This is a genomic window from Massilia sp. 9096 (genome assembly GCF_000745265.1).
Classification (GTDB): domain Bacteria; phylum Pseudomonadota; class Gammaproteobacteria; order Burkholderiales; family Burkholderiaceae_D; genus Telluria.
In genome coordinates, this window is record NZ_JQNN01000001.1 from 3,545,017 (window position 1) to 3,601,616 (window position 56,600).

Annotated in this window: 51 protein-coding genes (1 of these 51 running past the window's edge); 20 read left to right on the plus strand and 31 right to left on the minus strand. The window is 67.1% G+C overall.

Going from position 1 to position 56,600, the window contains the following annotated elements:
• Window positions 1-293, minus strand: partial view of a xanthine dehydrogenase family protein molybdopterin-binding subunit gene (locus FA90_RS15175; protein WP_239700757.1) — the 5' end (the start) only. 1,951 nt of this gene lie to the left of the window's left edge; the window shows 293 of its 2,244 coding nt (coding positions 1-293); its start codon is at window positions 291-293; the stop codon falls past the left edge of the window.
• A gap of 23 nt (window positions 294-316) precedes the next feature.
• Window positions 317-820 (minus strand): (2Fe-2S)-binding protein, encoded by a 504-nt coding sequence (locus FA90_RS15180; protein WP_051971827.1) that lies wholly within the window; start codon window positions 818-820, stop codon window positions 317-319.
• A gap of 143 nt (window positions 821-963) precedes the next feature.
• Here FA90_RS15180 and FA90_RS15185 point away from each other — a divergent pair, with 143 nt between their 5' ends.
• From FA90_RS15185 to FA90_RS15215, 7 genes are all read left to right on the plus strand, one after another.
• A complete protein-coding gene (locus FA90_RS15185; RefSeq protein WP_036170046.1) occupies window positions 964-1,851 on the plus strand; it encodes an HlyC/CorC family transporter in 888 nt (295 codons plus the stop codon).
• Between the two features lie 56 nt (window positions 1,852-1,907).
• Window positions 1,908-3,485 (plus strand): apolipoprotein N-acyltransferase, encoded by a 1,578-nt coding sequence (lnt, locus tag FA90_RS15190; RefSeq protein ID WP_307171625.1) that lies wholly within the window; start codon window positions 1,908-1,910, stop codon window positions 3,483-3,485.
• Between the two features lie 214 nt (window positions 3,486-3,699).
• Window positions 3,700-4,620, plus strand: a complete 921-nt coding sequence (gene glyQ, locus FA90_RS15195) for a glycine--tRNA ligase subunit alpha (protein WP_036170048.1) — start codon at window positions 3,700-3,702, stop codon at window positions 4,618-4,620.
• A 25-nt stretch (window positions 4,621-4,645) separates the two neighbouring features.
• Window positions 4,646-6,754 carry a glycine--tRNA ligase subunit beta gene (glyS, locus tag FA90_RS15200; protein ID WP_036170050.1) on the plus strand — a complete coding sequence of 703 codons (2,109 nt, stop codon included), beginning with the start codon at window positions 4,646-4,648 and terminating at the stop codon, window positions 6,752-6,754.
• 9 nt (window positions 6,755-6,763) lie between these two features.
• A complete protein-coding gene (gmhB, locus tag FA90_RS15205) occupies window positions 6,764-7,336 on the plus strand; it encodes a D-glycero-beta-D-manno-heptose 1,7-bisphosphate 7-phosphatase (protein WP_036170052.1) in 573 nt (190 codons plus the stop codon).
• A gap of 65 nt (window positions 7,337-7,401) precedes the next feature.
• Entirely contained in the window at window positions 7,402-8,094 is a 693-nt protein-coding gene (locus FA90_RS15210; protein ID WP_051972195.1) for a 1-acyl-sn-glycerol-3-phosphate acyltransferase, read from the plus strand.
• A gap of 56 nt (window positions 8,095-8,150) precedes the next feature.
• On the plus strand, window positions 8,151-9,131 hold the full coding sequence (locus FA90_RS15215; protein WP_036170056.1) for a M48 family metallopeptidase: 981 nt from the start codon (window positions 8,151-8,153) through the stop codon (window positions 9,129-9,131).
• Window positions 9,132-9,175: 44 nt separating this feature from the next.
• On the opposite strand, the gene FA90_RS15220 is transcribed toward FA90_RS15215, so the two are convergent.
• The 6 genes from FA90_RS15220 to FA90_RS15245 all read right to left on the minus strand — a co-directional run bounded on the left by FA90_RS15220 (window position 9,176) and on the right by FA90_RS15245 (window position 15,250).
• A complete protein-coding gene (locus FA90_RS15220; RefSeq protein WP_239700760.1) occupies window positions 9,176-9,727 on the minus strand; it encodes a YcxB family protein in 552 nt (183 codons plus the stop codon).
• 44 nt (window positions 9,728-9,771) lie between these two features.
• A complete protein-coding gene (gene waaA / locus FA90_RS15225) occupies window positions 9,772-11,037 on the minus strand; it encodes a lipid IV(A) 3-deoxy-D-manno-octulosonic acid transferase (protein ID WP_036170058.1) in 1,266 nt (421 codons plus the stop codon).
• A 2-nt stretch (window positions 11,038-11,039) separates the two neighbouring features.
• The gene (waaC, locus tag FA90_RS15230) at window positions 11,040-12,029 is read right to left on the minus strand and encodes a lipopolysaccharide heptosyltransferase I (protein WP_036170061.1); all 990 of its coding nucleotides are present in this window, start codon (window positions 12,027-12,029) and stop codon (window positions 11,040-11,042) included.
• Between the two features lie 26 nt (window positions 12,030-12,055).
• Complete coding sequence (locus tag FA90_RS15235) at window positions 12,056-13,438, minus strand: phosphomannomutase/phosphoglucomutase (protein WP_036170064.1); 1,383 nt, start codon at window positions 13,436-13,438, stop codon at window positions 12,056-12,058.
• A 301-nt stretch (window positions 13,439-13,739) separates the two neighbouring features.
• Window positions 13,740-14,072, minus strand: a complete 333-nt coding sequence (locus FA90_RS15240; protein ID WP_036175889.1) for an H-NS family nucleoid-associated regulatory protein — start codon at window positions 14,070-14,072, stop codon at window positions 13,740-13,742.
• An 83-nt stretch (window positions 14,073-14,155) separates the two neighbouring features.
• Complete coding sequence (locus FA90_RS15245) at window positions 14,156-15,250, minus strand: glycosyltransferase (RefSeq protein WP_036170067.1); 1,095 nt, start codon at window positions 15,248-15,250, stop codon at window positions 14,156-14,158.
• Window positions 15,251-15,556: 306 nt separating this feature from the next.
• Between FA90_RS15245 and FA90_RS15250 the strand changes: the two genes are divergently transcribed.
• A complete protein-coding gene (locus FA90_RS15250) occupies window positions 15,557-16,408 on the plus strand; it encodes a symmetrical bis(5'-nucleosyl)-tetraphosphatase (protein WP_036170069.1) in 852 nt (283 codons plus the stop codon).
• Between the two features lie 6 nt (window positions 16,409-16,414).
• On the opposite strand, the gene FA90_RS15255 is transcribed toward FA90_RS15250, so the two are convergent.
• The 6 genes from FA90_RS15255 to FA90_RS15280 are packed head-to-tail and all read right to left on the minus strand — an operon-like array spanning window position 16,415 to window position 21,009.
• Complete coding sequence (locus tag FA90_RS15255) at window positions 16,415-17,194, minus strand: lysophospholipid acyltransferase family protein (protein WP_373994612.1); 780 nt, start codon at window positions 17,192-17,194, stop codon at window positions 16,415-16,417.
• A complete protein-coding gene (locus FA90_RS15260) occupies window positions 17,191-18,477 on the minus strand; it encodes a dihydroorotase (protein ID WP_036175894.1) in 1,287 nt (428 codons plus the stop codon). The genes FA90_RS15255 and FA90_RS15260 overlap by 4 nt, the downstream gene beginning before the upstream one ends.
• A 16-nt stretch (window positions 18,478-18,493) precedes the next feature.
• Window positions 18,494-19,459, minus strand: coding sequence for an aspartate carbamoyltransferase catalytic subunit (locus FA90_RS15265; protein WP_036170071.1), 966 nt, complete (start codon window positions 19,457-19,459; stop codon window positions 18,494-18,496).
• Window positions 19,452-19,997, minus strand: coding sequence for a bifunctional pyr operon transcriptional regulator/uracil phosphoribosyltransferase PyrR (gene pyrR, locus FA90_RS15270; protein ID WP_036170073.1), 546 nt, complete (start codon window positions 19,995-19,997; stop codon window positions 19,452-19,454). The genes FA90_RS15265 and pyrR overlap by 8 nt, the downstream gene beginning before the upstream one ends.
• A complete protein-coding gene (gene ruvX, locus FA90_RS15275; protein WP_036170075.1) occupies window positions 19,981-20,376 on the minus strand; it encodes a Holliday junction resolvase RuvX in 396 nt (131 codons plus the stop codon). Before ruvX ends, pyrR begins: the two co-directional genes overlap by 17 nt.
• Before the next feature lie 18 nt (window positions 20,377-20,394).
• Window positions 20,395-21,009 (minus strand): YqgE/AlgH family protein, encoded by a 615-nt coding sequence (locus FA90_RS15280; RefSeq protein ID WP_239701024.1) that lies wholly within the window; start codon window positions 21,007-21,009, stop codon window positions 20,395-20,397.
• Between the two features lie 210 nt (window positions 21,010-21,219).
• On the opposite strand from FA90_RS15280, the gene FA90_RS15285 reads away from it, so the two are divergent.
• Window positions 21,220-22,680, plus strand: a complete 1,461-nt coding sequence (locus FA90_RS15285) for a deoxyribodipyrimidine photo-lyase (RefSeq protein ID WP_036170077.1) — start codon at window positions 21,220-21,222, stop codon at window positions 22,678-22,680.
• Window positions 22,681-22,683: 3 nt separating this feature from the next.
• Here FA90_RS15285 and FA90_RS15290 read toward each other — a convergent pair whose 3' ends face one another.
• The 6 genes from FA90_RS15290 to FA90_RS15315 all read right to left on the minus strand — a co-directional run bounded on the left by FA90_RS15290 (window position 22,684) and on the right by FA90_RS15315 (window position 32,595).
• Entirely contained in the window at window positions 22,684-28,515 is a 5,832-nt protein-coding gene (locus tag FA90_RS15290; protein ID WP_036170079.1) for an Hpt domain-containing protein, read from the minus strand.
• A 17-nt stretch (window positions 28,516-28,532) separates the two neighbouring features.
• The gene (locus tag FA90_RS15295) at window positions 28,533-30,884 is read right to left on the minus strand and encodes a methyl-accepting chemotaxis protein (RefSeq protein ID WP_036170081.1); all 2,352 of its coding nucleotides are present in this window, start codon (window positions 30,882-30,884) and stop codon (window positions 28,533-28,535) included.
• A gap of 48 nt (window positions 30,885-30,932) precedes the next feature.
• Window positions 30,933-31,484, minus strand: coding sequence for a chemotaxis protein CheW (locus FA90_RS15300; protein WP_051971829.1), 552 nt, complete (start codon window positions 31,482-31,484; stop codon window positions 30,933-30,935).
• A gap of 1 nt (window position 31,485) precedes the next feature.
• Entirely contained in the window at window positions 31,486-31,854 is a 369-nt protein-coding gene (locus tag FA90_RS15305; RefSeq protein WP_036170083.1) for a PleD family two-component system response regulator, read from the minus strand.
• 41 nt (window positions 31,855-31,895) lie between these two features.
• Entirely contained in the window at window positions 31,896-32,288 is a 393-nt protein-coding gene (locus tag FA90_RS15310) for a PleD family two-component system response regulator (RefSeq protein ID WP_036170085.1), read from the minus strand.
• A 154-nt stretch (window positions 32,289-32,442) separates the two neighbouring features.
• The gene (locus FA90_RS15315) at window positions 32,443-32,595 is read right to left on the minus strand and encodes a rubredoxin (protein WP_036170087.1); all 153 of its coding nucleotides are present in this window, start codon (window positions 32,593-32,595) and stop codon (window positions 32,443-32,445) included.
• Window positions 32,596-32,754: 159 nt separating this feature from the next.
• On the opposite strand from FA90_RS15315, the gene FA90_RS15320 reads away from it, so the two are divergent.
• The 3 genes from FA90_RS15320 (at window position 32,755) to FA90_RS15330 (ending at window position 36,303) form a co-directional block, all read left to right on the plus strand.
• Window positions 32,755-33,564, plus strand: coding sequence for a bifunctional hydroxymethylpyrimidine kinase/phosphomethylpyrimidine kinase (locus FA90_RS15320; RefSeq protein ID WP_036170096.1), 810 nt, complete (start codon window positions 32,755-32,757; stop codon window positions 33,562-33,564).
• Complete coding sequence (gene hemL, locus FA90_RS15325; protein WP_036170097.1) at window positions 33,561-34,865, plus strand: glutamate-1-semialdehyde 2,1-aminomutase; 1,305 nt, start codon at window positions 33,561-33,563, stop codon at window positions 34,863-34,865. Before FA90_RS15320 ends, hemL begins: the two co-directional genes overlap by 4 nt.
• A gap of 160 nt (window positions 34,866-35,025) precedes the next feature.
• Window positions 35,026-36,303 carry a divalent metal cation transporter gene (locus tag FA90_RS15330; protein WP_036170099.1) on the plus strand — a complete coding sequence of 426 codons (1,278 nt, stop codon included), beginning with the start codon at window positions 35,026-35,028 and terminating at the stop codon, window positions 36,301-36,303.
• Here the strand turns inward: FA90_RS15330 and FA90_RS15335 are convergent.
• The 10 genes from FA90_RS15335 to mpl form a co-directional block, all read right to left on the minus strand.
• A complete protein-coding gene (locus FA90_RS15335; protein WP_197065309.1) occupies window positions 36,263-37,540 on the minus strand; it encodes a PepSY domain-containing protein in 1,278 nt (425 codons plus the stop codon). The two genes, FA90_RS15330 and FA90_RS15335, sit on opposite strands and share 41 nt — an antisense overlap.
• Before the next feature lie 10 nt (window positions 37,541-37,550).
• On the minus strand, window positions 37,551-39,764 hold the full coding sequence (locus tag FA90_RS15340; protein WP_036175900.1) for a TonB-dependent siderophore receptor: 2,214 nt from the start codon (window positions 39,762-39,764) through the stop codon (window positions 37,551-37,553).
• A gap of 251 nt (window positions 39,765-40,015) precedes the next feature.
• Entirely contained in the window at window positions 40,016-40,981 is a 966-nt protein-coding gene (corA, locus tag FA90_RS15345; RefSeq protein WP_036170102.1) for a magnesium/cobalt transporter CorA, read from the minus strand.
• A gap of 101 nt (window positions 40,982-41,082) precedes the next feature.
• On the minus strand, window positions 41,083-41,802 hold the full coding sequence (gene mtgA, locus FA90_RS15350) for a monofunctional biosynthetic peptidoglycan transglycosylase (protein WP_036175901.1): 720 nt from the start codon (window positions 41,800-41,802) through the stop codon (window positions 41,083-41,085).
• A gap of 32 nt (window positions 41,803-41,834) precedes the next feature.
• Window positions 41,835-42,683, minus strand: a complete 849-nt coding sequence (aroE, locus tag FA90_RS15355; protein WP_036170104.1) for a shikimate dehydrogenase — start codon at window positions 42,681-42,683, stop codon at window positions 41,835-41,837.
• Window positions 42,680-43,540 (minus strand): TonB family protein, encoded by an 861-nt coding sequence (locus tag FA90_RS15360; RefSeq protein ID WP_036170105.1) that lies wholly within the window; start codon window positions 43,538-43,540, stop codon window positions 42,680-42,682. The genes aroE and FA90_RS15360 overlap by 4 nt, the downstream gene beginning before the upstream one ends.
• A 189-nt stretch (window positions 43,541-43,729) precedes the next feature.
• Window positions 43,730-45,787, minus strand: a complete 2,058-nt coding sequence (locus FA90_RS15365; protein ID WP_036170107.1) for a ribonuclease catalytic domain-containing protein — start codon at window positions 45,785-45,787, stop codon at window positions 43,730-43,732.
• Window positions 45,784-46,392, minus strand: coding sequence for a chorismate lyase (locus tag FA90_RS15370; protein ID WP_036170110.1), 609 nt, complete (start codon window positions 46,390-46,392; stop codon window positions 45,784-45,786). Before FA90_RS15370 ends, FA90_RS15365 begins: the two co-directional genes overlap by 4 nt.
• On the minus strand, window positions 46,389-47,000 hold the full coding sequence (locus FA90_RS15375) for a YqiA/YcfP family alpha/beta fold hydrolase (protein ID WP_036170113.1): 612 nt from the start codon (window positions 46,998-47,000) through the stop codon (window positions 46,389-46,391). Before FA90_RS15375 ends, FA90_RS15370 begins: the two co-directional genes overlap by 4 nt.
• Entirely contained in the window at window positions 46,997-48,376 is a 1,380-nt protein-coding gene (mpl, locus tag FA90_RS15380) for a UDP-N-acetylmuramate:L-alanyl-gamma-D-glutamyl-meso-diaminopimelate ligase (RefSeq protein WP_081933872.1), read from the minus strand. Before mpl ends, FA90_RS15375 begins: the two co-directional genes overlap by 4 nt.
• Window positions 48,377-48,650: 274 nt before the next feature.
• Here mpl and FA90_RS15385 point away from each other — a divergent pair, with 274 nt between their 5' ends.
• From FA90_RS15385 to FA90_RS15420, 8 genes are all read left to right on the plus strand, one after another.
• The gene (locus FA90_RS15385; RefSeq protein ID WP_036175904.1) at window positions 48,651-49,283 is read left to right on the plus strand and encodes a hypothetical protein; all 633 of its coding nucleotides are present in this window, start codon (window positions 48,651-48,653) and stop codon (window positions 49,281-49,283) included.
• Complete coding sequence (locus tag FA90_RS15390; RefSeq protein WP_036170115.1) at window positions 49,276-49,803, plus strand: TlpA disulfide reductase family protein; 528 nt, start codon at window positions 49,276-49,278, stop codon at window positions 49,801-49,803. The genes FA90_RS15385 and FA90_RS15390 overlap by 8 nt, the downstream gene beginning before the upstream one ends.
• 117 nt (window positions 49,804-49,920) lie before the next feature.
• A complete protein-coding gene (aroQ, locus tag FA90_RS15395; RefSeq protein WP_036170116.1) occupies window positions 49,921-50,358 on the plus strand; it encodes a type II 3-dehydroquinate dehydratase in 438 nt (145 codons plus the stop codon).
• 88 nt (window positions 50,359-50,446) lie between these two features.
• The gene (gene accB, locus FA90_RS15400) at window positions 50,447-50,917 is read left to right on the plus strand and encodes an acetyl-CoA carboxylase biotin carboxyl carrier protein (RefSeq protein ID WP_036170118.1); all 471 of its coding nucleotides are present in this window, start codon (window positions 50,447-50,449) and stop codon (window positions 50,915-50,917) included.
• 19 nt (window positions 50,918-50,936) lie between these two features.
• Entirely contained in the window at window positions 50,937-52,337 is a 1,401-nt protein-coding gene (gene accC, locus FA90_RS15405) for an acetyl-CoA carboxylase biotin carboxylase subunit (protein ID WP_036170122.1), read from the plus strand.
• On the plus strand, window positions 52,334-53,293 hold the full coding sequence (gene prmA, locus FA90_RS15410; protein ID WP_036170124.1) for a 50S ribosomal protein L11 methyltransferase: 960 nt from the start codon (window positions 52,334-52,336) through the stop codon (window positions 53,291-53,293). Before accC ends, prmA begins: the two co-directional genes overlap by 4 nt.
• 4 nt (window positions 53,294-53,297) lie before the next feature.
• Window positions 53,298-55,085: a DUF3426 domain-containing protein gene (locus FA90_RS27540; RefSeq protein ID WP_051971830.1), complete on the plus strand. Its 1,788-nt coding sequence runs from the start codon at window positions 53,298-53,300 to the stop codon at window positions 55,083-55,085.
• Between the two features lie 9 nt (window positions 55,086-55,094).
• Entirely contained in the window at window positions 55,095-56,033 is a 939-nt protein-coding gene (locus FA90_RS15420; protein ID WP_036170125.1) for a carbohydrate kinase family protein, read from the plus strand.
• A gap of 51 nt (window positions 56,034-56,084) precedes the next feature.
• Here FA90_RS15420 and FA90_RS15425 read toward each other — a convergent pair whose 3' ends face one another.
• The gene (locus FA90_RS15425) at window positions 56,085-56,591 is read right to left on the minus strand and encodes a YggT family protein (RefSeq protein ID WP_036170127.1); all 507 of its coding nucleotides are present in this window, start codon (window positions 56,589-56,591) and stop codon (window positions 56,085-56,087) included.
• Window positions 56,592-56,600: the final 9 nt, after the last annotated feature.

The following is a 56,600-nucleotide window of genomic DNA, read 5'->3' on the forward strand; positions in this document are numbered from 1 at the left end:
GAGGTGAAGGTGCCCTGCCCCATCTCGACCTTGTGGATGATCAGGGTGACGATGCCGTCGCGGTCGATGCGGATGAAGGCGTCGTGCGCCAGGCCCGGCGCCTCGCCGGTGGCGTTGGTCGCGGCCTGGCCGACCGCGGTCTCGGACGGCTTTTGCTTGCGCCCGGCTTCCTCGCCCTGCTTGCGGTCGCAGCCGAACAGCGTGAAGCCGAACAGCAGGCCGCCACCGGCGGCGGCGCCGGCCTTCAGCAGCGTGCGGCGTGAATTCGATACCTTGGCTTTGTCATCGGTCATGTGGTCCATGTGCGCTCCTGGAGTCAGCTTTTGCGGGTTGCGGCCGGTTCGGCGGCGGGCGCCACGGTCGGCGTCGGCAGGCCGGCGGCGATCTTGATCGCGTTGCGGATACGGCCATAGGTGCCGCAGCGGCAGATGTTGCCCGCCATGGCGCCGTCGATGTCGGCGTCGGTCGGCTTGGGTTTGGCCTGCAGCAGCGCCGTGGCCGACATGATCTGGCCCGACTGGCAGTAGCCGCACTGCACCACGTCGATCTGGCGCCATGCGCTTTGCACCTTGGCGCCGACCGGATCGTTGCCGATCGCCTCGATGGTCACGATCTTCTTGCCGACCGCCGCCGACACCGGAGTGACGCAGGAGCGGATCGGCTGGCCGTCGAGGTGCACGGTACAGGCCCCGCACAAGGCCATGCCGCAGCCAAATTTGGTGCCGGTCAAACCGAGCACGTCGCGGATGGCCCACAAAAGGGCGGTATCGTCGGGGACATCGAGGTTGGTGGTGGTACCGTTCACGTTCAAGGCGGGCATTGCTTGCTCCTTAGTAGCGAATTAACAACGATAGAATAACACCGTGTGCGTTGGCGTACACATCGCATAAGTTGCATAAAAATCGGGCATTCCAGCTTTTGGTGTATCCTAATGCCCATCGTAACAACGGCTTCACGCCAACTATGCCCGAGCACCCTGCCGACGTCCGATCGGACGTCAAAACTCACCGGTCGCTGTTCGAACGGCTGACCGCACTGATCTCCCCCGAGCCCGAAAATCGCGCCGAGCTGCTGGAAGTGCTGCACGACGCCCATGAACGCAACCTCATCGACGCCGACGCGCTCTCCATGATCGAAGGCGTGTTCCAGGTATCCGACCTGTCGGTGCGCGACATCATGGTCCCGCGTTCGCAGATGGACGTCATCGACATCACCAAGCCGATCGAGGAATGGCTGCCGATCGTGCTCGAGACCGCGCACTCGCGCTTCCCCGCCATCGAGGGCGAACGCGACAAGGTGGTCGGCATCCTGCTGGCCAAGGACCTGCTGCGCTACTATGCCGAGGAATCGTTCGACGTGCGCGACATGCTGCGCCCGGCGATCTTCATCCCCGAATCGAAGCGCCTGAACGTGCTGCTGCGCGACTTCCGCGCCAACCACAACCACATGGCCATCGTCGTCGACGAGTACAGCGGCGTGGCCGGCCTGATCACGATCGAGGACGTGCTCGAACAGATCGTCGGCGACATCGAGGACGAATACGACTTCGATGAGGAAGAGGACAACATCCTGTCGATCAAGGAAGGCCAGCTCGGCCCGCGCTGGCGCGTCAAGGCGCTCACCGAAATCGAGCAGTTCAACGAAGAGATCGGCGCCAACCTGCCGGAAGACGACGTCGACACCGTCGGCGGCCTGGTCGCGAGCCACCTGGGCCGCATGCCGCACAAGGGCGAGGTGTTCGAACTGGACAACCTGCGTTTCGAGGTGCTGCGCGCCGACGCGCGCCAGATTCACGTACTGCTGGTCGAGAAGCTGCCGTCGCGCGAAGGCGACGACGAAGAGCACGACTGAACATCAATGTCGTTCCCCCCGCAGGCGGGGACGACGAATAGAGATCGGACCCCCGCTTGATCCTGCGCCGCCGCACCCGCCCCACCACCGCCCCCGACCCCGCCCTGCGCGGCACGCGCCCGAGCGCCGTCGGTCTGCTTGGCGCCGCCGTCGCCGGCGCCCTCAGCCTGCTGTCGTTCGAACCCGTCGGCTGGTGGCCGCTGCAGTTCGTCCTGCTCGGCTATTTCTTCTACCAGGTGGGCATGGGCAGTTCGGTCAAGCGCGCCACCCTGCTGGGCTGGGCGTTCGGCTTCGGCTGGTCGATGGGCGGCATGCACTGGCTGACCATCGCGCTGACGAGATATGGCGGCCTGCCCGCGGTCCTGTCAGCGCTGGCGATCGCGCTGCTCGGCCTGTACATGGGCCTGTTCGCGGCCTTGGCCGCCGGCCTCTCGACCTGGCTGAGAAAGCGCTGGTCGCTGCCAGTGCCGGCCTTCCTGCTGATGGTGCTGCCGACGCTGTGGGGCGTTTCGGAATGGATGCGCGGCTGGGTCTTCACCGGCTTTCCCTGGGCATCGTCGGGGTATGCGCACGACACCGCGCCCCTGAGCGGCTTCGCGCCGATCGTCGGCGTGTACGGCATCGGCGTGCTGGTGGCGGTGTGCGCCGGCTGCCTGACGATGCTGACCCAGCGCCGCAAGCTGCCGGCGATCGGCCTGTTCGCCGCGATCCTCGCCGCCGGCTGGGGCCTGAAACAGATCGTCTGGACCCACCCGGCCGGCCAGCCGATCACGGTGCGGCTGCTGCAGGGCGACATTCCGCAGGACGAGAAATTCAGCGCCGCCCACCTGGGCGACATCCTGGTGCGCTACCGCGACATGCTGACCGCGGCGCCGGCCGACCTGATCGCCGGCCCGGAGACCGCGATCCCGGTGTTCCCGCACCAGCTGCCGCCCGGGTACCTGCAGCTGTTTCGCGATTATTCGGCGCGCACCGGCAGCTTTTACTTGTTCGGCATCCCGCTGGCCAGCGACGCCGCCGACTATGCCAACAGCGTGATGGGCATCGGCCCGCAGGGCCAGTCCTACCGCTACGACAAGCACCACCTGGTGCCGTTCGGCGAATTCATCCCGACGGGATTCCGCTGGTTCACCAACCTGATGAACATCCCGCTCGGCGACTTCACGCGCGGCGCGGCGGTGCAGGCGCCGTTCCCGGTCAAGGACCAGATGGTGCTGCCGAATATCTGCTACGAAGACGTGTTCGGCGAAGAGATCGCGCACAACCTGCGCGAGGAAGCGCGTCCGGCCACGGTGCTGCTGAACGTGTCGAACCTGGCCTGGTACGGCGAATCGGTGGCGATCCCGCAGCACCTGCAGATCTCGCGCATGCGCACGCTCGAGACCGGCCGCCCGATGCTGCGCGCGACCAACAACGGCGCCACCGCCATCATCGACGGACGCGGCGAGGTGCAGGCGACGATTCCGTTCTACAGCCAGGGCACGCTGGCGGCGCGCGTGCAGGGAATGGCCGGCAGCACGCCTTACATCCGCTTCGGCAACCTGCTGTTCCTGGCGATCGGCGCGCTGCTGCTGGCCGGGGCCTGGCTGCTGGGACGCGGCCGGCGCACGGCAAAGGCGCAGGCCAGCGATTGAAGTACGCAAATAAGTCGGCCCGAGGTCTTCTATTTCGCCGTATTAATTAGTAAAGTCTGCCAAAGAAAAGATGCCAGTACGCCGGCGGATCGGCGATTCGTTTAGAGTCGGCCGGCAAAACCCGCTAAAATTGGTGTTTTAGCAAACCCGCCGCGTTCGCGCCCACGTGCGCGCGACGCCGACAGCTCCAAGCCGATAAGTCTCAGCCGATAAGATGCTCACATTCCAACAAATCATCCTGACCCTGCAAACCTACTGGGACAAGCAGGGTTGCGCCCTGCTCCAGCCGTACGACATGGAAGTCGGCGCGGGCACCTTCCACACCGGCACCTTCCTGCGCGCGATCGGCCCGGAGCCCTGGCGCGCCGCCTACGTGCAGCCTTCGCGCCGCCCGAAAGACGGCCGCTACGGCGAGAACCCGAACCGCCTGCAGCACTATTACCAGTACCAGGTCGTGCTCAAGCCGGCGCCGGAAAACATCCTCGACCTCTACCTCGGTTCGCTGGAAGCGCTGGGCCTGGACCTGAAAAAGAACGACGTGCGCTTCGTCGAAGACGACTGGGAAAGCCCGACCCTGGGCGCCTGGGGCCTCGGTTGGGAAGTCTGGCTGAACGGCATGGAAGTTACCCAGTTCACCTACTTCCAGCAGGTCGGCGGCCTCGATTGCAAGCCGGTGCTGGGCGAGATCACCTACGGCATCGAGCGCTTGGCGATGTACCTGCAGGGCGTCGAGAACGTCTACGACCTGGTGTGGACCGAGTGGGAAGAAAACGGGGTGAAGAAGTCGCTGAGCTACGGCGACGTGTTCCACCAGAACGAAGTCGAACAGTCGACCTACAACTTCGAGCACTCGAACACCGAACTGCTGTTCCAGGCTTTCAATAACCACGAGTCCGAAGCCAAGCGCCTGATCGAGCTGGCGCTGACCCTGCCGGCCTACGAGCAGATCATGAAGGCCTCGCACAGCTTCAACCTGCTGGACGCGCGCGGCGCGATCTCGGTCACCGAGCGCGCCGCCTACATCGGCCGCGTGCGCACGCTGTCGCGCCTGGTCGCCCAGGCCTATTACGATTCGCGCGAGAAGCTCGGCTTCCCGATGCTGCCCAAAACGTCCGCCGACCAGCAAGCCGCCTGAGACCAGGTAAAAGAATAGAACGAACATGAACCAGACCTCACTTGACACTCTGCTCGTCGAACTGCAGACCGAAGAACTGCCCCCGAAGGCCCTCGTCAAACTGGGCGCCGCGTTCGCCGCCGGCATCGCCAACGGCCTGAAGGCGCGCGATTTCCTCGAAGCCGACAGCGTCGTCACGCCCTACGCCAGCCCGCGCCGCCTGGCCGTCTCGATCACCAAGGTGCGCGCCACCTCGCCGGATAAAACCATCCGCGAGAAAGTGCTGCCGGTGACCGTCGCCCTGGACAAGGACGGCAATCCGACCGCCCCGCTGGCCAAGAAGCTGGCCGCGCTCGGCTTCCCCGACCTGCAGGTCGCCGACCTCGAACGCGCCCAGGACGGCAAGGCCGAATCCTTCTTCTACACCTACTCGGCGCCCGGCAGCCAGCTCGCCGCCGGCCTGCAGCCTGTACTGGAAGAGGCCGTCGCCAAGCTGCCGATCCCGAAGGTGATGAGCTACCAGCGCCCGGACGGCGACACCGTGCAGTTCGTGCGCCCGGTACACACCCTGCTGGCGCTGCACGGCGATACGGTCGTGCCGCTGTCGCTGCTCGGCCTGCAAGCCGGCCGCACCACGATCGGCCACCGCTTCCTGTCGAACGGCCAGCCCTTCGACATCGCACACGCCGACCAGTACGACACCGTGCTGAAGGAACAGGGCAAGGTCGTCGCGACGGGAGAAGAGCGCAAGGAATTCATCCGCACCCAGCTGCTGGCCAAGGCCGGCGCCGACCAGGTGCTGATGCCGGAATCGCTGCTGGACGAGGTGGCTGCGCTGGTCGAATGGCCGGTGGTGTACGAGTGCCGCTTCGAGGACGTGTTCCTGTCGGTGCCGCAGGAATGCCTGATCCTGACCATGCAGACCAACCAGAAGTACTTCGCGCTGACCGATGCCGATGGCAAGCTGCGCTCGCGCTTCCTGATCGTGTCCAACCTGCAGACCGACGACCCGAGCGCCATCATCGGCGGTAACGAGCGCGTGGTGCGCCCGCGCCTGTCCGACGCCAAGTTCTTCTTCGAGCAGGACAAGAAGAAGACGCTGGAGTCGCGCCTGCCGCTGCTGGCCAACGTGGTCTACCACAACAAGCTGGGCACCCAGCTCGAGCGCACCGCGCGCGTGACGCGCCTGGCCGGTTCGATCGCCAAGCGCCTCGGCTACGACGTGCTGCTGGCCGAACGCGGCGCCCAGCTGGCCAAGACCGACCTCCTGACCGACATGGTCGGCGAGTTCCCTGAACTGCAAGGCATCATGGGCACCTACTACGCCCGCAACGACGGCGAGAACGAGGAAGTCGCGCTGGCCGCTTCCGAACACTACCAGCCGCGCTTCTCGGGCGACGCCCTGCCCTCGACCAACACCGGCCTGGTGGTCGCGCTGGCCGACAAGCTCGAGACCCTGGTCGGCATCTGGTCGATCGGCCTGCAGCCGACCGGCGAGAAGGACCCGTTCGCGCTGCGCCGCCACGCGCTGGGCGTGATGCGCATGCTGGTCGAAAAGCGCCTGCCGCTGTCGATCTCCGAGCTGCTGGCGGACGCCGCCGCCGTGTTCGAGACCGTCCCGAACTTCAAGGACCCGCGCGCGGAGGTGACCGCCTTCATGCTGGACCGCCTGCGCGGCATGCTGCGCGAGCGCGGCTTCTCGCCCAACGAAGTGGAAGCCGTGCTGGCCCAGAACCCCGACCGCGTGGACGACGTGGTGCAGCGCCTGGAAGCCGTGCAAGCCTTCGCCGCGCTGCCGGAATCGGCCTCGCTGGCCGCGGCCAACAAGCGCATCACCAACATCCTCAAGAAAAACGAGGAAGCGCTGGCCCAGGCCGGCAACGTCGACCCGGCCCTGCTGCAGGACCAGGCCGAGAAGAATCTGTACGCCAGCGTGCAGCGCGTGCAGCCGGACGTGGACGCGGCCTTCGCGCGCGGCGATTTCGCCGGCACGCTCAGGACCCTGGCCCAGCTGCGCGACGACGTCGACGCCTTCTTCAACGACGTGATGGTGATGGCCGAGGACGTCGCCTTGCGCAACAACCGCCTGGCCCTGCTGGCGATCCTGCACCGCATGATGAACCGCGTGGCCGACATCTCGAAACTGGCGGCATAAGAGATCGTCATGAAGCTGATCATCCTCGACCGGGACGGCGTCATCAACCATGACTCCCCCGAGTTCATCAAGTCGCCCGCCGAGTGGATCCCGATCCCGGGTTCGCTCGAGGCGATCGCGCGCCTGAACCAGGCCGGTTACCGCGTGGTGATCGCGTCGAACCAGTCGGGCATCGCGCGCGAGCTGTTCGACATCTCGACGCTCAACGCGATCCACCAGAAGATGCACAATGCGGCGCAGCAGGTCGGCGCCGACATCGACGCCATCTTCTTCTGCCCGCATGCGGCCGCCGACAACTGCGACTGCCGCAAGCCCAAGCCCGGGATGTTCGAGGAGATCAGCAAGCGCTTCAAGCTCAGCCTGAAGGGCGTGCCGACGGTCGGCGATTCGCTGCGCGACCTGCAGGCCGGCTTCATCAGCGGCTGCGTGCCCTACCTGGTCCTGACCGGCAAGGGCGAGAAGACCCATGCGACCGGCGGCCTGCCGCCCGGCACCCAGGTCTTCCCCGACCTTGCCGGCATGGTGACCGCCTTCCTCAAGACCCACGCCGCCCCGCCCGTCCTACCCCTGCCCGCCGTCTGACCTAGCCCGGAGACCGTTCTTTGCGCCCCATCCTGTTCTTGCGCTCGCTGCTGTTTACCCTCGTCATGGTGCTTGCCACCGTCGTCTGGGCCTGTGTCTGCTTCCTGGCCGCCCCCTTCCCCTACAACACGCGCTTCTGGATCACCTCGCGCTGGAACGTCTTCGTGATCTGGGCCGCGCGCGTGATCTGCGGGATCCGCTACCAGGTCAAGGGCTACGAGAACCTGCCCGCCCAGCCCGCGGTGCTGCTGTCCAAGCACCAGTCGGCGTGGGAGACCATCTTCATGCTGCCGAACATGAAGCGGCCGCTGGTCTACGTCTTCAAGAAGGAGATCCTGTATATCCCCTTCTTCGGCTGGGGCATGGCGCTGCTGCGCATGATCCCGATCGACCGCAGCAAGGGCAAGCGCGCCTTTGCCCACGTGGTCAAGATCGGCAAGGCGCGCCTGGCGGACGGCCAGTCGATCATCATGTTCCCGGAAGGGACGCGCATCCCTGTTGGCCAGAAGGGACAGTACAAGAGCGGCGGCACGCGCCTGGCAATCGCGACAGGTGCCACGGTCGTGCCGATCGCGCATAATTCAGGTGAGTGCTGGCCGAAGAATTCGTTCATCAAGCGCCCTGGCCTGATCACCGTCTCGATCGGCAAGCCGATTTCGCCAGAAAACCACACCGCTGACAGTCTGATGCAAGAGGTCGAAAATTGGATAGAATCGGAAATGCGCGTCATTTCGCCCCACGCCTATTCAGGTACCTGAACGAACTGGGCGCGCAGGCACAAGCACCATTCAAAGCACCGTCTCCGCAGCCCACCATGACTTCCCCCAAGACCGACGCGACGCAGCGCGAGCTGTTCGCACCCGACGCTTTCGAGGCGCGCCAGGCGGCCCCCTCGAATGCCTCGCCGGCAGCGCCGGCGGCATCTGCAACACCCGCCGCAGCCCCCGTTCTGCCCGTCCCGCCCGCCACGCGGTTGCCGCGCCCCGGCCCGCCGCCGCTGTTCAAGGCGCCGCCGGTGCCGACCCGCACCCTGCCGGTGCCGCCGCGCGGTCCCAACGACGGCCCGCTCAAGCAGATCCAGCTCGGATCGCACACCGTGCATTACCTGCTGCGCCGCTCGGCGCGCCGCTCGCACGGCTTCATGATCAACGACGACGGCCTGCACGTGACCTCGCCGCGCAGCGCGCCCCAATCCGACATCGACAACGCGATCCGCGCCAAAGGGCGCTGGATCCTGACCAAGCTGTTCGAACGCAGCGAGCGCCAGGTGATGCGCGCCGCGCGTCCGACGGTCGACTGGGTCGACGGCGCCAGACTGCCCTACCTCGGCGGCGACGTCACGCTGCGCCTGCAGGATGTTGCGCGCAGCCACTGCGTCTACGATCCTGAAACGCGCGAGCTGCGTCTGGGCGTGCCGGCCGGCCTGTCCGAGTGGCAGATCCGCGAGCGCGTCAAGCTGTGGTTCCAGGACGAGGCGCGCCGCCTGTTCCGCGAACGGCTCGACCTGTATGCGCCGCGCGTGGGCGTGAGCTACAACGCGTTCGCGATTTCGTCGGCCGGCACGCGCTGGGGTTCGTGCACGGCGGCCGGCAACATCCGCCTGAACTGGAAGCTGGTGCACTACCCGCTCGCCCTGCTCGATTACGTGGTGGTGCACGAACTGGCGCACCTGCGCGAGATGAACCACAGTCCGCGCTTCTGGGCCGTGGTCGGCGAGACGTTTCCCGATTACGACGGCGCCAAGGCCGCGCTCAAGAAGCGCTCGGTGGAGATGCCGGTGCTGTTTCCCGAGTGAGTCGGGCTAAATGCCCGACGAACCAGTGCCAGGCAACTGCCCTATCACTGGCCGCGGAACTGCAGCTCGCCCTCGGCGCGCGCGCCGGCGATGCCGCGCATGGCGTCGATCTCGTCGGCGCTCAGGCAGCGGAACGGGATCGGCAGCGTGCCGCGCTTGAGCACCAGCATGAAGCCTTTGGTGTAGGTGCGGATGCGGACCACGTCTTCCCATTCGATCAGTGAGACGCCGGTGTCGCTGGTGCGCACGATACCGTGCTGGTCGATCTGGAACTCGTAGGTGCGCTTGCCGCGCCCCAGCAGGACGAAATGCAGGGCCGCCGACAGCGTGCTCTTGATGCGCAGGTAGAGGCCGGCCGGGAAACGGACGCGGCGGCGGTGGATCAGGTAGCCGGCATGCTCCCACATGAAGCCGAGGTATTCGACCAGCGAGTAGCGCACCCAGAAGTGCAGGCTGTGCGATGCCGCCGGAGGATGCACGGTCGGAATGAACGCCGCCGGCATGGCGTCGGCGCCGAGATCGGCGATATCTTCATCCGCGAGCGCCGCATCGCCATCCACGTTGCCGGCCGCTCGCGTGCGATTGGACCACAACATGTGCATCCCCTTTCGTTTTAAGCTAGTGCCCATGGTAACAAAAGTTACACGATAACTCGTCGCAAGAGTTCAACAGTGCGCGCGGTCGCCCCGCGATGCTGGCCTGCGAAGGCCAGCGCCTGCGCGCCCATGTGCGCGCGCGCGGACGCGTCCGCGAGCAGGCACGCGCTCTCGCGCACCAGCGCCTGCGCGTCCGCCACGCGCAGCGCGGCGCCGCTTGCCACCGCCTCGTCGGTCGCCTGCAGGAAGTTGAACGTATGCTCGCCGACCAGCACCGGCTTGCCCAGCGCGCAGGCTTCGATCAGGTTCTGGCCGCCCAGCGGCAGCAGGCTGCCGCCGATGAAAGCCAGGTCGCAGGCGGCATAATAGGCGAACATCTCGCCCATCGAATCGCCCAGCAGGACGTCGGCGTCGACCTGCTGCGGCAGGCTCGATCGGCGCGCCAGCGACAGGCCGCGGCTTTCCACCATGCGCGCCACCTCGTCGAAGCGCTGCGGATGACGCGGCACCAGCAGCAGCAGCGCGCCGGGCGCATGCTGGCGCTGGCGGGCTTGCCAGGCGTCCAGGATCAGCGCTTCCTCGCCTTCGCGGGTCGATGCGCACAGCAGCACCAGACGCTCGTCGAAGCGCGCGCGCAGCATGGCGCCGGTGTCGAGCGCGGCTTGCGGCGGCACGACGTCGAACTTGATGCTGCCGGTGACCGCCACATGCGGCGCGCCGAGCGAAGCGATGCGCCCGGCGTCGGCGTCGGTCTGCGCCGCCACCAGCGCGATGGCGCGCACGGCGTCCGTCATCAGCGACCCGAACTTGCGGCCACGCCGCAGCGAGCGCTCGGACAGGCGCGCGTTCACCAGCGCCACCGGCACCCCGCGCGCGGCGCAGGAACGGATCAGGTTCGGCCAGACCTCGGTCTCCATCAGGATGCAGACGCGCGGCGCGAAATGGCGCAGGAAGCGTCCGGTCATGAAGCCGGTGTCGTAGGGCAGATAGGATTGGACGACGCGGTCCCCATGCTTGCCGAACAGGGCCTTGCCGGTGGCGCGCCCGGTCGGCGTCATGTGGGTCAGCAGGATGCGGCAGTCCGGATAGGCGCGCAGCAGCGCTTCGACCAGCGGCTCGGCGGCGCGCGTTTCGCCGACCGAGACGGCGTGCACCTGGATGGTCGGGCGCGCATCCAGGCGGCGGCAATACGAGCCGAGGCGCTCGCCCAGGTGCCGGCGATAACCCGGCTCCAGCCGTCCGCGCCACCACAGGCGGCCCAGCACCAGCGGCAGCGCCAGCCACCACATCAGCGAATAAAACAAGCGCATCGTCACCCCTCCAGCAGGCGCTTGGCGGCAGCCAGGACCTCATCGACGCGCGGCGGCGCGCCGCCATCGCCGAGGTTGACGATCTTCGGCGACCAGTTGCCTTCGGTCTTCCAGCGCGGCGAATCGACGTAGATCTCGATCGTCGGCGCCTCGAACGCGGCGGCGATGTGGGTCAGGCCGGTGTCGACGCCGACCGCCAGACGCGCGCGCCGCGCCAGTTCGACCGCGTCCATCATCGACAGTTTCGGCAGCACGATGGCATTCGGCAGCGCCGCGGCGAGCTGCTCGGCATCGGTTCTTTCACGCGGCGAGCCCCACGGCAGCAGGATCGGCAAGGGCGCGGGCAGCGCCGCCAATCCTTGTCCGAGGCGGATCCAGTTGGGCGCGTCCCAGCGCTTGGTGGCGCCCGCGGTCGCGTGGAAGAACACCGCGTAATCCCCTGGGGGCATCCAGGCCGGGCGGGTGCCCGGGTCGGGCGGCGCCAGGCCGAAGTCGGGCGGCGTCGCGACCTCGTAGCCGAGCACCGACGCCACCACCCGGCGTCCGCGCGCGACCGCGTGCGTGCGCAGCGCGACCGGCACGCTGCGTGTGTGGAAGATGCGCGAGACGCCTTCGTAGCCGGAATCCTCGGTGCCGTTGGCCATCCCGACCTTCAGGCCGCCCTTGCGCACGCGCGCGGCGGCCATGACGATGCCGGTCTTGATCAGGCCCTGGGTATCGAACACATAGTCGTACTGTTCGGCGCGCAGCTCGCGAAAGAAGGCGCGGAATTCGGCGCGCACGGCGGCGTCGCCGAGGCCCTTCTTCCAGCGCCGCAGCGCGAACGGAATCACCTTGCGCACGCGGGGATTCAGGCGCACCAGGCTGACGTAGCCTTCCTCGACCACCCAGTCGACCTGGGCGGTGGGATCGTGGCGCAGGATGTCGGCCACGATCGGCAGGTTGTGCAGGACGTCGCCGAGAGACGACACCCGCACCAACAGGATCTTCAAAACGGACTCACTTGCTTGGAGCGGACTTAGAACGGCAGCTTGGCGTCCGGTTTGGCAGCCAGGATCACGCGCGCGAACTCTTTCTGGATGCGGTCCAGCGCTTCCGGGTTCTCGCCCTCGAAACGCAGCACCACCACCGGCGTGGTGTTCGAGCCGCGCGCCAGGCCGAAGCCGTCCGGGTACTCGACGCGCAGGCCGTCGATGTCGTTCACGCGGTCCGAGCCGGGGAACCGGGCTTCGGCGCGCAGCTTGTCGATCAGCGCGAAGTTCTCGCCTTCCTCCAGGTGCAGGTGCAGTTCCGGCGTGCTGCTGGCCTTCGGCAGCGCATTGAGCAGCGCCGAAGGATCGGTTTCGCGGGTCAGTATCTCGAGCAGGCGCGCGCCGGTGTACAGGCCGTCGTCGAAGCCGAACCAGCGGTCTTTCCAGAAGATGTGGCCGCTCATCTCGCCGCCCAGCGGGGCGCCGGTTTCCTTCAGCTTGGCCTTGACCAGCGAGTGGCCGGTCTTCCACATCAGCGGACGGCCGCCGTGCTGTTCGATCCACGGGCCGAGGTGGCGCGTGCACTTGACGTCGTACAGGATCTCGGCGCCCGGGTTGCGCGACAGGACGTCGGCGGAGAACAGCATCATCTGGCGGTCCGGGAAGATGATCTGGCCATCCTTGGTGACCACGCCGAGGCGGTCGCCGTCGCCGTCGAAGGCCAGGCCGATCTCGGCGTCCGAGGTTTTCAGCTTCTCGATCAGGTCCTGCAGGTTCTCGGGGTGGGCCGGGTCCGGGTGGTGGTTCGGGAAGTGGCCGTCGACGTCGCAGAACATCTCGATGACCTCGCAGCCCATCGCGCGGAACAGGTCGCCCGCGACCATGCCGGCCACGCCGTTGCCGCAGTCGACCGCGATCTTGATCGGACGGGCGATCTTGACGTCGCCGGCGATGCGCTCGACGTACTGGGCCTTGATGTCGTGGGTCGAGTAGCCGCCCTGCTTGTCGGCGCTCTTGAAGTCGTCGCGTTCGATGGCCTGGTACAGCGCCGTGATGGCGTCGCCATAGATCGCTTCGCCGGCCAGCACCATCTTGAAGCCGTTGTAGTCCGGCGGGTTGTGGCTGCCGGTGACCATGATGCCCGAACGCGCACCCAGCACGTTGGTGGCGAAATACACCATCGGGGTCGCGACCATGCCCAGATCGATCACGTCGACGCCGGCGGCCTGCAGGCCTTCGGCCAGCGCGGCCAGCAATTCAGGGCCTGACAAGCGGCCATCGCGTCCGATGATGACGGTACGCTCGCCCTTGGCCAGTGCGGCGGCCCCGAAGGCCTGGCCGATCTTGCGCGCGATGCCGGCGTCGAGGGTGCTGCCGATGACGCCGCGGATGTCATATGCCTTGAAAATCGTTTTCGAGAGTTGGACCATGGATTTACCTTGATGGGCGAGCGCGTTATGTTATAGCGCTGACAAAAATAAGATATTGTAACGGCAAGCGGGGCGTAGTGGGGTGTTCCTCGTGCAAGTGTGCGAGGCGCAATCGCGGAAACGATCACGGGAACAATCGAGGATGCCGGGCGGGCAGCAATGCGGACTGCGTGGACTTACGGTATTGCGGATATTGATGAAATGCCGGACAAGCGATCCGGCATTTCGATTTGGTACGACAGCCCGAAGGCGCTCGGCATTTACGTATTTTTACGCGAATACCGAATTGAGAAACTCAGGCTCAAACGCGCAGCTGATCGATCGATTTACCGCCCTCGACCCATTCCTTGACCCATTTCGGCTGGCGGCCGCGGCCGGTCCATTGTTGCGAAGCGTCGTCCGGATGGCGATAACGCACGGCCACCGAGCCGATGCCGCCGCCGCTGTTTTTCGATTTCGGACCACGTGCAGCGGAACTGATCAAATCTTCCAGGGGCACGCCGACGCTCTGAGCGATCGCAATGATCTGCTCGCGCGCTTTTTGCAGCTCCTGCTGCTCGCGTTTTTTGGTTTCCTGCTTCAGCTGTTCCTGCAGGTTACGCAAATCCCCCAACGACATATTCGACAGATCCATCATCGTTCCTTGTAAGTAAAGTTAAAACAGGTGCCTTTGAATTCTCACCAATTATTGCAATATACACTATCTGGCGAATTCAATCAGGTCTTTTTGGACCACATGAGCCAACGAGGCGACTTGAATCGAACGATACGCGCATACAACCAGACGTAGCTGATCACGAACAACAAACAGAAGAAAATCAATATGTTGGTATTGCTCCAGAAGATCGTCGCGGGAATAACCGCTGTCAGCGAAAACAGCCAGAGATAAGGCGCCGTCCGGGCGTTCCTTTTCATCAGCGCGCGCGCTTCTTTACGCCCGACGGTCCAAGTCACGATACGCCGGAATATCAGGCTGTGCAGGTGGATGCCGTCCGGTACCGCTGGAGAATGGCCGCGCACGAACATCCGGCGATAGGCCGAAAACACGGTTTCGAATGCCGGATAAATCAGCAGCGTGGCGGCATACCAGGTCGATACCTGGGGGTTGCGCATCACCAGCAACAGCGCCAATTCGCCCAGCATGAAGCCGGTGAAATAAGCGCCGCCATCGCCCAGGAAAATCAATCCGGCCGGGTAATTCCATATCAGGAAACCGGTGGTCGCGCCCGCGACGGTCAAGGCCGACACCAGGATGAACATGTCGCCCACCTGCCATGCGACATAGGCCAGCGACACCAGCATGAAAATCGTGATCGTGCTGGCCAGGCCATTGAAACCGTCGATGATGTTGACGGCATTGGCGATCCCCGCCACTGCCAGCACGGTCAGCGGGAGGGCGATCCACAGCGAACCGAGCTGCCAGCTGAAGAATGGCATGTCGAGGCGGCCGATTTTCGCGTCGAGCATCAGATAACCGAGAAATGCCGCCACCATGGTCAGTATCAGGCGGCGCGATGGGCGTACCCGGCCGGTGTAATCCTCGACGATGCCACCGACGAATGCGATCGATCCGCACACCAGCAGCGCCAGCAAGCCATTGCCGAGGGATGGCACTCGCCAGACCGAAACGCAGGCGCTGAGCGTCACGGCCAGGAAGATCGGCAGACCGCCGATACGCGACACCGCATGCGAATGGACCTTTTGAACGCCGGTGAAATTGGCGTCGAGGGCGCGCCCATGCAATTTCGAATGCTTGATGACCAGCAGGGTCAACAATGCCGATGCGACAAAGCTCAGAAGGAATGAAAACATTTATTATTCTTCAGGTGCGGTAGCCGGGCCGAACACCGCCAGGCAAAAACGGCGAGCAGCCGCGGAGCGAATGGCTTGCCGCTACTCAGCGCGCATTGTACCGGATCGGCCACCTGCACCCGATACGGGAATTTTGATGCGTGCCTTGCTTGTCCTAATTGACGAAGCCTGGAATTATGCGCCCGTTCCTTATCCGCATCGACGACATTTACATTTAGAAATCGTCAACACCCACCGTCACCGCACGGAGAGCGGCCAAATCATTTAGTATCGGCCTGACAAAACCATCAAGGCATCGATACAACAATGAGAACTTATGTGATTGGCGACCTGCAGGGTTGCGCCCATGAAGCGAGCCTGCTGCTGGCGCGCATTGCCGAAGACGCGCAGGCACATGGCGAACAGGCGCGCATCCTGTTCGTCGGCGACCTGATCAACCGCGGCCCCGAATCCCTGACCGCGCTGCGCCGCATGAAGGCGCTGGCCGAGGCCAGCCACGGCCGGGTCGAGGCCCTGCTCGGCAACCACGACCTGCACCTGATCGCGGTGGCGGTCGGCGCCCAGAAGGCGAGCCGCTCGGACACGCTGGAAGAGATCCTGGCCGCGCCCGACCGCGACGAGCTGATCGCCTGGCTGCGCCAGCGCCCGCTGGCGATGTTCGTCGACGCCCACCTGCTGGTGCACGCCGGCGTGCCGCCCCAGTGGAGCGCCGAGCAGACCATGCGCCTGGCCGGCGAGGTCGAGGCGGTGCTGCGCGGCGACGGCTGGATCGACTTCCTCGCCAACATGTATGGCAACCAGCCGGACTGCTGGGACGAGGCCTTGAGCGGGATGGACCGCATCCGCTGCATCGTCAACGCCCTCACCCGCATGCGCCTGTGCTGGCCCGATGGGCGCATGGATTTCCTGCACAAGGAAAGCGACAAAGGGCCGGAAGGCAGCGAGCTGCAGCCCTGGTTCGAGCTGGCGCGCCACACGGCGGACGTCACGGTGGTGTTCGGTCACTGGTCGGCGCTGGGACTGGTGCTGCGGCCCAACCTGATCGGCCTGGACAGCGGCTGCGTCTGGGGCGGCAAGCTCAGCGCGGTATGCCTGGACGACCGCTCGCTGCTGCAGATCGACTGCCCCGAGTACCGCGCTCATAGCGGCAAGAAGTAAGCGCGGCTACCGAGACTGGACCACCCCGAGCGCGCCTTCGATCGCCTCCTGCGCCGCGCGCGCAAGCTCGCGCCGGTGCGCGCCTTCGAACGCGATCGGCGCCAGGCAGCGCAGGCGCGCGGTCATCGGTTCGCCGCCAAGGATGTTGAAGATGCTGTCGACGAACGTGGTGTCGCCGACGTAGTCCACGGCCGGGTGCCAGCCGCCTTGCGCATCGAGATAGGCCAGCGCGTACGGCTGCACCGGCGCGCGCGCGTCGACCGCGGCCTCGAACAGGTTGGCGTGGAACGGCAGCAGCCGGCCCTGGCTGGCCGTGGTCCCTTCCGGGAAGAAGGCCACGCGCTGATGCCGGCGCAGCGCATCCACCATGCCCTGGAAGATGTGGCGCAGGTCGCGCCGGTTGCCGCGCGCGATGAACACCGTGCCGGCCTGGGCGACCAGCCAGCCGAGCACCGGCCAGGCGCGGATTTCGGCCTTGGCCACGAAACGGCAGGGGTGGACCGCATTGAGCACGAAGATGTCGAGCCAGGAGACATGGTTCGACACCAGCAGCCCATACGGCAGGGGCGCCTCCCCGCCGCGCTCGACGTGCACCCGGCAAATGCCGAGCAAACGCGCCGACCAGCGCTGGATCAGGCGCTCGCGCCGCGCGGTGCCGGCCCACGGGAACACCAGCGCGCAGGTGGCCAGGCCCTGCAGCAGGTGCAGGATCAGGCGCGCCAGGCGCCAGGCGACGCGGACGTCCAGGGCCGGTCCTTCGGTGCTGGATCGCCGGGCCGGCGTCAACGCTCGAAGGCGAGCCGGCCGGCGACGATGGTCGCCTTCACCTGCCCGGCCAGTTCGTAGCCGAGGAAGGGCGTGTGCTTGCCCTGGCTGGCCAGCGCGGCCGGACTGACGCTCCAGCGCACCTCCGGGTCGAACAGCACCACGTCGGCGCAGGCGCCCACCGCCAGCGAACCGGCCTCCAGCCCTGCCATGCGCGCCGGCTCGCAGGTGATCTTCGCGAGCGCGCGCGCGAGGGCGTCCCCGGTTTGCGGGCCCTGCTCGTGCGCCCACTTCAGCATCAGCGCCAGCAGCAGTTCCAGGCCGGTGGCGCCCGGCGAAGCTTCGGCGAAGGGCAGCAGCTTCTCGTCGTCGTCGACCGGGGTGTGATCCGAGCAGACCGCGTCGACGGTGCCGTCGAGGACCGCGGCGCGGATCGCCTCGCGGTCGCGCTGGCTGCGCAGCGGCGGGCTCAGACGCGCGTTCGAATCGAAGAAGCCGATGTCGGCGTCGATCAGGTGCAGGTGGTGCACGCCGACGTCGCAGGTGACCGGCAAGCCCTCCTTCTTGGCCGCGCGGATCAGCTCCAGCGCCGCCGCGGACGAGATGCGGCACAGGTGCACGCGCGCGCCCGAGGCGCGCATCAGCTCGAAGGTGGTGTGCAGCGCGATGGTCTCGGACATCACCGGCACGCCGGCCAGGCCCATGCGCGAGGCCAGCGGTCCGCTGTGGGCGACGCCGCCGCGTCCGACGTACGGGTCCTGCGGACGCAGCCAGATGGTGTAGCCGAAGGTTTTTGCGTACTGCATGGCGCGCAGCAGCACGTTGGTGTCTTCGATCGGTTCTTCGGCCTGGGCAAAGCCGATGCAGCCGGACTCGGTCAGCTCGGCCATCTCGGTCAGCGCCTTGCCCTTCAGGCCGACGGTCAGCGCGCCGAGAGGATGCACGTGCGCCTGGCGCAGCTTGCGGGCGCGGTGCTTGAGCATCTCGACCAGGCCGGGTTCGTCCAGCACCGGGTCGGTGTCGGGCGGGCATACCAGCGTGGTCACGCCGCCCTGCATCGCCGCCTGCATCTCGGATTCGAGCGTGGCCTTGTACTCGTAGCCCGGCTCGCGCAAGCGCACCGACAGGTCGACCAGGCCGGGCGCGACCACCAGGCCGGCGGCATCAACGGTGCGCTCGGCCGTGAAGCCTGCCGGTGCGCTGCCCACGGCGGCGATCTTGCCGTCGGCGATGAACAGGTCCTGCACGGCGTCGATGCCGTTGGCCGGGTCGATCACGCGGCCGTTCTTGATATGTAAATTCATGCTCATGCTTGCTCGATCAGGAATGGCTGCCGGCGACGATGCTCATCACCGCCATGCGGACCGCGATGCCGAAGGTCACCTGCGGCAGGATCACCGCCTGCGGACCGTCGGCCACGGCCGAGTCGATCTCGACGCCGCGGTTCATCGGGCCCGGGTGCATCACGATGGCGTCCGGCTTGGCCAGCGCCAGGCGCTCCGGGGTCAGGCCGTAGCTCTTGAAGTATTCGCCGGCCGAGGGCAGCAGCGCGCCCGACATGCGTTCGTTCTGCAGGCGCAGCATGATGATCACGTCGACGTCCTTCAGGCCCGCGTCCATGTCGGTGAAGACGCGCACGCCCATCTGCTCCAGGCCGCCCGGCAGCAGCGTGTGCGGGCCGATCGCGCGCACTTCCGGCACGCCGAGCGTGGTCAGCGCGTGGATGTCCGAGCGCGCCACGCGGCTGTGCAGGATGTCGCCGACGATGGCCACGCGCAGGTTGGTGAAATCCTTCTTGTAGTGGCGGATCGTGTACATGTCGAGCAGGCCCTGGGTCGGGTGCGCGTGGCGGCCGTCGCCCGCGTTCACCACGTGCACGTGGTTCTGCTTCGTGTCGTTCAGGTGCTTGGCGATCAGGTAGGGGGCGCCCGACTGCGAGTGGCGCACCACGAACATGTCGGCGTGCATGGCCGCCAGGTTGTCGATCGTGTCCAGCAGCGATTCGCCCTTGCTCGTCGACGAGGCCGCGATGTTCAGGTTGATGACGTCGGCCGACAGGCGCTTGGAGGCGATCTCGAAGGTGGTGCGGGTGCGCGTCGAGTTCTCGAAGAACAGGTTGAACACGCTTTTCCCGCGCATCAGCGGCACCTTCTTGACCTCGCGGTCGGAGATGCTCACGAAGCTCGAGGCGGTGTCGAGGATGTGGTTGATGATGGACTTGGGCAGGCCTTCGATGGTCAGCAGGTGCTGCAGCTCGCCGTTCTTGTTCAGTTGCGGGTTATGCATTGTCGTCTTCGATCGTGAGCGAGAGTTGGCCGGCGGGGTCGCGCGCGAGCGCGAGCGACTGGCCGGCGCCGAGCTGGGCCTGGGCGCCGACGAAATCGGCGGCCACCGGCAGTTCGCGCCCGCCGCGGTCGGCCAGGGCGGCCAGCATGATGCGCTGCGGACGGCCGTAGTCGAACAGCACGTTGATCGCCGCGCGCACGGTGCGGCCGGTGTACAGCACGTCGTCGACCAGCAGGAGCGTCGCGCCGTCGACGTTGAATTCGATCCGGGTCGGCTTCACGTCCGGATGCAGGCCTTTCTTGGCATAGTCGTCGCGGTAGAACGAGACGTCGATGAAGCCGAGGCGTGCCTGCAGGCCAAGGTCGCTGGCCAGCCGTTCGGCCAGCCAGGCGCCGCCGGAGTGGATGCCGACGATGGCGGCATCCGGCTTGCCGGCCAGGCCGGTGCGGACCTGGGCGAGCAGCTCGCGATACAGCGCTTCGGCATCGAAGCCGCCGGTGTTGCCGGTGCTGTTCGCGTCGTTAGTATTGTTGGGCATGGTCGTCAAAGTACTGTTGCAAAATGATGGCGGCGGCCTTGGCGTCGATGATCTCGCCGCGCTTGGCCGGAATCACGGCCGAGGAATAGCGTTCGTCGACCAGCGCGACCGGCAGGTTGAAGCGGCCATTGAGCTGGTTGGCGAAGCGGCGTGCGCGCAGGGTCATGTCGTGCTCGGCACCGTCGGGATGGCGCGGCTCGCCGACGACCAGGCGCGCCGGGCGCCATTGCTCGATCAGGTCGCCGATGACCTTGAAGCGCGTCGCGTTGTCGACGGCCTTGATGACGTCGAGAGGTTGCGCCTGGCCCGTCAGGGTGTTCCCCATGGCGATGCCGATGCGCTTGATGCCGAAGTCGAATCCGAGAACGATGTCTACCATTACAGGGACTGCGCTTCCTTACGCATGGCCGGCCTCGGAGGCGAGCATCAACGGATCGATACCCAGCAGCTTGATGGCGGCGTTGTAGCGTTCCTCGATCGGCAGGTCGAACAGCACGTGCGCGTCGGCGCCGACGGTCAGCCAGCCGTTGCGGGCGATTTCCTCTTCGAGCTGGCCCGGACTCCAGCCGGCGTAGCCGATCGAGACCAGCATGCGGCGCGGCCCGTTGCCGTTGGCGACGGCTTCGAGCACGTCGATCGAGGTGGTGAAGGCGACGTCGTCGGTGACCGCCAGCGAGGACGAATAGCGTCCGCTCGGCGAGTGCAGCACGAAGCCGCGGTCGTCCTGGACCGGGCCGCCGAACATGATCGGCTCGTTGACGACGTCCGAGCCCAGGCTGTCGGAGAGCTTGAGGTCGATGCGGTCGAACAGCACGTCCATGATCATGTCGGTCGGCTTGTTGATGACGACGCCGAGCACGCCCTTGTCATTGTGTTCGCAGATATACACGACAGTGCCGCCGAAGATCGGATCGTTCATCGATGGCATTGCGATTAGGAAATGATTGGCCAGGTTGAGCTGCGAGGACAGTCCACTCGCAGACGCCAGGCCAGGCGTATCCGCCTGGGGCATTCCGGCCATGGTTAGAGGCTTGCCGACCTTACTTTTCTTCATACTCATACTCTCTGTTGGCTCACTCTCTGTTACGCGCTTCAAATGCTTGGGTTTTTCGTTAGTTTACACCCATTTGCTCACGCAGCCATCAGAGGCAACGCGGCCGATGCGAACCCGAGGTATGGTAGACAGTAAAATTCCCTATTGCATTGACTCCGCACACAGAAGATGACTTTGAGAAATTCCTTGGTATGGTTCCGGCGCGATCTGCGGGTCGACGACCATGCCGCCCTGCATCATGCGCTGCGTTCCTCGCGCCGGGTGTTCGCGGTATTCGTGTTCGACAGCGACATCCTGGCCGGCCTGGCGCCCGACGACCGGCGCCTGTCCTTCCTGCATGCGTGCGTGCACGAGCTCGATACATATTTAAGTGAATTCGGAGGTTACCTCATCGTCCGGCATGGGAGCGCCGCGCACGAGATCCCGCGCCTGGCCGCCGAGCTCGATGCGGAATCGGTGTTCGCCAATCACGACTACGAGCCGCAGGCGATCGCGCGCGACCGCGCCGTGCTGGATGCGCTGCGCCGCGACGGCCGCAGCCTGCAGAGCTTCAAGGACCAGGTGATCTTCGAGAAGGACGAGGTGCGCACGCTGGCCGGCGGCGCGTTCTCGGTGTTCACGCCGTATAAGAACGCCTGGCTCAAGCGCCTGCGCGCCGAACCGGAAGCCCTGCTGCCCTTCGACACCAGGCCATACGCCGGCGCGCTCGCGCCTGCGCCCGCGCACGCGCGCGAGGAAGATGCGCTGCCCGACCTGGAACGGCTGGGCTTCGAGCCATCGCCGCAGCCCGTGGCCAACGCCGGGGTGCGCGGCGCCGAACGCGCTTTCGAAGGGTTCCTGGAGCGCCTGGGCCGCTACGACCGCGAGCGCGATTTTCCGGCGCTGGACGCCACCTCGCGCCTGTCCGTGCATCTGCGCTTCGGCACCCTGAGCGTGCGGCGCCTGGCGCGCACCCTGGCCGAGCGCGAACGCAGCGGCGCGGCCGGCAGCGGCGACGCGGTCTGGCTGTCGGAGCTGATCTGGCGCGAGTTTTACATGATGATCCTGCAGCGCCATCCGCGCGTGGTCACGCAGTCGTTCAAGCCGGCGTTCGACGCCGTAAGCTGGGACGAAGGCGAGGCCGCCGACGACTTGTTCGACGCCTGGTGCGCAGGCCGCACCGGCTACCCGCTGGTCGACGCCGCGATGCTGCAGCTGAACCGGACCGGCTTCATGCACAACCGCCTGCGCATGGTGACGGCCAGTTTTCTCACCAAGGACCTGGGCATCGACTGGCGCCGCGGCGAGCGCTATTTCGCGCGCCGGCTGCTCGACTACGAACTCAGTTCCAACAACGGCGGCTGGCAATGGGCGGCGTCGACCGGGTGCGACGCGCAACCCTGGTTCCGCATCTTCAATCCGGTCACGCAGTCGCGCCGCTTCGATGCGAGCGGCGCCTTCATCCGCCAGTGGCTGCCGCAGCTGGCGCGCCTTGGCGGCGCGGCGATCCACGCGCCGTGGCTGGCGAAACCTGCCGCGCTGGAGGAGGCGGGCCTGGTGCTGGGGCGCGATTACCCGCTGCCGGTGGTCGACCACGAGCAGGCGCGCGCCAGGACGCTGGCGCGCTTCCGGGTGCTGAAAGAGGATTGACCTCTAGATCTCGCGCCCCAGCAGCCCCGCCATCGCCGCAAGCAGCACGTCTTCCTGGTAGGGCTTGCCGAAGTAGGCATCCACGCCCAGGCCGAGCGCATAGTTGCGGTGCTTGTCGGCGGTGCGCGAGGTGATCATCACGATCGGGATCGCGTGCGTGGCCTGGTTGCCGCGCACGTTGCGGGTCAGGTCGAAACCGTCCATGCGCGGCATCTCGATATCGACCAGCATCAGGTCCGGGCGCGTGTCCTGCATCTGTTCCAGCGCATCGACGCCATCCTTGGCCAGCAGCACGCGGTAGCCCTCGCGCTCCAGCAGGCGCTGGGTGACCTTGCGCACGGTGAGCGAGTCGTCGACCACCATCACGGTCGGCACCTGCGGCGCCGGCGCGGCCGGTTGCGTCGCTTCGGGGTGCGCGACCGCATGGCGGCCAGCCTGGCCGGCCAGCACCGGCGGATCGAGGATCAGCACGATCTCGCCCGAACCGAGCACGGTCGCGCCGACGATGCCCGGCATGCGCGCCAGCTGCGGCCCGATGTTCTTGACCACCACCTCGCGGTTGCCCAGCACCTCGTCGACCTGCAGCGCGATGCGCGCCTGGCTGCTCTTGAGCAGCAGCACCGGATGCGAGCGCTGGACGTCGGGCGCGCCCGGCTCGCGCAGCAGCTCGGGCAGGTAGTGCAGCGGCAGCGTCTCGCCCTGCACGGTCAAGCCGCCCGACGCACGCGCGGCCTCGAGCTCGTGCTCGCGCACCTGCAGCACCTGATCGACCAGGTTGGCCGGCAGCGCATGGGTGCGCCCACCGCTGGCCACCAGCACGACCTGGGTCACGGCCAGCGTCAGCGGCAGGTGGATCGTGAAAGAGGCGCCCTGCCCGGCTTGCGTGGCAACGTCGACGCGGCCGCCCAGCGCGCGCGCTTCCGAGCGCACCACGTCCATGCCGACGCCGCGGCCGGCCAGCTCGGTCAGCGCATCGGCAGTCGAAAAGCCCGGCTCGAACACCAGTTCGGCCACGTCCGCATCGAGCGGCTGCTCGTCCTCGGCCAGCAAACCATTCTCGCGCGCCTTGGCGCGGATGCGGTCCAGGTCGAGGCCGGCGCCATCGTCGGCGAAGCGCAGTTCGACCTCGTTGCCCTGCTGGCTGACCTGGATCAGCAGCTCGCCGGTTTCCGGCTTCCCCGCTTCCAGGCGCCGCGCGCGCGGCTCGATGCCGTGCACGATGGCGTTGCGCAGCAGGTGCTCGAACGGCGCGGCCATGCGTTCCAGCACGCCGCGGTCGATCTCGACGGCGCCGCCGCGGATATCCAGGTTGACGCGCTTGTCGGTTTCCTTGGCGGTCTGGCGCGCCACGCGGAACAGGCGCTCGGACAAGCTGGCGAACGGCACCATGCGCACCCGCATCAGGTCGCGCTGCAGCTCGCGCGTCAGGCGAGATTGCGCGGCCAGGTCTTCGCCGGCGCCATCGACCGTGCGCGCCAGGCTCTCGTGCAGCGAGGCGACGTCGTTGACGCTTTCAGCCATCATGCGCGTCAATTCCTGCAGGCGCGTGAAACGGTCGAATTCGAGCGGGTCGAACTCGCGCTCGCCGGCCACCGACAGGCGCGATGCGATCTGCGACTCGGCCTGCATCTCGACTTCGCGCAGCTGGCGGCGCAGGCTGGCCAGGTTGTCCGAAAAATCGTTCAGCGCGTTCTTCAGCGTGCCGATGCCGTTTTCCAGGCGCGAGCGCGTGATCGACACTTCGCCGGCCTGGTTGACCAGGCGGTCGAGGATGTCGGCGCGCACGCGCACGAGCGGGGTGCGCGCGGCCTGGCTGTCCTCGACCGGCGCCGGCTTGGCCTGCTCCCGGGCCGGCGCGCCGGCTTGCCCGGCCGTGGCTGGGGTCGGCTCCTGGGCCGGCGCGGCGCCCGGCGGCTGCTGCAGCTGTTCGAACAGCAGCATCGCCTGGTCGTAGTTGGCCAGCAGCTCGTCGAAGGCCGCCGGGCTGGTGGTGCCGGCGTGGACCATGTTCTCGATCTGCGTTTCGAGCGCGTGCGTGTGCTGGCCCAGGCGCATCGCGCCGGCCATGCGCGCACTGCCCTTGACGGTGTGCAGGGCGCGCAGCAGGCCTTGCGCGAGCGCGCCGTCGGCGCCGCTCGAGGCGCTCTGCTGCCACTGGCGCAGGTCGTTGCCGATCTGCGGCAGCAGGTCGCTGGCTTCTTCCATGAACACCGGCAGCAGGTCGGGGTCGAGCTCGTCGGCGAAGACCGGTTCGCTGGCCAGGACGGCGTCGGCGTCGGTGTCGGTATTGGCGTCGGCGTCTGCGTCGGATTCGGCTGCCGGTTCGATGGTGGACGCGGGTTCGGTGGCCGCGGGCGCGGGTGGCTCGGCTTCAGCGCGCGCTTCGGCTTCGAGCGGCGACTCAGGTTCGATCAGTGCTTCCGGCTCGGCCAGCTCTTCCGGTTCCGCCAGTGCTTCCGGCTCGGCCAGCTCTTCGGATTCCGCCAGCGCTTCCGGCTCGGCGAACGCGTCCGGCTCATCGGCCGGCGCCGGCGGTGCAGCCTGTTCGAGCGCGGCGGCGCCGAAGGGATCGTCGAAATAAGTGTCGAACAGGTCGTCGACGTCGGCCGTATCGGATGCCCCCGACAGCGGTGCGCGCGGCGCCGGCGCGGTGTCGAGCGGCTGCGGCAGCGCGCCGCCCGCGAGCGGCGGATCGGCCAGAATGCTCTCGTACGTGCGCGCGAACAGTTCGTCCAGGCGCGCCGCCAGTTCCGGGTCGCCCTCGCCGTCGCCGAACACCGCGTCGGCCTTGAGGCGTCCAAGTTCGTCGCGCAGCCCTTCCAGGCGCGCCAGCAGCTCGGGCTGGGCCGGCGCGAGTTCGCCCAGGCCGAAGACCTGCAGCATGATGCGCACGCGCTCGACGGTCTCGTCGAGCAGCGCGAATTGTTCTTCGCTCAAAGGCGGCACGGCCACCTGCAGCGCCGCTTCCAGCATCGTCGCGATGTCGCGCAGCGCCTGGAAGCCGACCGTGGCCGAGGTGCCGCCCAGCGTGTGCGCCGCTTTCAGCGCCTGCGCCGACACCGCCCGCAGCGGTTCGAGACGCCAGTCGGCGAAGTCGGCCGCCAGCACGCGCAGCAGCTCCTCGCTTTCGCCGAGGTAGATGTTATACAGCGGCAGCGGAATCTCGAGGTCGCCGACGCGCTTGACGTTGTCCTCGTCCTGGGGGAAAGCGAGCACGTTATCGGGCAACTGCGCGGCCGACTGCGCGGGCAGCGGCTCGGGTTCCGCGTCGGGCTCGGGCTCGGGCGCCGCTTCGGCGTCGATGCCGGCTGGCGGCGCGAATGCGTCCTGCGCCTCCGGCTCCGGCTCCGTCTCCGGCACACCCGTCTCGACCGGCAGCTCAGCCTGCTCGGCCGGCGTGGTCGTATCCAGCGCGACGGCGGCGTCGAGCGCAGCGGCGATGTCGGATGCCTCGACGGCGTCGACCATGTCGGTCGGGGCCGGCGCCGGCGCGGCGGCCAGGTCGGCGGCGACGTCGGGGTCGGCAAAAGCGGCGGCTTGCACGGCCTGAGCCGGCGCATCGTCCAGCGTGAATGGTCCGCCTTCCTGCACGCGCGCGGCGGCGGCAGCCAATGCTGCGCCGTCGCGTGCCGAGCGGCCGTCGGTTGCCAGCTCCGCCACCCAGGCCGACAGCTCGGCATGGGCGTGCTCGATCAGCGCCAGCAGGTCCGGTGTGGCGGCGCGCGCTTCGGCCAGCCACAGGTTCATGCACTTCTCGACCGCCGCGGCGACACCGGCGAACTGCTCCAGGCCGACCATGCGGCCGCTGCCCTTGAGCGTATGGAAACCGCGGCGCAGCCGGGTCAGGGTTTCCTGGTCGGCCGGATTGGCGCGCGCCGACGGCAGCATTTCGCCCACCATCGCCAGCACTTCCTGGGCTTCGCCGATGAAGATCTCGAGCAGCTCGGCTTCGATGGCGCCGTCGTCGGCTGCCGGCTCGGCTACCGGCTGAGCTACCGGCTGAGCTACCGGCTCGCTCATCGGCGCGCTTGCCGGCTCGGTCACCGGCTCAGGCGCCTGCCCGGCATCATGCCCCGACACATCAGGCCCCGACACGACCGGCTCGCCCATCGCATCGAAGGGCAGCTCGCGCAACAGCTGCGCCTGCGCGTCGAAACGGAAGCGTTTGCGCGCGTTGTCGACGTTCTGCGCCAGTGCGTCGGTGAAGAAGCCGAGCGCCCCGACGTTCTGCGCCAGGTTGTCCAGGCTGGCGGCGCGCGCGGCGGCGTCGAACTGGCCGTCCGCGAGCGCGCGCACGGCCGCGCGCACGTGCGTGACCGCGCGCGCGGCCTGGTCCTGGTCGAGGATGGCGAGCGCGCCCTGCAGCTGGTGCAGGATCGGGTCGACGCCGTCGAGCGCGGCGCGCTTGCCGGCGTTTTCGTAGTATTCGTCGATCAGCTTTTCGACCTGGCGCAGGCCGGTGCGGATCTCGCCCGCCAGCACGGCCACGGTCTGGCCCTGCTGCAGCTCGCGCGCGAGCTCGCCCTGCCATTGCGGCACGTCGGGCGGCGTTTCGCCGTGCGCCAGCGCGAGCAGGCGCTGGCCGACCGCCTCGGCATGCTGGCCGAAGTCCTCGGGCAGCTGGCGCACCTGGTCCAGGCCATGTTCGACGAACAGCATCGCCTCGGCCATCTCCATGCTGAACTGGTCGGTGCGCGCGCCGGCCACCGATTCGCTGGCCGCCTGGCCGAGTTCACGCAGCAGCTGCGCGAGCGCCGGCGCGCCCAGCTTTTCGCTGGCGCCGGCCAGCTTGGCCAGGGCCTGGTCGAAAGCGCTGTCTTGCGGATCGACCGGCGTATCGGCGCTGGCGATGCGGTCCCAGCCCTCTTTGGTTTCGAGCAGCGCGGCCTTGGCGTCCTTCAGCGCGGCCTGGTCGATGCGGCCATAGCGCCGCTCCAGGTAGTCGTGCGGGACCTGGCCCTGGATACCCCAGGCCTGCGCCAGCGCGCGCGCGTCCGGCGTCGGCTCGGCCGCCTGGGCGATGAAGAACAGCGCGTCGCGCAGCACCGGATCCGGCAGGCTGGTATGGCCTTGCGCCATGCGCCGCAGCTGCAGGTTGATCTGTCCGAACAGCTGCTTCAGGTAGACGTCGCCCGCCAGCTGGCCTTGCGCGGCCAGGTCGGCCACGGTTTGCAGCGCCAGCCAGAACGCGTGCGGGCGCGGCTGCGTCTGCGCCTGGACGATCGGGGCCAGCGCGTCGCGCATCGCGGCGCCCTGCTCACGCTGGGCCTCCGGGGTAGCGCTGCGCATGAACAGCAGCAGCGCTTTTTCGAAACGCGCGCGGCAGGCGGCGACATCGGGCGCATCGCCCCCCTGGGCCGCCGGCGGCAGCGCCGGATCGGTTTCGAGCACCAGCAGGTCGCCCGGATGCACGCGCTCGGCGCCGAGCATCTCCTGCAGCGCACGGTAATACGGAAACAGGCGCGCCGGTTGGGGCGCCAGGGCCCCATCGAGCAGCTCTTCCAGGTATTCGACCAGCGCCTGGTAGGCCTGGCCCACCGTATCCGCGCGCTCTTTCGTGACCGCCAGGCCGCCGTCCTTGAAGCGGTCGATCGCCTGTTCGGCCGCCTCGGTCAGGCGTTCGACGCCGTGCACGTCGACCATCTGCAAGGCGCCGTGCGCCTGGTGCAGGTGCGACTTGGCGTGCAGGAGCAGGGTCGGCTGGGCTTCGGGGCTGCGTCCCGACGCTTCGTGCAGGGCCTTGGCCGAACGCTCGAGGGCGTCGCGGATTTCACCGATCACCCAGGACAGGGGTCCGGTGTCGAATTGCGGCGCGATGGCGGATTGCTGGGTCATGGATTGCTCGTGGTTCCTCAGGCGGCGACGCGGAAGCGCGACACCGAATTCTTCAGCTCCTGCGCCAGTTCGGCCAGCTGTCGGATCGAATGCGCGGTCTGCTGCGTGCCGTCCTGCGTGTGTTCTGTAATCGCCAGGATGTGCTGCATATTATGCGCCACGCCGTTGGCGGAGGTCGCCTGCGTGCCGGTCGCGGTCGAGATGCCCTGGATCAGCTCGGCCAGGCGGTTCGACACGCGCGAGATGTCGGCCAGCGCGGCGCCGGCCGCGTCGGACAGGCGCGCGCCCTCGACCACGCCCTGGGTCGACTTTTCCATCGCGGCCACGGCGTCGTGGGTGTCGGTCTGGATGGTGCGCACCAGCGCGCCGATCTGCTTGGCGGCGTCGCCGGAGCGTTCGGCCAGGCGCTGCACCTCTTCCGCCACCACCGAGAAGCCGCGCCCGGCTTCGCCCGCGGACGCGGCCTGGATCGCCGCGTTCAGCGCCAGCACGTTGGTCTGCTCGGTGATGTCCGAGATCAGTTCGGTGATCTCGCCGATCTCCTGCGACGATTCGCCCAGGCGCTTGATGCGCTTGGAGGTTTCCTGGATCTGCTCGCGGATCTCGCCCATGCCCTTGATCGCGTTCTGCACCGCGGTCGCGCCCTGCTCGGCCGCGGCCACCGACTGGCGCGCCACGATCGCCGACTCGTTCGCCGATTGCGACACGTCGGTGATCTCGCCGGCCAGGCGCAGCACCGTCGACGAGGCGTCCTGGATCTCGCGCGACTGCTGGCCGGCCGCGACCAGCAGCTCGCTCGAGACCTGGTGCGCGCCGCTCGAGGCCTGGGTGACCTGCTCGGCGGTGCCGATCACGCGCACCACCAGGCCGCGCAATTCCTCGACCGTGTAGTTGACCGAGTCGGCGATCGCGCCGGTGATGTCCTCGGACACGGTGGCGTGCACGGTCAGGTCGCCGTCCGCCACTTCCTGCAGTTCGTTCATCAGGCGCAGGATCGCGGCCTGGTTCTGGTCGTTGGTGGCCTTGGCCTCCTCTTCCTTGGCCTGGGCCAGCAGGCGCATCGCCTCGGCTTCCTGGCGGCGCGCGTCGGCGCCGCGGGTGCGGTTGCGCGAGTCCTGCAGCATCACGCGCGAGATGCTGCCGGCCACCGCCAGCGTGAAGACCGCCGCCGCCACCAGCAGCCAGAACCAGGCGCTGGACCCGCCTTCGGCGTCGCGGTAGTTGCCCTGCAGCGCCGACAGCTGGCGGCGCAGGTCTTCGTTGTCGCGGAAGATGGTCTGCTCGGCGGCCTTGGCGGCGGTCAGGTCGGACATGTGGTCGAGGTAGGACGCGATCACCTTCTGGCACACGTCGAACTTGGCGCGCACTTCGTCCAGCTTGGCGCGCAGCTCGGGTTCGCGCAGCGGCGTCAAGCCGAGTTCCGGATTGCCGTTGAGCAGGCCGTCGACGGTCATGCGGAAGGTCGTGGTGTCGCGGCCCATCTGGAACGCCGTCTCGGGCTGGATGCCGCCCGAGGTCAGGAATTCGCCGGCGCCGCGCGACAGGCGCTGGGACAGCATCATCAGGCGGCCGAGCGCGGCCAGTTCACGCGGGCTGCCGCCGTGCGCGGTGCGCTCGGTCAGGATCTCCTCGGTCAGCGCCAGCATCTCGGGCGAGACCACGTCGAGCTGCTTGAGGCTTTCGTCGAAGCGGGTCAGCTCGGGCTTCATCTTGAGGATGCTGGCGGCGGCGGCGTCCGACAGCGCCCACTTGCGGCGCGCCTTGGCCAGCTGGTCGGCGGCGTCGCCGGCTGCGGCCGGGATGGTGTGGCCGTTGAATTCGCCGCCGCCGGCCAGCAGGGCCAGGTCGTGGCCGAGCGCGATGCGGCTGTCCTGCAGCTGGACGAAGGCGTCCGGGATGCCCTGCATCGCGTTGGGCGCGGCCTTGCCGACACGCTGCGAGTGCATCAGCGCGTCGCCGGCGATCTGGGTCTGGTTGGCGGCCACCGCGCCGCTGCCCGAATAGCGCCACAACGACAGCAGCGTCACCAGGATGCCGCACGCGACCGCGACCAGCAGGATGCGCAGCTGGCGCGGCAGCGACAGGTGGCCGATGAGGGGCAGGCTCAGGTCGTCGTCCGCGCCGACCGACGCGGCGGCCGCGGCGGCGGCGCGCTTCTTGCGGCCGGCCAGGTGGCCAAGGCGCTCGGCGGCATCGTCGGCCGAATGGGCATGCGCCGACCCCGGCGCCGCAGCGCCAGCCGGCGCGGCATGGGCCGAGGCCGCGGCCAGCACGCCGCTGCCGAATTCGGTGTCGGGCGAAGCCAGCACGGTCACGCCGTCGTCATCCTTGGAGAAAAAATCGGTCCTGAGTTTTGATGCGAATCCCATGTCAGCTCCGGGTAGAAACCTGTTCTTGATACAGTGAGTAACGGCCGGCTACAGGCCAACTTGAAGGAAACGCTCCTCGCGCGCGAGCGCGGACAGCGCCAGCGGCGTCCATGCGTTGCCGTCGGCGTCGAGCAGGCGGCCATCCTGCGGGGTCATGTCGGCGGCCTGGCGCAGGCCGAACACGCGCGTCACCAGCAGCGCGCACGGAAAACCCAGCGCCGGGCCGAACGTGATCAGGCGCTGCGCACCCGGCGACGGCGCCGCGGCGGGCGCCGGGTCGGGCGCGGCGTCCTGGGCGAGAAAGCGCGCCAGGTCGACCACGCCGACCAGGTTGCCGCGCACGTTGGCCAGGCCGAGATACCAGGGCCGGGTCAGCGGCACCGCGGCCAGCGGGGGCAGCGGGACGATCTCGCCGGCTTCGAGCAGGTCGAGCAGGTAGCGCACGCCGCCGATCTCGACGCCGAGCTGGTGCGCGCGCGCGCCGCTGCTGGTCTGCGCGGCCTGCATGCGCTCGAGCAGCTGCTCCTGGTACTGGCGCAGGCGCGCGGCGCGGCCCTGCTTGCCGTGCTCCGATTTGACGCCGGCGTCGCTGCCGGCCATGTCAGGCCGCGAGGCTGGCGATCCGCGCCAGCAACAGGGCCGGATCGACCGGCTTGACGAAGTAATCCTTGGCGCCCTGGCGCATGCCCCAGATGCGGTCGGTTTCCTGGTTCTTGCTGCTGCAGATGATTACCGGGACCTCGGCCAGCTCGGGGTCGCGCGCAATCGAACGCGTGATCTGGAATCCGTTCGCGCCCGGCATCACCACGTCCATCAGGATGAGCTGGGGACGCTCGGCGCGGATCTTGGCCAGCGCTTCCTCGCCGTTGTCGGCGGTGGCGACGGTAAAGCCGTTGCGCACCAGGATATCGGTCAGGTAGTAGCGTTCGGTCGGGGAGTCGTCGACGATCAGGATCTTTTGTATGGCCACGATGGGCTCCGTACGGTCAGGCGTAAGGTTAGTGTGCAAAGTCAGGGCTGCGCGCGGGCCGTATGGTCGCGCACGGCCGCCAGCAGGCTGTCTTTGGAAAACGGTTTGGTCAGGTAGGCGGACGAGCCGACCATCGCGCCGCGCGCGCGGTCGAACAGGCCATCCTTGGACGACAGCATGACCACCGGCGTGGCGTGGAACTTCGCGCTCTTCTTGATCAGCGCGCAGGTCTGGTAACCGTCCAGGCGCGGCATCAGGATGTCGCAAAACACCAGCGCCGGCTGATGGTCGTTGATCTTGGCCAGGGCGTCGAAGCCATCGTCAGCCAGCACCACCCGGTACCCGGCCTGGGTCAGGAATATCTCGGCGGATCGGCGAATGGTGCTGCTGTCGTCGATCACCATGATCGTCAGGCCTGTCGGTTGCGTCGTCATAGTCGTGTTTACTTCGGTGTTTCAATTCAGCATGAAACCGCACGATAGCATAGCGCGCAGCGCTTGTGCATGAAGTGTTGCTATGATTCAACTCGACAAAATGCCAACACCGGCGCGTCTCGAAACGGCCGGGTTGACAGGAAGAAAACGGGTGTTAAATCGCCGTCATCTCGAAGTCGTCCTTGCGCGCGCCGCACTCCGGACAGGTCCAGTTCATCGGCACGTCGGCCCAGCGCGTGCCCGGCGCGATGCCGTCTTCGGGCGCTCCGGCAGCTTCGTCGTAGACCCAGCCGCAGATCAGGCACATCCAGGTCTGGTAAGCCTGCGTTTCATTAGTCACGTGATAATCCTTATTAATGAGTTGGTATCGAGGGTATTCGCAAAACCGTGGCGAGTGCAACGCGCAGTAGGTTCCCAAGGCCCCTATCTAGTAGAATTCAAGGTCAGGTATCTTAATCTAGGCGCTGTGCAAAACCAACCGTCTCCCCTCATCCTCACATTCGGCCCGGCCGATCCGGTCGGCGCGCTGGGTGTCCAATCCGACGTGGCCGTGTTCGCCATGCACGGTTGCCATGGCCTGTCGGTGGTCACCGGGCTGCTGGTGGCCGACTCCGCGCGCGTGGACGACATCCAGCCGGTCGACAGCACGTCGGTCGTCGAACAGGCGCGCATGCTGCTCGAGGACATGCCGATCTCCGCCATCAAGGTGGGGACGATGGCCAACCTCGAACAGATCGCCGCGATCGCCGAAATCGTCTCCGACTATGCCGACGTCCCGCTGGTGCTCGACCCGTTCACCTCCGCCCTGCCCGACTGCGGCACGCGCGACGACGACGTGCTGACCCTGATCCACCAGCTGCTGGTGCCGCAGGCGAGCGTGCTGGTGCTGTCGCAGAACGAGCTGGCGCGCTTCGCCGATTGCTGGCGCGATCCCGCCAGCGAAGCCACCGTCGCCGAAGACGCGGCCGAGCTGACCGCTTCCGGCTGCGGCCACGTGCTGGTCACCGGCATCGGCGGCGGCGACGGCATACGCTGCAACCATTTATATGACGGCGACGGCCTGGCGCTCAGCCTGGACTGGGCCCCGCGCCTGGCGGGACCGTTCGTCGGCGCCGGCTGCACGCTGTCGGCCGCGCTGGCCGCCGGCCTCGCGCGCGGCGCCGGCGTACTGGATGTGCTGCCGCACGCCCACGACTATCTCGACGGCGCCCTCGCCCATGCCCGCCGCTTCGGCATGGGGCGCCTGGTGCCCAACAAACTCTTCAAACGACCATGACCGAATCGACTCAAAACGCGACTTCCCAAAACGACATCCTGTTCGCCCGCGCCCAGCAGACCACCCCGGGCGGCGTCAATTCGCCGGTACGCGCATTCCGCTCGGTGGGCGGCACCCCGCGCTTCATCACGCGCGCCGAAGGTCCGTACTTCTGGGACGCCGACGGCAAGCGCTACATCGACTACATCGGCTCCTGGGGCCCGGCGATCGTCGGCCACGCGCATCCGCAAGTGGTCAAGGCGGTGCAGGACGCCGCCACGCGCGGCCTCTCGTTCGGTGCGCCGACCGAGGGCGAAGTCGAGATGGCCGAGGAACTGTGCCGCCTGGTGCCGTCGATCGAGCAGGTGCGCCTGGTGTCGTCGGGCACCGAAGCGACCATGAGCGCGCTGCGCCTGGCGCGCGGCGCCACCGGCCGCGACCGCATCGTCAAGTTCGAAGGCTGCTACCACGGCCACGCCGATTCGCTGCTGGTGAAAGCCGGCTCGGGCCTGCTCACCTTCGGCAACCCGACCTCGGCCGGCGTGCCGGAAGACTTCGTCCAGCACACGCTGGTGCTCGACTACAACGACGTCCCGCAGATGGAAGAGGCGTTCGCCAGCATGGGCGATTCCATCGCCTGCGTGATCGTCGAGGCGGTGGCCGGCAACATGAACCTGGTGCGCGCCACGCCCGAGTTCCTCACGCGCATGCGCGAGCTGTGCACCGAGCACGGCGCCGTGCTGATCTTCGACGAAGTGATGTCGGGCTTCCGCGTCGGCCTGGGCGGCGCCCAGGCGCTGTACGGCATCACCCCGGACCTCACCTGCCTGGGCAAGGTGATCGGCGGCGGCATGCCGGTCGCAGCCTTCGGCGGCCGTGCGGAACTGATGCAGAAGATGGCGCCGATCGGACCGGTCTACCAGGCCGGCACGCTGTCGGGCAACCCGGTGGCCGTGGCCGCCGGCATGACCACCCTGAAGCTGGTGCAGCAGCCGGGCTTCTACGAGCAGCTGGCCGCGCAGACGCGCAAGCTGGCAGACGGCCTGGCGGCGGCGGCGCAAGAAGCCGGCGTGGCCTTCAGCGCCGATGCGGTCGGCGGCATGTTCGGCATCTACTTCCGCGACACCGTCCCGGGCAGCTACAGCGAGATGATGGCCGGCGACAAGGAGCGCTTCAACCGCTTCTTCCACGGCATGCTCGACGAGGGCGTGTACTTCGCCCCGGCGATGTTCGAGGCCGGCTTCGTCTCGGCGGCGCACGACGACGCAGCGATTGCGGAAACCATCGAGGCGGCGCGCCGCGTCTTCGCCCGCATCGCCTGAACCATTGCTGTACGCTTTGTAACGCGGCCGATACGCAAGCGGCGTATCGGCCGTGCTACACTGCGCGCCGACCATGAACAGTCCCTTACCACCCTCGATTCCACCGGCGCGCTGACCACCTCACGTTGGCCGCGCCTGCCGTTATTTGCGCGAGCCCGACATGCCGTTGAAGTTCCTCCGCCGTCTCACCGACAACGCCACCCTCAAATCGCTCGGCCCCGGCCTGATCACCGGCGCCGCCGACGACGACCCGTCCGGCATCGCGACCTATTCCCAGGCCGGCGCGCAATTCGGCTTCAACACGCTGTGGACGCTGGTGCTGACCTATCCCTTCATGGTCGGCATCCAGCTGGTGTCGGCGCGCATCGGCCGCGTCACCGGGCGCGGGCTGGCGGCCAACATCCGCCGCGCCTACCCGCCCTGGCTGCTGTACCTGGTGGTTTCGCTGCTGCTGGTGGCGAACGTGATCAACATCGCCGCCGACATCGCCGCGATGGGCGAGGCGGTGCGGCTGGTGACCGGGGTCGGCTCGGCCCACATGTATTCGCTCGGCTTCGGCATCCTGTGCCTGTCGCTGCAGATCTTCCTGCCCTACGCCACCTACGTGCGCTACCTGAAGTGGCTGACCCTGGGCCTGCTGGCCTACGTCGCCACCGCGTTCGCCGTGCACATGCCGTGGGCCGAGGTGCTGGCGCGCACCGTGTGGCCGCACTTCGCCTTCACCAAGGAGTCGGTGGCGCTGATCGTGGCGGTGTTCGGCACCACCATCAGCCCCTACCTGTTCTTCTGGCAGGCCTCGCAGGAAGTCGAGGAGATCCGCAACGCCCCGCACACGCGCGCGTTGCGCACGCGCCCGGGCGACGCCGCCGCCCAGATCAAGCGCATGAAGATGGACACGCTGATCGGCATGGGCTTTTCCAACCTGGTCGCCTTCTTCATCATGCTGACCACGGCGGTGACGCTGGGCGCGCACGGCATCACCGACATCCAGTCGTCCGCCCAGGCGGCCCAGGCGCTGCGCCCGGTGGCGGGCGAATTCGCCTTCATCGCGTTTGCGCTGGGCATCGTCGGCACCGGCATGCTGGCGGTGCCGGTGCTGGCCGGCTCGGCCGCCTACGCCGTCACCGAGAGCTTCCGCTGGCGGAACGGCATGGATCTGAAAGTGGTCGAGGCGCGCGAGTTCTACGGCCTGATCGCGCTGGCCACGCTGGGCGGCGTGCTGCTCGACTTCGCCCCGGTCGACCCGATCGAGGCGCTGGTGCTGTCGGCCCAGATCAACGGCGTGATCGCGGTGCCGATCATGACCGTCATGATGATGCTGGCGCACAACCGCAAGATCATGGGCCAGTACACGCTGACCGCGCGCCACACGATCATCGGCTGGTTCGGCGTGGCGATCATGCTGGTGGCGGTAGTGGCGATGTTTGCGACGCTCTGAGCTGCTGCGCCACCGCGCGCGAGGCGCGCTTGCGCCACCAGATGATCACGCCGGTCACGCTCAGCATCGCCACCACCAGGCCCATGCAGGAAATCAGGATGCGTCCCGGCAGGCCGAGGATGCGCCCCGAGTGCAGCGGGAACTGGGCCTGCACGAAAACGTCCGCCGCAGTGCCCTTCCATGGCTGGCGCTGGCCCAGCAGGCGGCCGTCCACGCCGTCGTAGTACAGCAGCGCCGGGCCGATGCCGCCGTCGCCGTGGTCGTCGCCCGGTTGGAACATGCTGACCATGTAGATGCCCCACTCCTGCGCGTAATAGATGCTGCCGACCGGCTCCTGCCACCGGCGGCGCCGGCCCTCGAGCGCGGCGCGGCGCGCGATCTCGCCGCTGTCCACGCGCGGCTCGACGAAGTGCCGGGCATCGGCCGGCGGCCGGGTGTCGAACGGCGTCGGCGTGACCTGGGTGAAGGTCTTCATCACCGGATAAAAAATCTCGCTGTACAGGTTCAGCGAAAAAGCGGTGAAGGCGAGCACGAACAGCACGCCCCAGGTCCACAGGCTGAAGGCACGGTGCAGGTCGAAATTCAATTTGCTGCCGCCGCTGCGCCAGCGCACCTTCCAGGCTGGCCGCCAGCGCTGCCACCACGATTTGCCCGGCCCGCCCGCCGCCGCCAGGTTCGCCTGGCGCCGGCGCACCGGCAGGGTCAGGTAAAAACCGACGAAGCTGTCGACCATCCAGATCATCGCCACGCCGCCCATCAGCCAGTAGCCCCAGCGGTCGGTGCCCCACAGCGACGGGATGTGCAGCGTGTAGTGCAGCTTGTACAAGAAAGAGACGAAGGTCTCGCGCGTGATCGGCCATACCGCGCCCCACTCGCGCCGGCCCAGCTCCATCCCGCTGACCGGATCGACGAACACCTGGTTGTAGCCCGGCTCGGTCAGCGCCTTGGCGGCTGGATCGAAGCGCGGCGACACGCCCAGCGCCAGCGACTCGCCGGGCGCGACGTGCGTCGGGATGAACGACACGCGGATGTCGGGATGGCGCGCCTCGACCTGCCGCGCCAGCGCCAGCGCGCTTTGCGGCGCACCCGCCGTGTGCGCCTGCGTCAGGTGCGGATTGAGCAGGTCGTCCAGCTCGTGGTCCCACGAGATGACCGCGCCCGTGAGACCGCTGACGAACAGGAAGGCGGCCGTGGCGAGGCCGGCGTAGCGGTGGACCAGGGTCAGCAGGGCGCGCACGATGGCCTCGTCAGAACTGGTAGCGCAAGGTGAGCGAGGCGCTGCGCGGCGCCGCGTAGGTCAGCGCGCCATACGCGGCGAACATGCCGAAGTGCTTCTTGTCGAACGCATTGCTGACGTTCAGCTGGGCCGAGAGCTGGCGGCTGAACTCGTAGCGCGCCATCAGGTTCACCAGGCTGAACGAATCCTGTTCGATCAAGCCGTTGCTGCCGGCCGGCGCACTCGGATCGACCGTGTAGGTGCGGCCTTCCCAATTCACGCCGCCGCCGACGGTCAGCGCGCTCCACGCATCCGGCAGGCGGTAGGTCGTGAACACGCGCAGCAGGCGGCGCGGGTAGACGCTGTTGACGTCGACGCCGGCGGCGTCCTTGGCGCGGAACTGGCTGTAGCCGGCGGTGGCGTTCCAGCCCCTGGCCAGTTCGCCCGACACCTCGAACTCGACGCCGGTGCTCTTGGCGCCCTGCGCGCCGCGGTAGTAGACCTCGGGCGCCAGCGGACCGCTGCCGTCGCGGTCGACCAGGCCGGCTTCCTGGCCCAGGTTGTCCTGCTTGATCTGGAAGACCGCCAGCGAGGTATTCAGCCGGCCGCCGAAGTATTCGCCCTTGAGGCCGGCTTCATAGCTCTTGCCGGTGACCGGATCGAGGTTATTGCCATTGAAATCCTTGTAGTTCTGCGGCTGGAAGATGTCGGTGTAGCTCGCGTACACGGAATACGTGTCGTTCACGTCGTAGACCAGGCCGGCGTAGGGCGTGACCTCGCGCTCGTTCTTCAGGCGGTAGTCGGGGGTGTACAAGCCGCCGCCGGTCTTTTCGTAATAGGTGACGCGTGCGCCGACGATCAGCTTGAGCGGATCCGCCAGCGAAAAGCGCGCCACGCCATACAGCGCTTGCTGCCTGGTCTGGCTGCCTTCGTAAAAGGTCGGCTGGCCCCAGACCGGCGTCGGATAGGATGCACCGGTCCAGCGGTTGAAGTCGCCCACCGCCGGGAAGTCGGTACTGCCATCGAAGGTCGGGGTGCGGCTGTCGGATTCGAACTTCTGCTTCTGGTACATGTAGCCGAACGCGGCCTCGTGCTTGCGGCCGGCCAGTTCGAACGGGCCGCCGGCCATCAGGTTGACGTTGTCCTGCTTCGTTTGCGTCTTGTACGAGGCCGGATACGCGCTCAATCCCAGGCCGGTCGTACGGTCGGGGATGCCGGAGAGGTACAGCAGGTAGGAGTCGGCCTTGCGGTCGCCGTGGTCCAGCAGGGCGCGGATCTTCCAGCCATTGTCGAAGCGGTATTCGAGGTTGGCGAACGCGTCGTCATAGCGCGTCGGCCAGTGCGACCAGTCGGCCGAAGTGGTCTTCGACACGGGCCAGTCGGTCTTGCCGCCGTCGCCGTACCAGTACGGCAGGCCGCCCCACATCGGGCCGCGCGCCTCCGTTTCCTGATGGCTGACGCCGACCTGCAGCAGCATCGACGGGCTCAGGTCGGCATCGACCGTCGCGTACACGGTCTGGCTCTTGTTATGCAGGATGTCGACCCAGCTGTTGCCGTCGGTGTACTCGCCGACCACGCGCGCGCGCACGCTGCCCGAGCTGTTCAAGGGCGTGGATACGTCGCCCATCACGCGCCTTTCGTTCCAGCGGCCGATGCCGGCTTCGGCCCAGCCGGTCACGGTCTTGCTGGTGGCATGCTTGCGCACCAGGTTGATCGCGGCGGACGGGTTGCCCGCGCCCGTCATCAGGCCGGTGGCGCCGCGCACGATGTCGACACGGTCGTAGATGGCCAGCGTACTCGCGACCTCGCCGCCGCTCCAGGATTGCTCCCAGGTGGTGGGCACGCCATCGATCTGCAGGTTGTCGATGTCGAAACCGCGCGCCGTGAAGCCGCCGCGGTTGGTTTCGTACTGGTTGACGGAGACGCCGGTGGCGTTGTTGACGACGTCGGTCACCGTCTGCAGGCGCTGGTCCTCGATGCGCTGCAGCGTCACCACCGATACCGATTGCGGGGTCTGGCGCAGCGACAGGTCGAGCGGCACCGCGGTGGTGTCGCGGCCGGTGGTGTACGAGCCCGTGCCCTCGGTGGTGTCGCCCAGCCGGTTGGCGCTGATCTTGACCTGCTGGATGCCGTCTTGCGGTACGTCGTCGGTGCCTGCCTGCGCCAGCAGCGGCACGGCGAGGCTGACCAGCAGCGCGAGTCGATCGAGTTGGTGGCGCCGGCCGGCGTGCGCATGCATGTTCATCAGTATCCCATCGTCATTTGAAAAAGAACGGCGGCCGATGCGCTGCGCGCGGCGCTGCATGACCATCCACCTTACCACGAATGCAAATGATAATGATTCTCATTAAATGAGTCAATGGGCACGCAACGATAATGGCGATGCGGGGGCGCGGGCGCGGGCGACAGGGATGGCGCGGCCGCAAACCCGATGCGGGCCGGCGATGAGGTTCGGATTGCAGGGTTGGACACGCCGGAACCGGTCCGGCGGGTTTGCTACTTCAGCCAGCCCCGATGGCGGAAGTACAGGAACGGCGCGATCGCGCTGACGATCATCAGGCTCAGCGACCAGCCATAGCCGAAATGCCAGTGCAGCTCGGGCAGGAACTCGAAGTTCATGCCGTAGATGCTGGCGATCAGCGTCGGCGGCAGGAAGGCGACCGAGGCGACCGAGAAGATCTTGATGATCTTGTTCTGGTTGATGTTGATGAAGCCGACCGTGGCGTCCATCAGGAAGTTGATCTTGTCGAACAAGAAGGAGGTGTGGCCGTCGAGCGATTCGATGTCGCGCAGGATCTGGCGCGCTTCCTCGAACTGGTCGGCATTCAGCAGGCGCCCGCGCATCAGAAAGCTGACCGCGCGGCGCGTGTCCATCATGTTGCGGCGGATGCGCCCGTTCAAGTCTTCCTCGTGCGCGATGGCGTTCAGCGCGGCCGCCGCGTCCTGGTCGGTGAATTCCTTTTGCAGCACGCGCTGGCTGACGTTTTCCAGGCTTTCGTAGATGCCTTCCAGGGCATCGGCCGAGTACTCGGCGTCGGTCGCGTACAGGTCGAGCAGCACGTCCATGTAGTCCTCGATCGAACCGGGCCGCGAGCGCGCGCGCAGGCGCACGAGGCGGAACACCGGCAAGTCGTCGTTATGGACCGAGAACAGGATTTTCTTGGCCAGGATGAAGGCTACCGTGACGATGCGCGACGGCCCGTCTTCCTCTTCGATCAGGAAATCGGTACGCAGGTGCAGGTCGCCGTTTTCGGCTTCGTAGTAGCGGGCCGAAGCTTCGATGTCCTGCACCTCGTCCTCGCCCGGCAGGGTGACGTCGTAGGTCGCCTTGACCCAGTCGCGCTCTTCCTCGGTCGGGTCGGTCAGGTCGACCCACACGGCCGGGACGTGTTCGAGGTCGTCGCGCGAGGCGATCGCGACCTGGTTCAGTCGGCCATTCTGGAGGACGAATACATTGATCATGCGCTGCTTTCTTGGCCGGGTTCGAAACAGCGCAAGTGTACAGTGTAAGCACTGGGCGCGGCCAGTGCCGCACGGGGGCCGCGGCGCGGCCGATCGGGCCCTTACGGCAGGTCGGCCGCGTTCATGCGGCGCTGGATCACGGCAGTGCGGCGCGCCAGGTAGCTGCTGCCGCGGTGCTTGTCGTAATAGCGCGGATTGGGCAGCATCACCGCCAGGCGCGCGGCCTGCGACGCGTTCAGGGTCGCGGCCGGCGCATGGTAGTAGTGGCGCGCCGCTGCTTCGGCGCCGAACACGCCGCGCCCGAACTCGACCACGTTCAGGTAGATCTCGAGGATGCGCTCCTTGTCCATCACCGCTTCCAGCATGTAGGCGATGACCAGTTCCTGGCCCTTGCGCAGGTAATTGCGCGAGCCGGACAGGAACAGGTTCTTGGCCAGCTGCTGGGTGATGGTCGAGCCGCCGCCGATCACCTTGTGACGCTTGTTGTTGCGCTGGTAGGCCTTTTCCAGCGCTTCCCAGTCGACCCCGTCGTGGTCGGTGAAATTCGCGTCCTCCGACGCGATCACGGCGCGCTTGAGGTTGTCGGAAATGCGCTCGTACGGCACCCACAAGTGTTCCAGCTTCGCGTTCGGATCGGTCTCGCGCAGCGCCGCCAGCTGCTGGCGCATCATGCTGGTCGAAGACGGATTGAAGTGCGACCACCACAGCACCATCAGGAAAAAGTACAGCTGGACCAGCAGCACCAGCAGCAGCGGTCCGAGCACCAGCCACTTCAGCCACCAGCGCCGTCCGCCAGTCCTGGCGCGTGCGGCCAGGCCCATCTTCAGCGTGTTCTTGAGCGCGCCCGGCATCGTCACAGCCGGCTGCGCAAGGTTGCCAGGACGTCGCCGGTGGCCGGGCGCACGCCGCGCCACAGCGCGAACGCTTCGGCGGCCTGCTCGACCAGCATGCCCAGGCCGTCGCGCGCGATCGCACCGTGCTGCGCGGCGAACTCCATGAACGGGCTCAAAGCTTTCCCGTACATCATGTCGAAGGCCAGCGCGCCCTCCCTGAACGCTGCGGCTGGCACCGGCGGCAGCGCGTTCGACAGGCTGGCCGAAGTGGCGTTGATCACGACGTCGAAGGCGCCCTCGACCTGTGAGCCGACCTGGCCGCCGATGTCCTCGAAGCCGCAGGCCGCGACCTGGCCGGCGTGCGCCGCGTGACCGGCAAACTGCGCGGCCAGCGCGTCCGCAGTGGCGCGCGTGCGGTTGGCCATCACGATACTGGCCGGGCCATGCTGCAGGATCGGCAGGATCACGCCGCGCGCCGCGCCGCCCGCGCCGAGCAGCAGCACGCGCTTGCCGGCCAGGGGTACGCCGGCGTTCTGCACGATGTCGGCCACCAGGCCGGGGCCGTCGGTGTTGTCGCCGACGATCTCGCCATCCTCGAACACCAGGGTGTTGACGGCGCCCGCCACGCGCGCGCGCTCGCGCAGGCGCGTGGCGAGCGCGAAGGCTTCCAGTTTGAAGGGCACCGTGACGTTGGCGCCGCGGTAGCCTTGTTCGATCAGACCACGCACCGTGTCGGCAAAGCCGTCGATCGGAGCCAGGCAGCGCTCGTAGGCGAGGTCCTGGCCGGTTTGCCGCGCGAACGCGACGTGGATCTCGGGGGATTTGCTGTGGGCGATCGGATTGCCGATCACGCAGTAACGGTCGCTCATGGCGCGCCTCCTTCGGCGCGCAGTTCGGCTTGCAGCTTCTCTTCGCGCGTGAACTTGAAACGGGTGATGACGATCCAGAGGTCGTCCTTGTCGGACGAGCGCATGTTGGCCGGGAAGGCGCCGAACGGCGCGGCGCGGCGCACGATCTGCAGCGCCGCCTTGTCCAGCGCCGCGTTGCCGGAGCTGCGCTCGATGCGCGGGCCGCCCTCCTTCTCGTACAGGCTGCCGTCCTGGAACACCGGGATGTAGACCACCAGTTCGCCATACAGCTTGCTGCCGTTCTGCTGCGGGAAGTTCAGGGTGCCGGTTTCCTCGATACGCTTTTGCATCGCCTTGTAGTACAGCGCGTAGCCGACTTCGCGCGTGCTGGGGCTGATGAAGGTTTTACGGGGACGCTTGTTCTCGTCCGAGATGCGCTGGGTGATCTCGGCGGTCATGCGCGCGATCGTCTTGCTGGTGTCGACGTTGTCGGCGCCGTTCCGGCTCGGGTCGGGCTTCACCTGGTCGGCCACCGGCGCGCTGGCGAAATTCGACTGGCGCACCCGGGTCAGCACGTTCCTTTGCTGCTGTTCGAGTTCGGCGATGCGGCGCTGCAGCGTCTTCAGGCTGTCGCCGTTCTCGACCTTGCGCAGGTCCGGCAGCGGCGACTGCGCGCGGCCGGTGTCAAGATTGCCGCCGCCGTCGAGGTTGGCCTGGGCCAGTGCCTCGGCTTTCAAGGGCGCGCGCTGATGCTTGGCGTTGACCAGGATGACTTCCAGCCCGGGATCGGCCGGCTGCAGCCGGAATGCGTCCGGCGCCGCAAAGCGGATCGCCAGCAGGGCCGCGTGCGCCAGCAGCGAGCAGGCGACGGCGATCATCAGGGGACGGTTGTGGAAGGCGGTTCTCACGTGCTGCAGGGAGGGACGGTTGGGGTCACGGAACTCCCCATTCTACCGCGCAGGCCGGCGTCTTTGTTAGTCCGCCGGGAAAGTATCGATCTTGGGTACAACATGGTGTTGTCGACGTTTTATCGGCTGTTGTCGGCGATTTAACGCCGACAACAGGAATCAGGCGGCAGGCGCCGCCGGCACGTCGGTCTGGGTCTCCGGATCGGTGACCGTGACGCTGCCCTCGGCCTCGACCGCTTCCTCGGCCGCGGCTTCGCTCGCGGTGTCGGCTTCGGTGTTCTCTTCGTCCTCGAGTTCGAGCGCGGCGTCCGGCGCCGCCTCGGCCACCTCGAGCAGGCGCGCCTCCAGCGACAGGTCGACCTCGTCCCAGCGCACGATGTCCATGCGCACCTGGGCGCCGCGCGGCACCTGTGGAATGCCCGGCAGGCGGATCACCAGCGGGATCTCGACCAGGCGCAGCACCTCGTCCTTGAGCACCACGGCGTCGACCTGCTTGGCGTTTTCCTGGCCCAGCCAGCGCAGGCACCAGTAGCGTTCCATGTTCTGCTGGAACTCGTTGTAGGCGGCGTAGGCGGCATCAAAAGCGGAAACGATCGAGAACAGCGTCGCGTCGCGCGGCTTGAACGGCGCCACCAGCGGCGCGGTCACGCCGTGCTCGGCGCAGGCCAGGATCTGCCACTGGTTGACCAGGTCGGTATAGCGGCGCAGCGGCGAGGTGCTCCACGCGTACTGGTCGACGCCCAGGCCCTGGTGCGGCGCCGCGTGGGTCACCATGCGCACCTGGATCTTGGCGTTCCAGCCGCCGGCGCCCGGCCCCTGCGAGCGGTAGATGCCCGGCACGCCCGAGTCGTGCAGCAGCTTGCCCCAGGTGCTGTTCGCAAAGATCATCAGCTCGGCGACGATCTTGTCGAGCGGCGCGCCGCGCTTGCGGCGCACGATGGTGACGACGTCGTCTTCGACGTAGAAATTGAAGTCGACGCGATTGGCCTGCTCGGGCTTGAGGCCGAAGGCTTCGCGCTTTTTCATGCGGCCGGCCTCGAGCTGCAGCGCCCACTTCCACAGCAGGCCCAGCTCTGTCTTGTGCGGGTAGTCGCCCTCGCCGCTCTCCAGCGTCTGTTCGTTGACCAGTTCGTCGAGGTCGTTGTGGCGCAGGTTGTTCTTGATCGGCACGCGCTCGGCGCGGGTTTCGGTCGAGAGCACCGACCAGTTCTCGGGATTGAGCGTGGCGTACAGCGACAGCGCCGCGCAATCCTTGCCCTCGGCCAGCGTGTATTCGCTGACGACTTCGTCCGGCAGCATGGTGATCTTATCGCCGGGCATGTACACGGTCGACATGCGCGCGCGTGCGATGCGGTCGATCGCGTCGTCCGGGCGGATGCCCAGGCCGGGCGCGGCGATGTGGATGCCGACCCGGATCAGGCCGTCGTCCAGCATCTGCACCGAGAAGGCATCGTCGATCTCGGTGGTGGTCACGTCGTCGATCGAGAACGCGGCGACCTTCGCCAGCGGCAGGTCGGTCGGCGCGGGCGGCACGTCGACCGGCGGGAAGCCGGCGCCGCGCGGGAACTGCTCGAACAGGAAGCGGCCCATGTGCAGGTCCTTGGCCGAGCCGATGCCCTTGGTGGTCAGCATCAGGCGCGCCTGCGTGGTCTGCAGCTCGTCGGCGGCGGTTTCCAGCGCCTTGTATTCGATGCTGTTCTTGTCCGGCTTGAACAGCAGCTGCTGCACCAGCGGGCGCATCGGTTCCGGCAGCTTGCCGGCCTTCAGCTCCTCGACGTAGCCGGCCTGCACGATGGCCAGCTGTTTCTTCTTTTCGATGCCGGCCAGCGCCGCGCGCAGCGACTGCTCGGGCGCGGCCTTGTAGCGTCCGCGTCCCTTTTTATAGAAATAGATCGGCGCGTTGTGCAGCGCCAGCACCAGGCCGGCCGCCTCGAACGGCAGCGGCGCGTGGCCGAAGTATTCGGCGCCGAGTTCGGCGAAACCGAATTCGTCCTGGCCCGCGACTTCCCACAAAAATTCGAGGTCGACGTCGCTTGCCACGGCCTTGGCTTGCTCGAGCAGCGTGGCGGGATCGGGTTTGTCGAACTGCAGCAGCACGTCGCGCGTCTTGACCTTGGTGCGCTTCCCGCTCGGCATTTCGACCTGGTAGGCCTCGCCCGCCTGGGACAGCACGGTGCCGACCTTGAAGTCGCCGGATTCTTCGAAGAATAGATTCATTTCGTGTCGCAATCGTTAATGTTGGCCGCCCGCTTGTCGGTCAAGTCCAGCACCTCGGGCAAGAATACCTCGGTGACCAGCAGCAGCCCTTGACGGCGGCGATAGACGCAGCGCCGCGCATAATGGATGGCGCCCGCATCGAACGGGCTGCCGGCCTCGCCGAGCGCGGCCTGCACGCGCGCCAGCAAGGGGTGCCCCGGACGGATGCGGGCAAATTCGAGCTGGCCACGCTGGACCAGCGGATCGTAGAACAAGGTGGAGCCGAGCGAGCGCTCGCCCAGCGCCGAAAACAGCGGCCAATCGCTGGCGCTCGCGTTCAAGGGCACCACCGTGTGGCCGTAGACCACCGGCTTGCCGTCGGCGCGCAGCAGCACCTCGCGCTCGTGCACGCGGCGCGCGCGCGGCAAGCCGATGGCGCGCGCTTCGTCGGCCAGGCACGGTGCGACGTCCTGGCGCAGCTTCTGCACGCGGAACTGCCGGCTGTGCGCGACCAGGCGCGCGGTCAGCGAACCGGGCGTGGCCAGCCAGCCACGCATCGCGGCGGGTGCGCGCACGCCGTCGGGATGCGCCAGCCAACGGGCCTGGCGCAGCGATGCCGCCCTCACCTTGCCTGGTCCGATCCGGACTCGCCCTTGCTGCAGAAATCCAGCACGCCGTCGACGTACTGCGCGAACTCGGCGATCGCGTGGTCGCTGCCCTCGATGACGTGCTGGTGCGCGCCGGCATAGTGGGCCACCATGTCGCGGTAGTCCAGCACTTCGTCGCCGGTCGCGGCCAGCAGCAGGTAGCGCCCGGGTTGCGTGATGCGCTCGACCTTCAGCGCGGCCAGCTCGTCGATGTACTCGCGCTTGAACTCGAACGGCTCGTCGGAATGCCAGCTGGTGGTCACGCCGACGTGCTTCTCGAGGTCTTTCAAGGGATCGACCGCCGGATTGATCACCACCGCGCGGCAGCCGAAGCGCTCGGCCAGCCAGGTCGCGTAGAAGCCGCCCAGCGACGAGCCGACGATGGCGATCCGGTCGGCGTAGCGCTCGGCCAGCGTCAAGACCAGCTCCATCGCCGCTTTCGGCGAAGCCGGCAGTTGCGGACAGATCAGCTCGTGCGCGCGCCCGAGCGCCTCCAGCCGGCCCTGCACCACGCGCGCCTTATAAGAACGCGGCGAGGAACGGAAGCCGTGCAAGTACAGGATGCGGCTGACCGGCAGCGCGCTCATACCGCCAGCGCTCGCATTTCATCCAGCAGTTTCTGGTGCACGCCGCCGAAGCCGCCGTTGCTCATCACGAGGATGTGGTCGCCCGGCTGGGCCGCCTGCACGATCGCCTTGACCATGTAGTCGATCTGGTCGAAGCTGTGCGCGATGGTCCCGAGCGGTTTCAGGGCGTCGGCCAGCGACCAGCCCAGCGCCTGCTGGCTGCCGAAGCCGAACACCAGGTCGGCGTCCTTCAGGCTGCCCGGCAGCGCATCCTTCATCGCGCCCAGCTTCATCGTGTTCGAGCGCGGCTCGAGCACGGCCAGGATGCGGCCCGATGACCCGATTTTCTGGCGCAGGCCGCCGACCGTGGTCGCGATCGCGGTCGGGTGGTGGGCGAAATCGTCGTACACCGTGACGCCATTCACGGTGCCGCGCACTTCCATGCGCCGCTTGACGTTCTGGAAGCGCGCCAGCGATTCGATCGCCTGGCTCGGCGGCACGCCGACGTGGCGCGCGGCGGCGATCGCGGCCAGCGCGTTCGAGCGGTTGTGGTGACCGCTCAGGTCCCAGTGCACGGTGCCCTGCTGTTCACCCTTGAAGATGACGTCGAAGCTGGCGCCGCCCGGATGCTCGACCAGGGTCCAGTCGACGCCGTCGGACGCGCCGAAGCTTTCCTTCTCGCTCCAGCAGCCGCGCTTGAGCACGCGCGCGAGCGAGGCTTCGTCGCCGTTGACGACCAGGCGGCCCACACCCGGCACGGTGCGCACCAGGTGGTGGAACTGGGTCTCGATGGCGCCGATGTCGGGGAAGATGTCGGCGTGGTCGTATTCGAGGTTGTTCAGCACCGCGGTCTTGGTGTGGTAGTGGACGAACTTGGAGCGCTTGTCGAAGAAGGCGGTGTCGTATTCGTCGGCTTCGATGACGAAGAAGTCGGATTCCGACTCGCCATGCAGGCGCGCCGACACGCCGAAGTTCAGCGGCACGCCGCCGATCAGGAAACCGGGCGAATAACCGGCGTCTTCCAGGATCCAGGCCAGCATCGACGTGGTCGTGGTCTTGCCGTGCGTACCGGCCACGGCCAGCACCCATTTGTCGCGCAGGATGTGGTCGCCGATCCACTGCGGCCCCGACACGTATTTCAGGCCACGGTTCAGGATCTCCTCGATCAGCGGATTCCCACGCGTCATCACGTTGCCGATCACATACAGGTCGGGATTCAACGCGACCTGCTCCGGACTGTAGCCCTGGATCAGCTCGATGCCCTGGGCTTCGAGCTGGGTGCTCATCGGAGGATAGACGTTGGCGTCGCAGCCGGTGACGCGGTGGCCGGCCTCCTTGGCCAGGACCGCGAGGCCGCCCATGAAGGTGCCGCAGATGCCGAGAATATGGATGTGCATGGTTGTCAGGAGAAATGCGGAGGAATCAAACGATCGAATACGCGATTCTACCAAACGCCTCACCCCGCGGGCTTTTCCAGTGCCATCGACGCCACGCGGCGCTCGCCGCTGCCGGAGCCCCCCGGCGCCGTCGTCCAGGCTGCCGGTCAGGACCACGCCTGATGCGGACGCGCTTACCGACATCGGCGTGGCCGCCTGCAGCAGATGGTCCAGGAAGCCATACCCGATTTGCCCGTGGCGATGTCATTTTTCGTTCAAGAGTATGATCACAAACATGATGCCAACACCAAATGATGATCTTCAACAGGTGCGGGCGCGCATCGCTGCGACGGCTGCCCGCATGATCGCCCAGGATGGCGCCGACTATGCCACCGCCAAGGCCAAGGCCGCGCGCCAGGTGCTCGGCGTCGATCGGCCATCGCCCAATTACCTGCCCGACAATATCCAGGTCGAAGACGAAGTGCGCCGTTACCAGTCGCTGTTTGGCGGGCCGGCCCGATCCGAACGCCTGCGGCACTTGCGCATGCGCGCGCTCGAGGTCATGGAGCAATTGGCCGATTTCCGTCCCTACCTGACCGGCGCGGTATTGAACGGCACTGCCGGCGAGCATGACGACATTCACCTGCAATTGTTCGCCGATAGCGCCAAGGAAGTCGAAATCTATCTGCTCGGCCGCAACGTCGACATCGATATCTCGGAAACGCCGCATTTCAAGGGCGGCCGCCACGATCCGGTCGAAACCGTGAGTTTTCTGTGGAAACGCGAAACGGTACACGCCGAACTGTATGATATGAACGATTTGCGCGGCGCATTGAAACCGCGCTCGGATGGCAGGCTGCAGCGTATTGACGCAAACGGATTGCGCACCCTTATTAATAATGAACACAATATGGAAGACGATGAATAAGAAGACCCTGGCCGGCTATGCCGTATTGGCCGTCGCCTTTACCGTATTCGGCGCGATCGCCGGTTATAAACAGGATGCGCGCGCCGCCGCCGCCGCGCCGACCGCGGTGACGCAGCTGTACGGCCAGTCGCTGAACGACCTGAACGGCAAGCCGCAATCGCTGGCGCAATGGAAAGGCAAACCGCTGCTGGTCAATTTCTGGGCGTCGTGGTGCGGGCCGTGCGTGCAGGAGATGCCGGAATTGTCGGCGCTGGCGGTGCAAGACGGCGGCAAGCACGTAAACGTCATCGGCATCGGCATCGATTCCCCGTCGAATCTCGTCGAGTTCGTCAAGAAAACCAAGGTATCCTATCCGCTGTACGTGGGCGGCATGGGCGGTACCGATTTGTCGCGCGCGCTCGGCAATGCGAACGGCGGGTTGCCATTTACCGTGCTGATCGGCGCGGATGGGCAAGTGCGCAAGACCTATATCGGGCGCCTGAAGTTCGACCAATTGCGCGCCGATATCGCCAAACTCTGACGTAAAGCCGGGTTTGGCGAACGGTCGTTCCATTCCCTTGTTAAGGTTTTTATCGCTTGCCAATACGTAACGTTGGCGGCAAAATGCCTGTCTTTTCGAGCAAACCGACGGTTCACCATGGCGAAAAAGCTACTGCTGCTCAATGGCCCCAACCTGAATCTGCTGGGGACGCGCGAGCCCGCGGTATATGGCGCGACGACGCTTGCCGATATTGAACATGCAGCTGTTGCCCAGGCTCAGGCAGCAGGCGCTACGCTCGCCTGCTTCCAGAGCAATCATGAAGGCGCACTGATCGACCGCATCCACGCCGCCCGCCAGGAAGGTGTCGATGCGATCGTGATCAACCCGGGCGGCCTGACCCACACCAGCGTCGCCCTGCGCGATGCGCTGGCGGGGGTCGAGATTCCGTTCGTGGAAGTGCACCTGTCTAATATTTATAAGCGTGAGGAGTTCAGGCATCACTCGTTTCTGTCGGCGATCGCGCTGGGTACGATCTGCGGACTGGGCGCTGATGGATATCGCTTTGCCATCGACTTCGCGCTCAAAGAGCGTTAATCTACGTCAACTTCACGCAATCTGTGCGGAATTGCGCCCCACCTGAGGCGCCGCATACTCAACAACAAATAATTCCAAGGGGTTTCACATGGATCTACGAAAACTCAAGACATTGATCGACCTCGTCGCCGAATCGGACATCGCTGAGCTGGAAGTGACCGAAGGCGAGAGCAAGGTTCGCATCGTCAAATCCTCGGCAATCCCGCAGAATCAGGTGGTCATGGTGCCGCCGCAGGGCGTGCAGCAATTCTCCGCGCCGGCCATGCAAGGCGCACCGGCCGCCCCGGCCCCGGCCGCAGCACCGGCAGCACCGGCAGAGCCGACCGGCCACGTGGTCAAGTCGCCGATGGTCGGCACCTTCTACCGTTCTTCGGCCCCGGGCGCAGCGGCATTCGTCGACGTCGGTTCGACCGTGAAGGAAGGCGACACCCTGTGCATCATCGAAGCGATGAAGCTCCTCAACGAAATCGATGCCGACATGTCCGGCACCATCACCAAGGTCCTGGTGGAGAACGGCCAGCCCGTCGAATTCGGCCAACCGCTGTTCGTCATCGGCTGATCCAGAAACACCCCATACCATGTTTGAAAAAATCCTCATCGCCAATCGCGGCGAAATCGCGCTGCGTATCCAGCGCGCGTGCCGCGAAATGGGCATCAAGACGGTCGTCGTGCACTCGGAAGCCGACAAGGACGCCAAGTACGTGAAATTGGCCGATGAATCCGTCTGCATCGGTCCGGCGCAATCCGCGCAGAGCTACCTGAGCATGCCGGCAATCATCAGCGCGGCCGAAGTGACCGACGCCGAAGCGATCCACCCCGGCTACGGCTTCCTGTCCGAAAACGCCGACTTCGCCGAGCGCGTCGAAAAGTCGGGCTTCGTGTTCATCGGCCCGCGCCCCGAATCGATCCGCATGATGGGCGACAAGGTCTCGGCCAAGCAGGCCATGATCCGCGCCGGCGTGCCTTGCGTGCCGGGTTCGGACGGCGCCCTGCCCGACGATCCGAAGGAAATCATCCAGACCGCGCGCAAGATCGGCTACCCGGTCATCATCAAGGCGGCCGGCGGCGGCGGCGGACGCGGCATGCGCGTCGTGCACACCGAAGCCGCGCTGCTGTCGGCCGTGCAGATGACCAAGACCGAAGCCGGCACCGCCTTCGGCAACCCGGAAGTCTACATGGAGAAGTACCTGGAAAATCCGCGTCACGTGGAGATCCAGGTGCTGGCCGACGAGCACAAGCAGGCCGTCTGGCTGGGCGAGCGCGACTGCTCGATGCAGCGCCGCCACCAGAAGGTGATCGAGGAAGCGCCGGCGCCGGGCATCCCGCGCAAGACGATCGAGAAGATCGGCGAGCGCTGCGCCGAAGCCTGCCGCAAGATCGGCTACCGCGGCGCCGGCACCTTCGAGTTCCTGTACGAGAACGGCGAGTTCTACTTCATCGAGATGAACACCCGCGTCCAGGTCGAGCACCCGGTCACCGAGATGATCACCGGGATCGACATCGTCCAGGAACAGATCCGCATCGCCTGCGGCGAGCGCCTGCGCTTCAAGCAGCGCGACATCATGCTGTCGGGCCACGCGATCGAGTGCCGCATCAATGCGGAAGACCCGTTCAAGTTCACCCCGTCGCCGGGCCGCATCACCGGCTGGCACCCGCCGGGTGGTCCCGGCATCCGCGTCGATTCGCACGCCTACGCCGGCTATTACGTGCCGCCGCACTACGATTCGATGGTCGGCAAGGTCATCGCCTACGGCGCCACGCGCGACCAGGCGATCCGCCGCATGCAGATCGCGTTGTCGGAAATGGTGGTCGAGGGTATCCTGACGAATATCCCGCTGCACCGCGAGCTGATGGTCGACGCCCGCTTCATCGAAGGCGGCACCAACATCCACTACCTGGAGCAGAAGCTGGCCCACAAGCCGGACCTGCCGAAGGACGGCGGCATCGGTTCCAAATCCGAGAGCAAGGCAGAAGCATGAGCTGGAACGAAGTCGTCATCGAAGTCGCACGCGCACACGCCGAGGCCTTGTCGGACGCCTTGATGGACATGGGCGCGCTGTCGGTGTCGGTGGAGGACGCCGACGAAGGCACCGCCGACGAGAAGCCGCTGTTCGGCGAGCCCGGCATGGTCCCGACCGAGGCCGCCTGGGACCGCAGCCGCGTGGTCGCGCTGCTCGACGTCGACGCCGATCCGGCCCCGCTGGTGTTCGATGCGTTCACCTCGATCGGCCTGCAGCAGGCGGTCGAGTTCACGACGCGTCCGGTGGCCGACGCCGACTGGGTGCGCCTGACGCAGTCGCAGTTCGAGCCGATCCACATCGGCAAGAACATCTGGGTCGTGCCGAGCTGGCACGAAGCGCCGGACCCGAACGGCCTGATCCTCGAGGTCGATCCGGGCCTGGCCTTCGGCACCGGCAGCCATCCGACCACGCGCCTGTGCATGGAGTGGCTGGAAGCGCATCCGGCGCCCGGCAAATCGGTGCTGGACTACGGTTGCGGCTCGGGCATCCTGGCGATGGTCGCCAAGAAGCTCGGCGCCGGCGAAGTCACCGGGGTCGACATCGACCCGCAGGCGATCGAATCGGCCAACCTGAACGCCGAACGCAACCGCTGCGAGATCGACTTCTACGTGCCGGACGACTTCGGCGCCTCGAAGCACGGCGAACAGCGTTTCGACATCGTGGTCGCGAACATCCTGTCGAGCCCCCTCAAGCTGATGGCGCCGATGCTCTCGGGCCGCGTCGCACCGGGCGGTTTCCTGACGCTGTCGGGCGTGCTGGCGCGCCAGGCCGAGGAAGTGGCCGCCGCCTACGCACCTTTCATCAAGCTGGGCGTCTGGGCCGAGCAGGATGGCTGGGTCGCCCTCCACGGGCAGCTCGGCCAGGACACCGCACCGCCGCCGCGCGCCGACTCGAGTCTGAACTCGGGCGAGTGACCGCATGGCGCTCGCGACCCAGTGCCCGCATTGTCACACCACGTTCCGGGTCGCCTCGGACCAGCTCAAGCTCCGCGGCGGCATCGTCCGCTGCGGCGCCTGCCAGCGCATCTTCGACGGCAGCGCCCATCTGATCGACCTGGAGGCGCTGGCCGCCAAAAAGGCGAGCGAGGCGGCGCAAGCCGGAGCCGGGCTTGCTGCGCCGGCTGCTGCTCCACCTGTCATTTCATCTGCTGCCTCTTCTGCCGAGCCAGAGCCAGAGCCGGCGCTGCCTGCCGCAGCGCAAGCGCCCGTTGCCCCGGCCACGGCCTATCCGGCCCCGGATTCCCCTGCCGCGGATACTCCTGCCCTCGACGCGCCTGACGCCACCACCGCGCCATCTGCGTCGTCCGCGCCGGAGCCGGCCGCCGATGCCGGCGCCCAGCCGGTCTACACGCTCGATTTCGACCACACCTTCGATCCCTTCGGCATCCTGCCCAAGGCCGATCCGGCGCTCGGCGCCGATGCCGATGCCGATGCCGATGCCGATGCCGCCGGCTTGGCGCCGCCTGCGCCGCTTGGCGCCGGCACGCCGGACCGGATCGAGCCACGCCTGGACGTGGCGGCCGACCAGGATGCCGGCGCGCCCGCGCCCGAACCCGAGCCTGTGCCTGGGTTGCAAGCCGGGCCGGCGCCCGGATCCCTGGCTGCGTCGACGCCCGAGCCGGCGCCGGCCGCCGCAATCGAATCCCTCACGGCGCCCGAACCTGCCCTGCCTGCCACAGACTCGCCTGCGCCCGCATACGCGCCCGCGGGACGCATCGAGCCGAGCTTCGACCTGCCGGTCGACGAAGCCCTGGTCGCGCAGCCGCTGCCCGGCCATGAGCCCGATCTGGAGCCGGACTTCGGAGCGCATCCCGAGCCGCAGCAAACGCCGCCTGCGGACACGGAAACGCACACGGAACCGGCCGACGCACGCGCGAGCGCCCTTCCCGCCCAGGCCGCCGAAGCCGAAGCCGAAGCGGAAACTGCACCCGACAACCGGGCCGCCGTCGCCAGCACGCCGTCCGCAGCCCTGCCGCTGCGCGCCTCGGCCGACCACGACATGCCCCCGGCAGCCTCGGACGCGCGCCAGGAAGGCCAGGCGCCGCGATCGGCGCGCGCCAAGGCCGTCGACGCGCGCACGCGCCGCTCCAAGCTCACCCCGACCCGCATCGAAGCGCCGCGCCTGCGCGTGCCGGCCAGCAGCGAGAGCGACGAGCCGGAATTCGTCAAGCGCAGCCGGCGCCAGGAGCGCTCCGGCAAGGCCGTGCGCATCCTGATGGCGGTCGGCGCCGCCGCGCTGCTGCTGTTGCTGGCGGCCCAGCTGCTGATCGCCTACCGCAGCGAGCTGGCGCTGCGCTATCCGGCCGCGCGTGGGCTCCTGAACGGCCTGTGCGCCGCCGCCGATTGCCGCGTCGACCTGCCTGCCAAGGCCGAGAACCTGGTCATCGACGAGGGCGAACTGGCGCCGATCGGCGCCGACACCTATTCGCTCAATACGACCTTACGCAATCAGGGTAGCCTGATGCAGGCCTGGCCGAGCATCGAACTCGAGCTGACCGACGCCAACAACAAGCCGCTGCTGCGCCGCGTGTTCGGTCCGGCCGACTACCTGCCGGAGGGCGCCGCCGGTGCTGCGGGAGCCGCGGGAGCCGCCGGCACGGCCGCCGCCAGCGGCTTCGGTGCGCACTCGGAACAGCCGGTCCGGCTCAACTTCGCTCTCGCCGACATCAAGCCGTCGGGCTACCATACTTTCGTTTTCTATCCCTGAGACCCACTCATGAACAAGACCTCGCTGATCTGCGGCTCGATCGCCTTCGACAAGATCATGCAATACCATGGCCGCTTCGGCGACATCCTGCTGGCCGACCAGCTGCACCGCGTGAACGTGTCCTTCCTGGTGCCGACCCTGCGCACCGAATACGGCGGCTGCGCGGTCAACATCGCCTATAACCTGAGCATGCTGGGCGGCGATCCGCTGATCATGGGCACCCTTGGCCAGGACGGCGCGGCCTACCTCGACCGCATGTGGCTGCAGGGCCTGGCGACCAAGGCGATCCGCACCATCGACGACGCCTACACCGCCCAGTGCTTCGTCACCGCCGACCAGGACAACAACCAGATCAACGCCTTCCACCCGGGCGCGATGCAGTTCTCGCACGAGAACAACCTGGCCGACCACCTGCCGCTGCGCGTGGCGATCATCTCGCCGGACGGCCGCGACGGCATGCTCAAGCACGCGCGCGACTGCGTCGCCAACAAGGTGCCGTTCATGTTCGACCCGGGCCAGCAGCTGCCGATGTTCAACGGCGAAGAGCTGATCCAGTTCATCGACCAGGCCACTTACCTGGCCTGCAACGATTACGAATTCGAGATGGTGATGGACCGCACCGGCCTGTCGCTGCACGACATCGCGGCTCGCCTGGATGCGCTGATCGTCACGCGCGGCGAGGAAGGTTCGGACATCTACGCCGGCGGCGAGCACTACAAGATTCCGGTGGTGGCCGCGGAAAAGGTGGTCGACCCGACCGGTTGCGGCGACGCCTATCGCGCCGGCCTGCTGTTCGGCATCGCCAACGACCTCGACTGGCCGACCTCCGGCCGCCTGGCCAGCCTGCTCGGTTCGATCAAGATCGCCCACCAGGGTGCGCAGAACCACAGCTTCACGGCGCAGCAGATCGCCGATCGCTTCGAAGCGGCGTTCGGCTACCGCTTCTGACCTGCCTGCACCAGGCCCGCGCGCGCACGCATGCGCGCGGGCGCGACGCCATCAGAAGATCGCTTGCCGCACCAGGTACTGAATGATCTGCAGCAGGACCAGGGCGATCAGCACCGAGAAATCGATCCCGCCGATCGCCGGCACCACGCGCCGGATCGGGCGCAGCAGCGGGTCGTTGAGCGCCCGCACGAACGGCGCCAGCGGCGCATCCGGGTTCACCCAGCTGAAGATCACTTCGATGATCAGGAGCCCCATGAAGCCGTAGACGATCCAGTTCACGAAGCGCAGCAGCGCGTACAGCACGACCGCCTGGCCGCTTGCGCCATACAGCAGCATCAGCGAGCTGGCGGCCAGCACTACCAGGAAGGCGCCGATCAGGCTGGCCCAATCATAGCCCCCCATGCCCGGCACGACGCGGCGCAGCGGCCGCACCAGCCAGTCCGACAACGTGAACGTGAATTGGCCGACCGAGGCCGGCGGGCGCACGCGGATCACCTGCATCCAGAACCGCAGCAGCAGGACGCCGCCGAGGACGCCCGCTACGGCGTCGACGATCATCTGAAGAAT

Bases quoted from the DNA above. Each gene is read 5' to 3' on its own strand.
- FA90_RS15245 (WP_036170067.1), bottom strand. From the start codon at position 15,250: ATGTTTTCATTCCTTCTGAGCTTTGTCGCATCGGCATTGTTGACCCTG.
- FA90_RS15300 (WP_051971829.1), bottom strand. From the start codon at position 31,484: ATGGCCGGCAGCGACGCCGGCGTCAAATCGGAGCACGGCAAGCAGGGC.
- FA90_RS15330 (WP_036170099.1), top strand. From the start codon at position 35,026: ATGCCGTTGAAGTTCCTCCGCCGTCTCACCGACAACGCCACCCTCAAA.
- ruvX (WP_036170075.1), bottom strand. From the start codon at position 20,376: ATGGTAGACATCGTTCTCGGATTCGACTTCGGCATCAAGCGCATCGGC.
- FA90_RS15340 (WP_036175900.1), bottom strand. From the start codon at position 39,764: ATGAACATGCATGCGCACGCCGGCCGGCGCCACCAACTCGATCGACTC.
- accC (WP_036170122.1), top strand. From the start codon at position 50,937: ATGTTTGAAAAAATCCTCATCGCCAATCGCGGCGAAATCGCGCTGCGT.
- FA90_RS15285 (WP_036170077.1), top strand. From the start codon at position 21,220: ATGACTTTGAGAAATTCCTTGGTATGGTTCCGGCGCGATCTGCGGGTC.
- FA90_RS15215 (WP_036170056.1), top strand. From the start codon at position 8,151: ATGACTTCCCCCAAGACCGACGCGACGCAGCGCGAGCTGTTCGCACCC.
- hemL (WP_036170097.1), top strand. From the start codon at position 33,561: ATGACCGAATCGACTCAAAACGCGACTTCCCAAAACGACATCCTGTTC.
- prmA (WP_036170124.1), top strand. From the start codon at position 52,334: ATGAGCTGGAACGAAGTCGTCATCGAAGTCGCACGCGCACACGCCGAG.
- FA90_RS27540 (WP_051971830.1), top strand. From the start codon at position 53,298: ATGGCGCTCGCGACCCAGTGCCCGCATTGTCACACCACGTTCCGGGTC.
- aroE (WP_036170104.1), bottom strand. From the start codon at position 42,683: ATGAGCGACCGTTACTGCGTGATCGGCAATCCGATCGCCCACAGCAAA.
- FA90_RS15210 (WP_051972195.1), top strand. From the start codon at position 7,402: ATGGTGCTTGCCACCGTCGTCTGGGCCTGTGTCTGCTTCCTGGCCGCC.
- aroQ (WP_036170116.1), top strand. From the start codon at position 49,921: ATGGCGAAAAAGCTACTGCTGCTCAATGGCCCCAACCTGAATCTGCTG.
- FA90_RS15315 (WP_036170087.1), bottom strand. From the start codon at position 32,595: ATGTGCCTGATCTGCGGCTGGGTCTACGACGAAGCTGCCGGAGCGCCC.
- FA90_RS15235 (WP_036170064.1), bottom strand. From the start codon at position 13,438: ATGGTCCAACTCTCGAAAACGATTTTCAAGGCATATGACATCCGCGGC.
- FA90_RS15295 (WP_036170081.1), bottom strand. From the start codon at position 30,884: ATGGGATTCGCATCAAAACTCAGGACCGATTTTTTCTCCAAGGATGAC.
- FA90_RS15180 (WP_051971827.1), bottom strand. From the start codon at position 820: ATGCCCGCCTTGAACGTGAACGGTACCACCACCAACCTCGATGTCCCC.
- FA90_RS15280 (WP_239701024.1), bottom strand. From the start codon at position 21,009: ATGCCCCAGGCGGATACGCCTGGCCTGGCGTCTGCGAGTGGACTGTCC.
- FA90_RS15390 (WP_036170115.1), top strand. From the start codon at position 49,276: ATGAATAAGAAGACCCTGGCCGGCTATGCCGTATTGGCCGTCGCCTTT.
- mpl (WP_081933872.1), bottom strand. From the start codon at position 48,376: ATGCACATCCATATTCTCGGCATCTGCGGCACCTTCATGGGCGGCCTC.
- FA90_RS15265 (WP_036170071.1), bottom strand. From the start codon at position 19,459: ATGCATAACCCGCAACTGAACAAGAACGGCGAGCTGCAGCACCTGCTG.
- FA90_RS15240 (WP_036175889.1), bottom strand. From the start codon at position 14,072: ATGGATCTGTCGAATATGTCGTTGGGGGATTTGCGTAACCTGCAGGAA.
- pyrR (WP_036170073.1), bottom strand. From the start codon at position 19,997: ATGCCCAACAATACTAACGACGCGAACAGCACCGGCAACACCGGCGGC.
- corA (WP_036170102.1), bottom strand. From the start codon at position 40,981: ATGATCAATGTATTCGTCCTCCAGAATGGCCGACTGAACCAGGTCGCG.
- glyS (WP_036170050.1), top strand. From the start codon at position 4,646: ATGAACCAGACCTCACTTGACACTCTGCTCGTCGAACTGCAGACCGAA.
- FA90_RS15220 (WP_239700760.1), bottom strand. From the start codon at position 9,727: ATGTTGTGGTCCAATCGCACGCGAGCGGCCGGCAACGTGGATGGCGAT.
- mtgA (WP_036175901.1), bottom strand. From the start codon at position 41,802: ATGGGCCTGGCCGCACGCGCCAGGACTGGCGGACGGCGCTGGTGGCTG.
- glyQ (WP_036170048.1), top strand. From the start codon at position 3,700: ATGCTCACATTCCAACAAATCATCCTGACCCTGCAAACCTACTGGGAC.
- gmhB (WP_036170052.1), top strand. From the start codon at position 6,764: ATGAAGCTGATCATCCTCGACCGGGACGGCGTCATCAACCATGACTCC.
- FA90_RS15360 (WP_036170105.1), bottom strand. From the start codon at position 43,540: ATGATCGCCGTCGCCTGCTCGCTGCTGGCGCACGCGGCCCTGCTGGCG.
- FA90_RS15385 (WP_036175904.1), top strand. From the start codon at position 48,651: ATGATGCCAACACCAAATGATGATCTTCAACAGGTGCGGGCGCGCATC.
- FA90_RS15365 (WP_036170107.1), bottom strand. From the start codon at position 45,787: ATGAATCTATTCTTCGAAGAATCCGGCGACTTCAAGGTCGGCACCGTG.
- FA90_RS15250 (WP_036170069.1), top strand. From the start codon at position 15,557: ATGAGAACTTATGTGATTGGCGACCTGCAGGGTTGCGCCCATGAAGCG.
- accB (WP_036170118.1), top strand. From the start codon at position 50,447: ATGGATCTACGAAAACTCAAGACATTGATCGACCTCGTCGCCGAATCG.
- FA90_RS15420 (WP_036170125.1), top strand. From the start codon at position 55,095: ATGAACAAGACCTCGCTGATCTGCGGCTCGATCGCCTTCGACAAGATC.
- FA90_RS15310 (WP_036170085.1), bottom strand. From the start codon at position 32,288: ATGACGACGCAACCGACAGGCCTGACGATCATGGTGATCGACGACAGC.
- FA90_RS15260 (WP_036175894.1), bottom strand. From the start codon at position 18,477: ATGAATTTACATATCAAGAACGGCCGCGTGATCGACCCGGCCAACGGC.
- FA90_RS15375 (WP_036170113.1), bottom strand. From the start codon at position 47,000: ATGAGCGCGCTGCCGGTCAGCCGCATCCTGTACTTGCACGGCTTCCGT.
- FA90_RS15185 (WP_036170046.1), top strand. From the start codon at position 964: ATGCCCGAGCACCCTGCCGACGTCCGATCGGACGTCAAAACTCACCGG.
- FA90_RS15425 (WP_036170127.1), bottom strand. From the start codon at position 56,591: ATGATCGTCGACGCCGTAGCGGGCGTCCTCGGCGGCGTCCTGCTGCTG.
- FA90_RS15290 (WP_036170079.1), bottom strand. From the start codon at position 28,515: ATGACCCAGCAATCCGCCATCGCGCCGCAATTCGACACCGGACCCCTG.
- waaA (WP_036170058.1), bottom strand. From the start codon at position 11,037: ATGCGCTTGTTTTATTCGCTGATGTGGTGGCTGGCGCTGCCGCTGGTG.